This window comes from Streptomyces misionensis (assembly GCF_007896895.1).
GTDB classification, from domain to species: Bacteria; Actinomycetota; Actinomycetes; order Streptomycetales; family Streptomycetaceae; genus Streptomyces; species Streptomyces misionensis_A.
The window spans coordinates 8994-51920 of the sequence record NZ_VOGW01000128.1; the positions used below are offsets into that span (position 1 = coordinate 8994).

Annotated in this window: 35 protein-coding genes and 5 pseudogenes; 19 read left to right on the forward strand and 21 right to left on the reverse strand. The window is 71.4% G+C overall.

The genetic code is table 11. The annotated features are described in order from the left end of the window. Positions 1-187: 187 nt before the first annotated feature. The 3 genes from FRZ03_RS22215 to FRZ03_RS22220 all read right to left on the reverse strand — a co-directional run bounded on the left by FRZ03_RS22215 (position 188) and on the right by FRZ03_RS22220 (position 4134). A complete protein-coding gene (locus FRZ03_RS22215; protein ID WP_146466910.1) occupies positions 188-1363 on the reverse strand; it encodes a glutathione-independent formaldehyde dehydrogenase in 1176 nt (391 codons plus the stop codon). 501 nt (positions 1364-1864) lie between these two features. After that, positions 1865-1987 carry a hypothetical protein gene (locus FRZ03_RS40470; protein WP_261399296.1) on the reverse strand — a complete coding sequence of 41 codons (123 nt, stop codon included), beginning with the start codon at positions 1985-1987 and terminating at the stop codon, positions 1865-1867. A 332-nt stretch (positions 1988-2319) separates the two neighbouring features. Further along, complete coding sequence (locus FRZ03_RS22220) at positions 2320-4134, reverse strand: bifunctional metallophosphatase/5'-nucleotidase (RefSeq protein ID WP_146466911.1); 1815 nt, start codon at positions 4132-4134, stop codon at positions 2320-2322. Between the two features lie 172 nt (positions 4135-4306). On the opposite strand from FRZ03_RS22220, the gene FRZ03_RS41260 reads away from it, so the two are divergent. From FRZ03_RS41260 to FRZ03_RS22235, 4 genes are all read left to right on the forward strand, one after another. Next, positions 4307-4402 (forward strand): putative leader peptide, encoded by a 96-nt coding sequence (locus FRZ03_RS41260; protein WP_398660882.1) that lies wholly within the window; start codon positions 4307-4309, stop codon positions 4400-4402. A 225-nt stretch (positions 4403-4627) separates the two neighbouring features. Further along, positions 4628-6046 carry a sulfatase family protein gene (locus FRZ03_RS22225; protein WP_146466912.1) on the forward strand — a complete coding sequence of 473 codons (1419 nt, stop codon included), beginning with the start codon at positions 4628-4630 and terminating at the stop codon, positions 6044-6046. A 510-nt stretch (positions 6047-6556) separates the two neighbouring features. After that, entirely contained in the window at positions 6557-8392 is a 1836-nt protein-coding gene (locus FRZ03_RS22230) for an FUSC family protein (RefSeq protein WP_186785559.1), read from the forward strand. A 132-nt stretch (positions 8393-8524) separates the two neighbouring features. Next, entirely contained in the window at positions 8525-9061 is a 537-nt protein-coding gene (locus FRZ03_RS22235; protein ID WP_146466913.1) for a cysteine hydrolase family protein, read from the forward strand. Positions 9062-9135: 74 nt separating this feature from the next. Here the strand turns inward: FRZ03_RS22235 and FRZ03_RS22240 are convergent, their stop codons facing one another. Continuing rightward, positions 9136-12402 (reverse strand): lectin, encoded by a 3267-nt coding sequence (locus FRZ03_RS22240; RefSeq protein WP_261399297.1) that lies wholly within the window; start codon positions 12400-12402, stop codon positions 9136-9138. Between the two features lie 913 nt (positions 12403-13315). Here FRZ03_RS22240 and FRZ03_RS22245 point away from each other — a divergent pair. The 3 genes and pseudogenes from FRZ03_RS22245 to FRZ03_RS22255 form a co-directional block, all read left to right on the forward strand. Continuing rightward, a pseudogene (locus tag FRZ03_RS22245) lies at positions 13316-13552 on the forward strand (hypothetical protein); the annotation flags it as partial. A gap of 191 nt (positions 13553-13743) precedes the next feature. Next, entirely contained in the window at positions 13744-15507 is a 1764-nt protein-coding gene (locus tag FRZ03_RS22250) for an FUSC family protein (protein WP_146466915.1), read from the forward strand. A 5-nt stretch (positions 15508-15512) separates the two neighbouring features. Next, positions 15513-16418 carry a LysR family transcriptional regulator gene (locus tag FRZ03_RS22255; protein ID WP_146466916.1) on the forward strand — a complete coding sequence of 302 codons (906 nt, stop codon included), beginning with the start codon at positions 15513-15515 and terminating at the stop codon, positions 16416-16418. 170 nt (positions 16419-16588) lie between these two features. On the opposite strand, the pseudogene FRZ03_RS40475 reads toward FRZ03_RS22255, so the two are convergent. Beyond that, positions 16589-16749: pseudogene (locus tag FRZ03_RS40475) on the reverse strand (IS21-like element helper ATPase IstB); the annotation flags it as partial. A 117-nt stretch (positions 16750-16866) separates the two neighbouring features. Next, positions 16867-17427, reverse strand: coding sequence for a DUF308 domain-containing protein (locus tag FRZ03_RS22260; RefSeq protein ID WP_146466917.1), 561 nt, complete (start codon positions 17425-17427; stop codon positions 16867-16869). 152 nt (positions 17428-17579) lie between these two features. Here FRZ03_RS22260 and FRZ03_RS22265 point away from each other — a divergent pair, with 152 nt between their 5' ends. Together FRZ03_RS22265 and FRZ03_RS22270 are read left to right on the forward strand one after the other, a co-directional pair. Next, the gene (locus tag FRZ03_RS22265) at positions 17580-18176 is read left to right on the forward strand and encodes a TetR/AcrR family transcriptional regulator (protein ID WP_146466918.1); all 597 of its coding nucleotides are present in this window, start codon (positions 17580-17582) and stop codon (positions 18174-18176) included. A gap of 278 nt (positions 18177-18454) precedes the next feature. After that, positions 18455-18958: a GNAT family N-acetyltransferase gene (locus tag FRZ03_RS22270; RefSeq protein WP_146466919.1), complete on the forward strand. Its 504-nt coding sequence runs from the start codon at positions 18455-18457 to the stop codon at positions 18956-18958. A gap of 510 nt (positions 18959-19468) precedes the next feature. Here the strand turns inward: FRZ03_RS22270 and FRZ03_RS22280 are convergent. The 3 genes from FRZ03_RS22280 to FRZ03_RS22290 all read right to left on the reverse strand — a co-directional run bounded on the left by FRZ03_RS22280 (position 19469) and on the right by FRZ03_RS22290 (position 22031). Further along, positions 19469-20665 (reverse strand): 4-hydroxybenzoate 3-monooxygenase, encoded by a 1197-nt coding sequence (locus FRZ03_RS22280; RefSeq protein WP_146466921.1) that lies wholly within the window; start codon positions 20663-20665, stop codon positions 19469-19471. A 64-nt stretch (positions 20666-20729) separates the two neighbouring features. Next, a complete protein-coding gene (locus FRZ03_RS22285) occupies positions 20730-21491 on the reverse strand; it encodes an IclR family transcriptional regulator (RefSeq protein WP_146466922.1) in 762 nt (253 codons plus the stop codon). A gap of 75 nt (positions 21492-21566) precedes the next feature. Next, entirely contained in the window at positions 21567-22031 is a 465-nt protein-coding gene (locus FRZ03_RS22290; protein WP_146466923.1) for a MarR family winged helix-turn-helix transcriptional regulator, read from the reverse strand. A 258-nt stretch (positions 22032-22289) separates the two neighbouring features. Between FRZ03_RS22290 and FRZ03_RS22295 the strand changes: the two genes are divergently transcribed. The 7 genes and pseudogenes from FRZ03_RS22295 (at position 22290) to pcaDC (ending at position 27981) form a co-directional block, all read left to right on the forward strand. Then, entirely contained in the window at positions 22290-23072 is a 783-nt protein-coding gene (locus tag FRZ03_RS22295; protein WP_146466924.1) for a CoA transferase subunit A, read from the forward strand. Continuing rightward, on the forward strand, positions 23072-23740 hold the full coding sequence (locus FRZ03_RS22300; RefSeq protein WP_146466925.1) for a 3-oxoacid CoA-transferase subunit B: 669 nt from the start codon (positions 23072-23074) through the stop codon (positions 23738-23740). The genes FRZ03_RS22295 and FRZ03_RS22300 overlap by 1 nt, the downstream gene beginning before the upstream one ends. 179 nt (positions 23741-23919) lie before the next feature. Next, positions 23920-24101: pseudogene (locus tag FRZ03_RS22310) on the forward strand (3-oxoadipyl-CoA thiolase); the annotation flags it as partial. A 43-nt stretch (positions 24102-24144) separates the two neighbouring features. Continuing rightward, on the forward strand, positions 24145-24918 hold the full coding sequence (gene pcaH, locus FRZ03_RS22315; protein ID WP_146466926.1) for a protocatechuate 3,4-dioxygenase subunit beta: 774 nt from the start codon (positions 24145-24147) through the stop codon (positions 24916-24918). A gap of 5 nt (positions 24919-24923) precedes the next feature. Beyond that, complete coding sequence (pcaG, locus tag FRZ03_RS22320; RefSeq protein ID WP_146466927.1) at positions 24924-25529, forward strand: protocatechuate 3,4-dioxygenase subunit alpha; 606 nt, start codon at positions 24924-24926, stop codon at positions 25527-25529. After that, positions 25526-26857 carry a 3-carboxy-cis,cis-muconate cycloisomerase gene (gene pcaB / locus FRZ03_RS22325; protein ID WP_146466928.1) on the forward strand — a complete coding sequence of 444 codons (1332 nt, stop codon included), beginning with the start codon at positions 25526-25528 and terminating at the stop codon, positions 26855-26857. The genes pcaG and pcaB overlap by 4 nt, the downstream gene beginning before the upstream one ends. Continuing rightward, positions 26854-27981 (forward strand): bifunctional 3-oxoadipate enol-lactonase/4-carboxymuconolactone decarboxylase PcaDC, encoded by a 1128-nt coding sequence (gene pcaDC, locus FRZ03_RS22330; protein ID WP_146466929.1) that lies wholly within the window; start codon positions 26854-26856, stop codon positions 27979-27981. Before pcaB ends, pcaDC begins: the two co-directional genes overlap by 4 nt. A 219-nt stretch (positions 27982-28200) precedes the next feature. Here pcaDC and FRZ03_RS41025 read toward each other — a convergent pair. Together FRZ03_RS41025 and FRZ03_RS22345 are read right to left on the reverse strand one after the other, a co-directional pair. Continuing rightward, positions 28201-29112: pseudogene (locus FRZ03_RS41025) on the reverse strand (LysR family transcriptional regulator). 170 nt (positions 29113-29282) lie between these two features. Continuing rightward, positions 29283-30266, reverse strand: a complete 984-nt coding sequence (locus FRZ03_RS22345; RefSeq protein WP_146466930.1) for an amidohydrolase family protein — start codon at positions 30264-30266, stop codon at positions 29283-29285. Between the two features lie 216 nt (positions 30267-30482). Between FRZ03_RS22345 and FRZ03_RS22350 the strand changes: the two genes are divergently transcribed. Further along, complete coding sequence (locus FRZ03_RS22350; protein ID WP_146466931.1) at positions 30483-30935, forward strand: MarR family winged helix-turn-helix transcriptional regulator; 453 nt, start codon at positions 30483-30485, stop codon at positions 30933-30935. 478 nt (positions 30936-31413) lie between these two features. Here the strand turns inward: FRZ03_RS22350 and FRZ03_RS22355 are convergent, their stop codons facing one another. Beyond that, positions 31414-32292: an LLM class flavin-dependent oxidoreductase gene (locus FRZ03_RS22355; protein ID WP_261399300.1), complete on the reverse strand. Its 879-nt coding sequence runs from the start codon at positions 32290-32292 to the stop codon at positions 31414-31416. Positions 32293-32333: 41 nt separating this feature from the next. Next, the gene (locus FRZ03_RS22360; protein ID WP_146466933.1) at positions 32334-33266 is read right to left on the reverse strand and encodes an alpha/beta hydrolase family protein; all 933 of its coding nucleotides are present in this window, start codon (positions 33264-33266) and stop codon (positions 32334-32336) included. 132 nt (positions 33267-33398) lie between these two features. Between FRZ03_RS22360 and FRZ03_RS22365 the strand changes: the two genes are divergently transcribed. Further along, the gene (locus FRZ03_RS22365; protein WP_146466934.1) at positions 33399-34022 is read left to right on the forward strand and encodes a TetR/AcrR family transcriptional regulator; all 624 of its coding nucleotides are present in this window, start codon (positions 33399-33401) and stop codon (positions 34020-34022) included. Between the two features lie 23 nt (positions 34023-34045). Here the strand turns inward: FRZ03_RS22365 and FRZ03_RS41430 are convergent. Next, positions 34046-34228 (reverse strand): annotated as a pseudogene (locus FRZ03_RS41430) (IS481 family transposase); the annotation flags it as partial. 688 nt (positions 34229-34916) lie between these two features. Here FRZ03_RS41430 and FRZ03_RS22380 point away from each other — a divergent pair. Next, positions 34917-35099, forward strand: a complete 183-nt coding sequence (locus tag FRZ03_RS22380; protein WP_146466936.1) for a hypothetical protein — start codon at positions 34917-34919, stop codon at positions 35097-35099. A 123-nt stretch (positions 35100-35222) separates the two neighbouring features. Here FRZ03_RS22380 and FRZ03_RS22385 read toward each other — a convergent pair whose 3' ends face one another. The 7 genes from FRZ03_RS22385 to FRZ03_RS22415 form a co-directional block, all read right to left on the reverse strand. Next, entirely contained in the window at positions 35223-35792 is a 570-nt protein-coding gene (locus FRZ03_RS22385) for a DinB family protein (protein WP_146466937.1), read from the reverse strand. A gap of 545 nt (positions 35793-36337) precedes the next feature. Further along, positions 36338-36538: a hypothetical protein gene (locus FRZ03_RS22390; RefSeq protein ID WP_146466938.1), complete on the reverse strand. Its 201-nt coding sequence runs from the start codon at positions 36536-36538 to the stop codon at positions 36338-36340. A 191-nt stretch (positions 36539-36729) separates the two neighbouring features. Beyond that, positions 36730-36957: a hypothetical protein gene (locus tag FRZ03_RS22395; protein ID WP_146466939.1), complete on the reverse strand. Its 228-nt coding sequence runs from the start codon at positions 36955-36957 to the stop codon at positions 36730-36732. Between the two features lie 324 nt (positions 36958-37281). Then, complete coding sequence (locus FRZ03_RS22400; RefSeq protein WP_146466940.1) at positions 37282-38292, reverse strand: LacI family DNA-binding transcriptional regulator; 1011 nt, start codon at positions 38290-38292, stop codon at positions 37282-37284. 221 nt (positions 38293-38513) lie between these two features. Beyond that, entirely contained in the window at positions 38514-39482 is a 969-nt protein-coding gene (locus FRZ03_RS22405; RefSeq protein ID WP_146466941.1) for an ABC transporter permease, read from the reverse strand. After that, positions 39479-41200, reverse strand: coding sequence for a sugar ABC transporter ATP-binding protein (locus FRZ03_RS22410; RefSeq protein ID WP_261399298.1), 1722 nt, complete (start codon positions 41198-41200; stop codon positions 39479-39481). The genes FRZ03_RS22405 and FRZ03_RS22410 overlap by 4 nt, the downstream gene beginning before the upstream one ends. A gap of 89 nt (positions 41201-41289) precedes the next feature. Next, positions 41290-42396 carry an ABC transporter substrate-binding protein gene (locus FRZ03_RS22415; RefSeq protein ID WP_146466943.1) on the reverse strand — a complete coding sequence of 369 codons (1107 nt, stop codon included), beginning with the start codon at positions 42394-42396 and terminating at the stop codon, positions 41290-41292. Positions 42397-42927 lie beyond the last annotated feature (531 nt).

Here is a 42927-nt window from a genome sequence, read left to right on the forward strand (position 1 = left end):
TTCGCCAGACTCCTCCGCGACACCGCCACGACTCGAACCGTCTGACACGTGATGCGCGCCCCGGGCTCGACGAGCGCCCTGTCCCGCAGGCGACGACGGCCCGCCCAGCCCCGGCCGAAGCCGGGGCTGGACGCCACTTGTCGGCCGGCCGGTCCCGGAGGGCGGGCGGCCCGCGGCGCTGGTTCCTTTACCGCTTGTGACCGTTGCCGTGTCCGTCGGGATGCAGGACCACCTTGGTCCAGCCTTCGTCACGGGCGTCGAAGTGCTCGTAGGCGGTGGGGGCCTCGTCCAGGCTGAGCTCGTGGGAGACGACGAAGCTCGGCTTCGCCTTCCCGCCGGCGATCAGGTCCCGCAGCGCCCGGTTGTACTTCTTCACCGGCGCCTGCCCGGTCCCCATGTGCTGCCCCTTGAACCACATCATCCCGAAATCGATCGGCACCTTGCCCTGCGCCTCCAGCTCGCCCTGGGCCTTCGCGCCGCCGGGGTCCTGGGGCAGGAAGACACCCACCACGCCGATGTCGCCCGTGAACCTGACCGAGTCGATCAGGCCGTTGAGCGTGAGACTGGCGTCCTCGTGTCCCTGGGGGTCGTGCGCCTGGTAGCCGACGCATTCGCAGCCGTTGTCGGCGCCCAGACCGAGGGTGGCCTCCTTGACGACCTCCGCCGGGTTCTGCTCGGCGGTGTTGATCGGGATGGCCCCGATCTCCTCCGCCTTGCGCAGCCGGTCGGGATGGTGATCGGCCGTCCAGACGCGGCCGGCACCCTTGAGGAGGGCGGAGTAGGCCGCCATCAGCCCGACGGGACCGGCCCCGAAGACGATGGTCTGGTCGCCCGGTTTGACGTGGGCCATCTCGGTGGCGTGATAGCCGGTCGGGAAGATGTCGGCGAGCATCACGTAGTCGGTCTGCCGCTCGGCGGCGTCCTCCCCCAGACGCAGCGCGTTGAAGTCGCCGTAGGGCACGCGCAGCAGCTCCGCCTGGCCGCCCTGGTAGGGGCCCATGTCGGCGAATCCGAAGGCGGCTCCCGCGAGGGACGGTTCCGGCTGCATGGTCAGGCAGTAGTTGGTCAGACCCCGCTCGCACTGCTTGCAGAAGCCGCAGGCGATGTTGAAGGGCAGGACCACATACTCGCCGACCCGCACCTTGCGGACGGCCGAGCCGACCTCCACCACCTGCCCCATGTTCTCGTGCCCCAGGGTGCGGCCGGACTCGAACGAGGTGCGGCCCTCGTACATGTGCAGGTCCGAACCGCAGATGTTGGTGGCGGTGATCTTGACGATGATGTCGCAGGGATGCTCGATCTTCGCGTCCGGTACGTCCTTCACTGTGACCGTCCGCGGTCCTTCGTATACCGCTGCCTTCATGATGACTTCTCTCGGTGTCACGGCATGACCGCGGCACGGCGGTGATGAGACGACGCAAAGAGCCTGACTCTCGCAAGTACCACGACGGTGTCCGTGGCTCCGGCACGCCTCTGCGGGCCGTTCACCCGGATCAGGTGGAACGGTGGTTCTCGGGCGGAGCTTCGGCGCTCCGACGGTGTGCGGTGCGGGTCCCCGTCGACCTCCGACGCGAAACAACCCTTCACCGATCGATCAGCCGATTTTCCGTACCGGACGGCCACCGATCAAGGAACGCGTCTCCGACGCTGGTCACCGGCTGCTCACCGTCGTCCTCACGCAACCGCCGACGTCCCTGTTCGCGCTCGGCACAGGCGTCTGCCCGAATCACCTCGATCCCCTCAGGGAACCGAGCCTCCCTCAGACCCCGAGCGGTTCGGCGGAGGCCGTGCCGGTGGTGGCGCACCCCGGGCAGGCTGGGAGGCGGGGGCGGCCCGGAGGGACGGGCCGCCTGCCCGTCCTCGACTACTCGGCAGGTGCCTGCCGGCTGTGCTCCCTGAGCGACTTCTCGAGCAGCTCGGCGTCGTGGCCGAGGTCGGAGTCGACCAGTCGGCTGGTCCGGGCCGGCCCTGCCTCCTTGGCGGCCACCTCGGCCGACGGACACGACGCGCGGCGGAGATCCGTCGCCGTACTCGGCCGGGAGCGGAGGCCGCGCGACGTCCGCGCGGACGCGCTCGGTCCGGGCTCGGCGGGGTTCGAGGGCAGGGGCCGGGCCCGGTCCCGGGACTCCGGGCCGTAGCGGTACGAGGCCGCCGCCCGCGAGGACTTCCCCCGGCGGCTGGTGGAGCCGCGGGAACCGGCCGGCTCTTTCCGAAGGCCCAAGGCAGCCGCGGAACCAGCTTCACGACGCGGTTTCGAGGAGCCGGCACGGACGCCGTGGGGCGCCCGTGCCTCACGCGCTCGCTTCTCCGCTCGCGCGCCTACTTCACGACCGTGATCCGGTCGGCCGCCGGGGGCGCGATCGGCCTGTTCGCCGACGAGTTGGCCGTCAGATAGTCGTTGAACGCCTTCAGATCGTCCGCGCCGACCAGCGGATTCTTCCCCTTGCCCAGTTCGGTGAAGCCGTCGCCGCCGCCCGCGAGGAAGGAGTTCATCGCGACGCGGTAGGTGGCCGCCGGGTCGATCGCGGCCCCGTTCAGCCGGACGGAGTCGGTGACCACGCGGGCCGCGCCCGACTTGGTGAGGTCCAGCGTGTACGTCAGGCCCGTGGATATCTGCAGGATCTTCGGCGAGGCTTCGTTGGGACCGCTGACCTGCTGCTGGAGCGCGGTGATCAACTGCGCTCCGGTGAGGTCCACCAGGTTCACCGTGTTGCTGAAGGGCTGGACCGTGAACGCCTCGCCGTACGTCACCACGCCGTCGCCCTCGCCGCCGCTCGCCTTGTGCACCAGATCGGAGCGGATGCCGCCGGGGTTCATCAGCGCCAACGCGGCCTTGGGGTCGAGGGACTTGGCGTGTGCGAGCTGCGCGTCCGCGATCAGGTCGCCGAGCGGGGACTCGGGAGTGGTCGCCCCGCGCCCGTTGATGTCGCCGGAGATGTAGCCGACGGGCCGGTTGGCCACCGGCGCGGCCAGCGCGTTCCAGCGCGAGATCAGCGCCGTCATGTCGGCGGCCTTCGGCTGGGTGCGGCTGACCACGTGGTTCCCGGACTGCACGCTGGTGCGGACGATGTCGCGGGTCCGGCGGTCGTAGGTCAGCGTGGTGTCGGTGTACAGCTTGCCGTACGAGGACGCGGAGGTGACCATGCGCGGCCGGCCGGACGGGTCGGGGATGGTGCAGACGTACGCCTGGTGCGTGTGACCGGTGACCAGGGCGTCCACCTTGGGCGTGATGTGCTTCGCGATGTCGACGATCGGCCCGGAGATGCCGTCGCCGGCGCCCGGGGAGTCGCAGTCGTAGTCGTAGTCGTACGAGGCGGAGGCGGGCTCGCCGCCCTCGTGGATGAGCGCGACGATCGACTTCACGCCCTGCTTGTCGAGGATGTCCGCGTACTTGTCGACCGTCTCGACCTCGTTCCGGAACTTCAGCCCCTTGACACCCTCGGCGGTGACGATGTCCGGTGTGCCCTCCAGCGTCACGCCGATGAAGCCGATCTTCACACCGTCGTGCTTCCACACCCAGTAGGGCTTGAGGATCGGCTTGCCGGTCTTCTCGTTCGTCACGTTAGCGGCGAGATAGGGGTAGTCGGCGCCCTTGAAGGTCCGACCGGGCTCGTAGCAGCCGTCCTTGGGGTGGCAGCCGCCGTTCTGCATACGGGCGAGTTCGGTCGCGCCCTCGTCGAACTCGTGGTTGCCGACGCTCGTCACGTCCAGGTCGAGCTTGTTCATCGCCTCGACGGTCGGCTCGTCGTGGAACAGGCCCGACAGCAGGGGGCTCGCACCGATCACGTCGCCGGCCGCCGCCGTGACACTGTACGGGTGGCCCTCGCGCGCCGTGCGCAGCGAGGTCGCGAGGTACTCGACGCCACCTGCGTCGATCTTCTTCGTCGTGCCGTCCAGCCCGGTCTCGGTGACCTGCCCGGAGGAACCTGCCGGCGGCTCCAGATTCCCGTGGAAGTCGTTGAACGACAGCAGTTGGACATCGACGGTGCGGCCGCTGTGCCCGCCGAGCCCTCGGTGGGCCGCCGGTGATCCGCTTGCTGGGGTGGCGGCGGCCAGCGCACCGGCCGTGACCAGAGCAGCGCCGGCTCCGAGCATCCGGAGGACGCGCCGTCTCGGCTTGGTCGGGTGGGTCATGGGTCTCCCTCTGTGGCTACGAGGCGGTTGAAGCTGTGCGGAGCCTATGGTCAACGCGCGTAGCGTGAACAGGGGTTCACGGATCACGAGCGGATTGCACTCTCCGGTCGGACGTCCCACTGTGCGGACGTCGCTTGACGCGGCGCTTCCCCCGCTGGCAGCCTCCCTGGCCATGAGACTGCCGGCCGATCGTCGACGTGCGCATGCCGCGCTCGTGGAGCGGCGGCACGTCGACCTGTGCCGGCAGTCCAGCGCCCTCTGTCGCTGAGCCCACAGAGCTCTTCGCCCCCCGGGGGACCACTCACTGGTGACCAGCCTCCGGGTCACCCCTGGTGATCCGGGATTCCCGTGCACGGGGGCTGATTCCCGCACCCCTTCCGCATCCCCTCACACGCACACGGCCCTTGAACGCCGGCGCCGTGAGGTGTGCGCGGTGGTGCACCGCCCGCTGATCCGCGTCCCGTCACGAGGGCCGCCCGAACAAGGATGCCTCATGCCCGACATATCACGTGTTTCCCGTCGCACCTTCGGTGGTCTGGTGGGCGGTGGTGCGCTCACCGCCGTCGCCGGCCCGGCCGCCGCGGCGTCGTCCGCGACCACGCGGGAAGCGGCCGAGCGGCCCTTCCGGGCCAGGAGCGGGTACCGGCCCGGACGGCGGCCCAACTTCCTGTTCATCCTCGGCGACGACATGGGCTGGGCCGACCTCTCCTGCTACGGCGCCCCGCACATCCGCACCCCGAACCTCGACCGGCTGGCCCGCCAAGGAGTGCGCTTCACGGACGCCTACTCCGGCTCGGCGACCTGCTCCCCCACCCGGTTCAGCCTCTACACCGGCCGCTATCCCGGCCGCACCAAGGGCGGGCTGGCCGAGCCCATCGGCAGCAGGACGCAGGGCCTCGATCCTCACCACCCCACCGTGGCCTCGCTGTTGAAGCAGGCCGGATACGCGACCGCGCTGATCGGCAAGTGGCACTGCGGCTGGCTTCCGGATTACAGCCCCACCAAGTCCGGCTGGGACGAGTTCTTCGGGAACTTCGGCGGCGCACTGGAGTACTTCTCGAAACTCGGCCAGCTCGGCGACTACGACCTGTACGAGGGCGATGCCACCTACAAGGACCTGCGCTACTACACCACCGTCCTGACCGAGCGGGCGGTGGACTACGTGGGCCGCCGGCACGACCGGCCCTGGCTGCTGAACCTCAACTTCACCACCCCGCACTGGCCGTGGCTGACCGAGGGCGACGAGGAGACGGCCGCCGAGATCGCCGCGAAGATCCGCGCGGGGAACGTCCTCGGTGCCCTCCAGCACACCGACGGCGGCTCGGTGGACAAGTACAGGGAGATGGTGGAGAACCTGGACGCGTCGATCGGCGAGGTGCTCGCCGCGCTACGCCGCTCCGGGCAGGAGGAGAACACCGTCGTCGTCTTCGCCAGCGACAACGGCGGCGAGCGCTTCTCCTACCAGTGGCCGCTCAGCGGCGGCAAGTCCGAACTGCTGGAGGGCGGCATCCGGGTGCCGACCGTGCTGCGCTGGCCGGCCGCCGTCGACGGTCACCAGGTCAGTCACGAACCCGTCTACTCCCCCGACTGGACCGCCACCCTGCTGGAATTGGGCGGGGCCCGGCCGGACCCGGAGTACCCGCTGGACGGGCACAGCCTCGCCGGATATCTGCTGCGCGGGGAGGACGTCCCGCAACGCGACCTGTTCTGGCGGGTGCGCGGCAACCGCGCACTGCGGCGCGGCGGATGGAAGTACTACCAGGACGCCCAGGGCAGGGACCACTTGTACGACCTCGCCGCGGACGCCCGCGAGCAGGCCGACCTCGCCGCCGACCGGCCCGCGCTGCTCGCCGAACTCAAATCGGCCTGGGAGCGGATCGACGGCGCACTCCTGCCGTACTCGGCGGCCTGACCGGGCGGCCGGGGAACGGAGCGCGACGCGGCGCGCCGGGCTTTCGCATACCCGCCTCCGACCTGGCGTTCTTGCGGAAGCGGCGCCCGGTCCGGACTGAAAGTCCACGCCGCGTCTCCGGTCCGCAGGCCGCCGCGCGCCGCGAAGGGGTGACGGTCCCCCACGCCCGTTCGCCCGGCACCGACGATCACACTATCCGCCGGCGGCCATCGGCGGCCCGAGCGAGCCCGCGGCGCACCGGAAGGGCGGTCCACCGCACCAGCCGGCCACCGCGCGGCATCCTGCGGCCTGGCGCGAGCAGTTCGGTCCCGCCACCTGCCCTGGCGCACGACTTCGTGCTCCGGCTGCTCGCCGGCCTCGAGGGAACCGGCCGCAGCGGACACTTTTCACGTTCCCGAAACGTGATCGCCGCGTTCCCACCGAGAACGCCCTCTACCGTGGAAGCGCAGCACACCCGGCCACCGTCGTCCGAAGGCAACGCACAGCCCGCCCGCGTACGACAGGAGCCCCGTGTCCCGGCCCGCCGCACCCCTCTGGCTCGCTCACGCCCTGCGCGCCCAGCGCGGTCCCGTGCCCTGGAGCGCGGTGACCCGAGGTGCGCTCGCCGCCGGGCCGCTGCTGCTCGCCGGCGTCGGTACGGGACACACCGCTCCCGGTGTCCTCGCCGCCATCGCGGCGATGCTCGCCGGCATCAACGACCGGCCCGGCAGCCGCCGGGCCTCCGTCGAGCGGCTCGGGGTACCCGCGCTCGCGGGGGCGCTCGGGCTGCTCGCGGGGACGTATGCGGGGCGAGATCTGGCCGCCGTACCGCTGACCCTGGTGCTCACCCTGCTCGGGCTGGTCGCCGGGAGCATCAGCGCGGTCGGGGCCGTCGCGTCCGCCGCGGGAACGCAACTGCTCGTCGGTGCCGCGATCGGCGCCGGTATGCCGGCGGCCGAGAGCGGCTGGCAACGGGCGTTCGCCTTCCTCGCCGGGGCCGGCTGGCTGCTCGTGCTGCGGCTCGCTCTGCCCACGCCCGGTTCGTTCGCCGGGGACTTCCGGTTCGACGGGGAGAGGACGGCGGTGGCCGAGGTGTACGACGCTGTCGCCGCGCTCCTCGACGCCGTGGGCGGTGAACATGCCACCGCGCGGCGGGCCGCGCTCACCGCGGCCCTCGACCATGCCCAGGACGCCCTCGCCGGGCCCCGGCTGCGCCGGTACGCCGGCTCGGCCACCGAGCGCCGGTTGCACGCGCAGTTCGCGGCCGCGCTGCCCCTCGCCGAGGCCGCCACCGCTCTGTTCTGGTCGGGAAAGCCGGTGTCGGCGCGGGCCTCGGAAGGGCCCCGGCGGCTCGCCGCCGCGGTCCGCGGCAACACCGGCCCCGGCCCGCTGCCGGCCCCCCATCGGTCGGACGCCGCCCTGCGCGCCCTCGACGAGGCCCTGCTGCGCGCGGCCGATGCCTTCGACCGGGGTGAGGGCGCCGCCCGGCGGCTGGTCGGGCGCCGGCCAAGTGCCCGGAACGCACTGCGCGCGGCGATCGGCAGCGGCGGCCGCGAGTACGGGTGGCGGGTCTGCCTCTGCTTCGGGGCCGGCACCGCCATCGCTCAGGCGCTGCACCACACCCGCTGGCACGGCCAGCACTGGTACTGGCTGCCCGCCACCGCCGCCTTCCTCGTCAAGCCCGACCTCGGGCCGCTGGCTTCCCGAGTGCTGTGCCGGGCCGCCGGGACCGTGCTGGGCGCCCTGGTGTTCGCGGGGCCGGCCGCGCTGCTGCCCCGGCCCGCCGGGCTGATCGCACTGGTCGCGGTGTGCGGGGCGCTTGTTCCCGTCGCCACCCGGCACTTCGCCGCGCAGACCACCGTCGTCACCGTCCTCGTCCTCGCCCTGGTCATGGTCGGCGGCGAGCCGCAGGCCTGCGTCAGCCGGATCAGCGAGACCCTGCTGGCCTGCGCGCTCGTGCTCATCACCGGGCATCTCCCGATGCCGGGGAAGCGCGGCGGCAGGGTACGGGCGCGGCTCGCAGCGGCCGGGCGTGCCGCGCATGCCTATCTGGTGCACGTCCTGGGCGAGTACGACGACCGCGCCGAACGGTGGGCGCTGCGCCGGGAGGCCTACCGCACCCTCGCCGAGGCCCGTACCGCCATCGCCCTCGCCGCCGCCGAACTGCCCGCCCTCGCCCGGCACACGGCGGGCGCGGACGCCGTCGCGGACGTCCTGGAGCGACTTGTCGACACCACCACGGCCTGTGCCGTCCACCTCGACGACATGGGCCGGCTCACCCCCCGGCATGTCCGACAACTGCGGTCTTCCCTGGACGAGTTGGGGTTCCCGGAGGGCGAGGTGCCGTTGCCGGCCGCCGCGGGCTGACCGGCCCGCCGGCCGAGCGACAGCCAGGGCGCAAGAAGGCGCGGACCGGAAGGGGAGCGGTTCACCCGGCGCGCGTCCGCCGAGGGCACCGCCGGCTGATGCGCACCCGCGAAAACTGGGAACCCGGTGCGGATGGAGAACACCGCACTGCTGGTCATCGACATGATCAACACGTACGACCACAAGGACGCCGACCTGCTGATTCCGTCGGCCCGGACCGTCGTACCGGTCGTGGCGGACCTTCTGGGGCACGCCCGGGACCGCTCGGCGCCGGTGATCTATGTGAACGACAACTTCGGCCAGTGGCGATCCCATCACGGAGAGCTGCTCGACCAGGCCCTGGGCGGGCCGCACAGCTACCTGGTGAAGCCCTTGAAACCCGACAGAGACTCCCTCTTCGTGGTGAAGGCCCGCCACTCCGTCTTCTTCGAGACCCCGCTGGAGTACCTCCTGCGACAGCAGGGCATCGACCGGCTGGTGCTCACCGGGCAGGTGACCGAGCAGTGCGTGCTCTACTCGGCTCTCGACGCCCATATCCGTCACTTCGACGTGATCGTTCCCAGGGATGCCGTGGCGCACATCCACGAGGACCTCGCTCACGCCGCGCTGCGGATGATGGAGCGGAACATGGGCGCGCACGTGTGCACGAGCAAGGACCTGTGGAGGTGAGCACGGCATTGCGGCGGACGGGCTTGCGCGCACGCACGCCGCGGCGGCCCGCCGTCGTCAGTGCCCTGCGGGCCTCACCGGCCGAAGCCGTAGGCGAACAGGTGGTCGCTGCCCGACGAGCCCGTCACCGGCAGGGTGATCGAGGCCACCTGCTTGGCCGCGTCGAGCGGGATCTTCGTGGCGAAGACATAGGTCTTCACGCCGTCCCGGCCGCCGCTGCCGGTGTTCCGGTAACCGGTCGTCACGGCCGTGGTGTCACCCGCCATCGGCTTCGTGGAACCGGCGTTGAGCGTCCAGTCCGAGAAGCCGACCACCGCCTTGTCGGTGGTGCCGTCGGTGTAGGTGACGGTCAGCGTGCCCGAGACCCCGCTGCCGTCGGTCGGCGCGTTGGTCGCCGTACCCAGCAGACCCAGTGACGCTCCCGACGTACCGGCCGGCATCGGAATGGTCTGGCCGGCCATCTCCAGGTTGTCCAGCTGACCGGACGCCACCGCCGGCCAGGTGTAGGGGACGCCGTCGACCGTGAGGGTGGAGCCGCTCCTGGCGCCGGCCGCCGACAGCGCGTTCTGCGAGAACGCCCAGCCGTCGTTGTCGAAGCCGCCCGAGAAGGTGGCGCCGTCGGGGTAGATGCCCTCGTTGGTGTCGTACGGCCACAGTTCCCCGGCCTTGGCCACGGCGACCCGGAGGGTCGCGCCATTCAGTGCCGCACCGGTGCCGTGGTCGGTCAGCGCGAAGGTGACGGGGAACGTCCCCTCGGCCGTGCCCGCCGTGACGTGGACCTTCGCCTCGGCGCTGCCGGAGGCGGGCACCTTCAGCGAGCCGGTCGCCGGGGCGAGCGTGACACCCGATGGCGCCGTCGCCTTCCAGTCGACGGTGACGTCCTTGCCGCCGAGGTTGGTGAGGCCGAGCGTGCCGTCACCGGAGGCGCCCGGCTGGAGCACCAGGCCGTCGCCGGTCGGACCGGCCGCGGCCAGGACGCGGTCCCCGCCCGTGGTGTCCGACGGCGGCACCGCCGACGGGTCGGAGGCCCAGGACTTGTCCGGCCGGGTGCCGAGGGTGAAGTCCAGGGTGCCCGCGCCCTTGAACTGCCCGTACGTCAGCCAGGGGGCGTTCCACTCCTTGCCCTTGACGTCGAGGGACTGCACGTACGGCGCGTCGGGCGCCGCCTTCGGCGCGTTGATCCGCACCGTCCTGCCGCCGGCGGGCGTCACCTGCGCCACCGGGAAGGCCGGGCTGCCGAGCACGAGGGTGTCGGTGCCCGGGGTCTCCGGGTACATGCCCAGCTCGGACCAGACGTACCAGGAGCTCATCGCGCCGAGGTCGTCGTTGCCGAAGGAGCCGACCGGGGCGTTGAAGTACAGGTCCCGCTGGGCGGCGCGGACGGCCTCCTGGGTCTTCCACGGCTGACCCGTGTAGTCGTACTCCCAGGGGATCTCCACACTGGGCTCGTTGCTCAGGTTGGCGTCGGTGTTGCCGGGGTCGGTGATGTCGTCGAGCAGGCTGTCCAGGTAGGACGAATACGCCTGGTCACCGCCGCGCGCCTGGATGAGCTGCTTCAGGTTGAACGGGACCATCGGCGTGTACTGGGCAGACGTGCCCTCGACGAAGCCGTTGGAGGTGCCCGGGGTGAACCCGGCCGCGAACCGGCCGTCCTTGTCCTTCGCCTGCATGTACCCGGTCTGCGGGTTGAAGACGTTCATCCAGTCCTGGGCGCGGGCGGCGAACTTCTGGTAAACGGCCTTCTCGCCCAGCGACTTGGCGAAGGCGGCGAGGGCGTAGTCGGCGGAGTCGTACTCCAGCTGGGTGGAGACCGGGCCGTAGAAGTTGCAGCACCCGTAGTCCTTCTCGTCCAGCGGGAGGTAGCCCTTGGCGTCGCGCACCGACTCGCCGGGGCGGTCGTTGTTCGGGACGGTGGCCTCGTGCCGGAGGGCGGCGAGCGCCTTGTCCGTGTCGAAGCTCCGGGCGCCGAAGGCGTACGCGTCGGCGATGATGCCGGCCGCCGGGTCGCCGACCATGACGTAGCTCTCGCCGTTATTGGAGGCCCACTTGGGGAGCAGGCCCGTCTGGTCGTAACCGTTGAGCATCGAGGTGACGACGTCGCTGGTGACCTTGGGTTCGGCCATCGCCATCAGCTGGGTCTGGGAGCGGTAGGTGTCCCAGCCCGAGTAGTTGGCGTACTGGGCCCGCTGCCCCTTGGCCAGCTTGTGGATCTGGTTGTCCATGCCCATGTACTGGCCGTTGTCGTCCGAGAAGACGTTGGGGTGCAGCAGCGCGTGGTAGAGCGCCGTGTAGAACTGCACCTGCTGGTCCTTGGTGCCGCCGCCGATCCGGATCCTGTCCAGCACCGCGTTCCAGGCGTCGTGGTTCGCCCGCTCCACCGCGTCCAGGTTCCAGTTCCCGATCTCGGTGGCGAGGTTGTCCGCCGCGCCCGCGTCACTGGTGTACGAGATGCCGACCTTCGCCTTCACCGTGGGGTTCGAGGAGGTGTTGAAGGTCAGGTACATCCCGTTCGCCCCCGTGGTGGGCGGCTGGGCGGCCTTGCCCGTGGTCGAGGGCGAGGGCGTGGCGCCGGTGCTCGGGGCCGGGGACGGCGTACCGGAGGACGTGCCGGCGCTGCCGTGCACGGTCGGGGAGGGGGCCGCGGGCACGGTGAAGTGCTGTTCCTTCAGCCGCTTCGACGGGTGCGGCTGCGCGTTCTGCCTGACCTGGCCCGCCTTCAGCGAGGTGGCGTCGGGGTTGATGGTGCCGCCGACCCAGGTACCGCTGCCGGTGAACGGCTGGTCGAACTTGATGTCGAAGTGCAGGGTGTACCGGTTCTTCGCGCCGCAGAAGTGGCCGCTGTCGACGGAGCCCTTGATCTCCTTCTTGTTCACCACCTGGACGCGGGTCCCGTCCACCTGGGTGGCGCCACCGCTGAGCTTGAACAGCAGGTTCGCCTGACCACCCGCCGGGAAGGTGAAGGAGCCCAGGCCGGCGCGGGTGGTGTCGGTCAGCCGGGTCGTGACGCCGTTCGCGTCGGTGACCTCGTACGACCCGATGCCGGTCTGCTCGTCGGCGTGGCTGAAGCCCACGGACGCGTTGCCGAGGTTGCCGGAGAGCGTGCCGGTCACCGGAAGGACGGGCAAGTCACCCGCGACACCGCAGCCGGGTCCCGAGACATGGGTGAGGCTGAAGCCCGAGATCTTCTTGTCGTCGTACTCGTAGCCGCCGCCCGAGGGCCGGTCGGGCGTCGTGTCCGGACCCCACTGCACCATGCCGGCCGGCATGTCGGGGCCTGGGAAGGTGTCCACCTCTCCGGAGGTGCCGATCAGCGGGTTGACGAGGGACGCGGGATCTTTCACCAGGGCCGGCGGCGCGGCACTCGCGGCGTACGCGCCCCCGATCGCCGGGAGCGGGAATGCCGCGAGGCCCAGGACGGAGATCAGGGTCAGGCGTTGGCGGAATCTCTTTCGATCACGTGGCGCGGCTGAACGTCGGGGTCGGACCATCGGTTGCCTCCGCAGCGTTTCGTGCTTCGCACAGGTGCTGATGTGCCGAAGGGCAGGGCGTCGGTGAGGGCCTCGGTGCCGGGCGCCTCGACCGGCCGCCTGACAACGTTGCCATTCACAGGTGTCGAGTGAAACGCCTGGGCTCACGACGTGTCAACGAGGCCAACAACAGTTTCTGAAAGCGAAGTTCGCGGTGCGGCGGCCGACCTGGTGGTGTCGCGGCCGCGGCCGAAGCCCACCGGACGCCTGATCGGCTGACGCAGGCCTTGGTGAACTGGGGTTATCCGGGGTGGACTTGGGTCGGACCCTTCGTGCACCGACGGCTTGGCCCCCTTGACCCGACGAGCCGGAACCCGGCACGGCCCCTTGGGCACCTCGAGTGGCGGACTCCTCTCTCCGTGCCGCCCTCAGGGGCGTGGAGGACCATCGAAGCGACGGGCCGCTGATCGCCTCGACGCTCCTTGAGCAACGGCGCCGGTCGGAACCGTTCGGCGAACGCGCCCGTCCCCAACTTGGCTCTCCGCGCGGTCGCTTTGAGAGTGGCCGACCTCTTCGACGTAAGGTCGGAGCCGACGTGGAATTGCCGAAGCCCTGGTTCGGGCACCGAGGAGCCGTCGATGCCGGACCAAGGTTTGCAGCGTGCCGAGCGCCTGGCTGGTTACGTGACCATGAACACTCAGCTCTCCTTGCTGAGCGACCGGCGGCTCGGGAAGGTCGTGGCAGCCGCTGCCCCGCTCGGGTCGGGCATCGGTGGCAGGTCGGTGGCCTGCTCGACGGCGTCCGCGGTGACACGGCACGCGAGATCTTCCTGCACGACTGGATCGCGGGCCGGCGACCTGACGGCATCCCACCCGAGATCACGGCCATCATCGACCGGCACGCCCGCCCCACCGTCGTCGTGGACTCCTTCTTCCGCCGCCTGCTCACCGAGAGCAAGCGGACGCCCTTCCCGGCCGCGGAGATCGAGCGGCAGTTGGAGGCCGACGCCACACCCCAACACTGATCCACACCCTCACCTCGGCTGCCACGGTCGCTCTTCTCACGCCGGGCTGTCACCGAAGCGCCCGGGAAATCGTCGTGCCATGCCCTGTGTGCATGGTTTCCGCTGCCGTCCGGCATTGGACGCATGCGTCCTCACGATCAACCCTTGAAGGGACACACCTGTCCCCCGTTCTCAAGGAGTCGATCCCCTCGATGAAGGCACCGCTCGGCCCGACGACGAAGGCATCGCACGGCATCCCGCTGACCCCGGTGCCGCTCGCGGCCGCCGTGCGGGGCGCCGTCGCACTGGCGGTGCCGCTGCTCGTCGGCCTGTGGACCGGGGCCGTCGTGCCCGCCGTGATCGCGGGCATCGGCGCCCTGTGGGGAGTGAGCCAGGACGGCTCCGACCCCTACCGGCTGCGGGTGCGGCGGCTGGGCGGCATGGGCGTCAGCGCCGCCGCCGGCCTGCTCGCCGGGGAACTGGCGTTGCGCAGCGGGCACCCGGCGGCGGTGACCGGCTGCCTGGTCGCCTCCGCCCTGCTCGCCGGCTCGGTCAGTCTGCGCGGCCGGCTCGCCTCCGTCTGCGGCATGCACCTGCTGCTCGGCGTCACCATCGGCTCGGGCATCCCGGTGCCGGGGCCGTGGTGGCGCGCTCCGCTCGCGCTGCTCGCCGGGGTGGGTCTCGTCATCGTGATGTCGGCGGCGCCGTGGCTGTGGCGGCGGTACGGCATCGAGCGGGCCGCCGTGCTCGCCGTGTACCGGGCAGCCTCTCAGGCCCTGTCGGCGGCCGGTTCGCCCGCGGCACAGGACGCGCGCCGCCGGCTGACCGCGGCGCTCGACCAGGCCCACCAGGTGATGGGCCGCCACCTGACGCGCCCGGCCCGGCCGCACCCGGAGCTCGCCGCGCTGCGCCGCGCCTTCCACACGGGCGTCCGTCTGGGCGAGGTGGCCTCGGCACTGGTGTGGGAGGGGCGCCCGCTCCCCCGGCACGTGACGGACGTACCGCTGCGGATGGCCGCGCGCCTGCTGCCGCGGCGGGGCGGTCCGGCCGCGGCCGGCGAGTTGCGGGACGCCCGCGCAGGACGGGCGAGGGAGGACGCGGTGCCCGACTCGCCGGGGGTGCGGGCGCTGGCCGAGCTGGCGGCGGACACCCGTCGGGGCCGCCCTGACGAGCCCGCGGTGCGCCTGCCTACGGTGGAGTGGCACGGGCGGGCCGCCCAGGTGCGCTACACCGTGCTGCTGGCGGTCTGTGTGCTGGTCGCCCAGCTGTGCGCGGAAGCGCTGCACGAGCCGCGCGGGTACTGGCTCCCCATGACGGTGGCCTTCGTCTACAAGCCGGACTTCGGTCCCCTCGTCCGGCGGGCCCTGCACCGCTGCGCCGGTACGGTCGCAGGAGTGGCCGCCATCGGGGCGGTGACCCTGCTGACGACCGACAGCTACGTCCTGATCGGCGCGGTCGCCGCCTTCGGCGCGCTGATGGCCGTCGGTGTGCGCCACCACTACGCCCTCGCCACGACCGGGCTGACGGCGATCGTGCTCGTCCTCGTCGACCTGCTCGGCGACCACCGCGCGCTGTACACGGCGCGGATCCTCGACACCGCGCTGGCCGCGGGAATCGTCCTGGTCGCGCACTTCGCGCTGTGGCCCCGGTCCGCCGCACAGCGGGCCACCGCGCTGACCGAGGCGGCCCTTGCCGCCGCCCACCGCTACCGCGATCTGGCCCCCGGGGCCGCGCCGGCCCAGCGGCACGCGCTGCGCCGGACCGCCTACCACCGGCTCGCCGAGGCCCGCCGGGCGGCGGCCTACGCCCACGGCGAGCCGGGCCGCCCCGGCCGCGCGCTGCCGGACTGGGAGGACACCATCGCCTCGGCGGAGCGGCTGTGCGACGCCGTCAGCGCACACAGCCTCGGCGCCGTGCCGCCCGCCGCCGCCCGCCCGGTGCCCCGGGGCGCGGGGGTGTGCGCGGTGGGAGGATGACCTCGATGGATCTCCAAGTGCTCCGTTCCTTCCAGGCCGTGGCCGAGGGACTGACGGTCACCGAGGCCGCCGCCGAGGCGCGCATCACCCAGCCCGCCCTGTCCCGGGCCCTGCACCGACTGGAGGAGGAGGTCGGCGCGGAGCTCCTCCAGCGCGTCGGGCGGGTGCTGCGCCCGACCCCGGCGGGGCGGGTGTTCAAGGAGTACGTCGATGCCGCCCTGGACAGCTACGACCGGGGGCGGCGGGCGGTGGCCGAGGTCGTCGACCCGGACACGGGCCTGGTGTCCCTGGCCTTTCTGCACACCCTGGGCACGTGGCTGGTGCCCGGGCTGGTGACCGGGTTCCGCGAGGAGTATCCCGGGGCGCGTTTCGAGCTGCACCAGCACGGGGAGAGCGGCTTGGTCCAGCACCTCCTCGACGCCACCGCGGACCTGATGATCACCAGCGGTGATCCGGGCCACCCGCTGATCACCTGGCGGCGGCTCCTGGTCGAGCCGCTGTGGCTGGCCGTGCCCACCGGGCACCGCCTGGCCCGGCACCGCCGGGTGCGGCTGGCGGAGGTCGCCGACGAGCCGTTCATCCTGCTCAAGCCCGGCTACGGGCTGCGCAGCGTCACCGAGGAGCTGTGCCGGGAGGCCGGTTTCGCGCCGCGGGTCGCCTTCGAGGGCGAGGAGGTGCAGACCCTGCGCGGTCTGGTCGCCGCGGGCCTGGGTGTCTCCCTGATCCCGTCGTCGCCGGACACGGCGGCCACACCCCGCTTCCCGATCCGCTACCTGGAGATCACCGACGTGCACGGTGCCCGGGACATCGGCATCGCCTGGCTCACCGGGCGCGCCCTGCCGCAGGCGACCCGCCGGTTCATCGACCATGCCCTGCGGGCGTCGGCGAACGCCCCGGACGGCCGCTGGTGAGCGGGCCCCGCCGCGCCGCCTGACATGCCTTGCCCGGAGCGACGGCGCCCCCGGGGCGGTGGGGCGCCGCACGCCGGTGGTCTTGATCAGGCTGCCGGAAGCGTTTGTGAACAGCCCGCCTGAGTGTTTCCGCGAGGACCGTCGCCCGGGGCCGCGCCGCCGAGAGCCGGCTCGCGCTTGGTCAGCGCCCGGAAGAGCAGTTCGGCGCCGTGCCCGTCGAGTTCCATGGAGCCGAGTTCGTCGATGCGGAGGAAGCCGCAGGGCCGTAGCGGGTGATTGCCTTGTCCGGCTGCTTCTCACCGGCGCTCACGACCAGTTCATTGACCGGCTTGCCCGGTTCCCGCTCGACGACGGCCGGCCTCGGCCCGCCCTGCGCCACCCGGCCGGCGGCGTTCCCCCCGACCGGGCCGCGCAGATCACGATGACGTCGTACGTGTGGTTGTCCGTGTCAGACCTTCTGGGTGGTGCGGCCTAGGCGCAGGGCCGAGACGAGGAAGAAGATGCCGCCGGGGACGGCGTAGCCGATGGCGTTGGTGAGTGCGGGGTCGGCGGCGCCCGCGGTGGCGACGAACGAGGCGCCGGCCAGAACGGAGATGCCGCCGCTGAGGATCATCGGCCACTGGCCACCCATCTTGCGGCGGGGCACAGCGACGACCAGCTGGACCAGGCCGGACACGATGGCCCAGGCGCCCCAGACGCGCAGGACGGCGGGGATGCCGGAGGCGGAGGCGACACCCACGCCGACGGCCGCGGCGAGGCTGACGGCCATGTTGACGTAGAGGAGCGTCGGCGATTGGGTGCTGCGCGACGCCTTCGCGTCGATGACGGCCGCGCCCACGTCGAACAGCGGATACAGCACCAGCAGCGCAGCCGCGACCGGGGTGATCTCCTTGGCCATCGTGAACATCACGAGGGCCCAGACGATGGCGAACGCGAACCGGACGAAGTACAGCCGCCGCAGGGCGAAGGCCGTCCCGGTGGTCCGGGACGGTTCGGCGATGGTGGTCACGGTGATCCTTTCGGAGGGCATGCGAAGAAGAGACGGAAGCTCAGGGCTTCCCGCGCCGGTCTGTCTGCGAGACCGAACGTTCTGCTTCGTGAGCCTGGCAGGGGTCGTCGCAACCTGTCAAGACCGAACGTTCTACCTGCTAACATGACGTCATGGTGCGCAGTGAAACCGAAGGACGGCCGTCCGAAGCGCGGTCCCGGCTGCTCAGGACGGCCAGCCAGGTGTTCTACGCGGAAGGGATCCACTCCGTCGGCGTCGACCGCCTCGTCGCGGAGGCTCAGGTGACACGAGCCACCTTCTACCGCCACTTCCCGAGCAAGGAAAGCCTCGTCGTCGCCTACCTGAACGAGGCCGACCTCGCCATGCGCGGCCAGGCCGACGCAGCCGTCGCCGCCGGGCTCCCGGCCGCCGACGCCATCCGGGCCATCAGCGCCTCCATCGCCCAGCACATCCGGTCCTCCGGCTTCCGCGGGTGCGCCTTCCTCAACGCCGTCGCCGAATACCCCGATCCCGAACACCCGGTGCACCAGGCCGTCCTCGCGCACCGCCAGTGGTTCCTCGAAACCATCACCGGACTCCTGGCCGGGATCCGAGAGCAGTCCGCAGACTCCGCCGCCCGCCACTTCGTGATGTTGCGTGACGGCGCCATGGCCGAGGGCTGCCTCTTCGACCCGGAACTCGTGTGCGAAACCTTCCTGCACGGCGTCGAAGGACTCCTCAAAGCCCACGCCGAGCCGGTCCACGCGTAAAGCCACCACCACACCGCACATCGCGGCACGGAGTCCGAGGCCGCCGAGGTGGCTCTCGGACGCCCTGTCGGAGGGTGTGCGGCAGCCCTCATCGGACATCGCCGCCTGAAATGCCGAGGCGCGAGAGGCCGTTGCCATACCGGTCATGGAGTCTGTCGATCGAAATGGGGGTCTCGATCGGGTGATCGCGGGCACTGCCCGGCACGAGAGCAGGGCCCGGTGGTGTAGGGGGAAAATCCAGGGGAGCGGACGGCCGCGCGCTGCTACGGTCGGGCGCCATGAGCTGGCTCCCCGATGACTTCGTCCATCCCGTCCTGGTACCGCTGCCGGGCAGTGGCCATCACCTGCGGCCGATCCGGGAGGCGGACACCCCGCTCGACTATCCGGCCGTGATGGGTTCGCGCGAGCGGCTGTGGACCATCTTCGGCCCGGCCTGGGGCTGGCCCGCGGCCACCATGACCTACGAGGCCGACCGGGCCGACCTGTTGCGGCACGAGAAGGAGATCGCGGCACACCAGTCGTTCAACTACGCGCTGTTCGACGCGGCGGAGACAGCTCTGCTCGGCTGTGTCTACATCGACCCGCCGGAGAGGGCCGGCGCGGACGGCGAGATCTCCTGGTGGGTGGTGGACGAGCTGGTGGGAAGCAAGGTCGAGCAGGCCCTCGACGAGCTGGTGCCGCAGTGGATCGCCGCCGACTGGCCGTTCGAGCAGCCGCGCTTCCTCGGCCGCGACATCTCCTGGTCGGACTGGCTCGCCCTGCCGGAGCACCCCGGCAGGTAAGTGGTTTTTGCACGCGCCAAGAAGGCTGTCGCTCGAACGGGAGTCCCGATCGGGTGACCGCGGCGGTCGGCTCGGCGCTGGCCGGGAAGCGGCCTCTTCCGGTCTGCACGCCGATGCGGCCGGCGGCCTGTCCGAGGCGGCGAGGGACGCGGTCGCCATGGGCGTCGCTCCGGTCTCGGGCGACATGCCTGCCTCGATCAGGTCGGCGGTCATCCGACCCGGGTCGCCCAAGAGGTCCTGCCACGCGGTCGGGCGTCGCAGGACCCCCTCCCCTGTTCCTCACGGCCACGGGTTCACGATCACGCGCCGCGTCGCCCGGCCGGTCGGGCGGGCGGCAGGGCGGCGAAACAGGAGCGGCAGCCGTCCGTCAGGTGGCAGGTGGGTAACGGCGGTACGCGAATCCGGCAGCCGATCCAGAGCGCGGCGAAGCCGCTTGCGCGGGGTCGGCGAGGAAGCCGGTGACGGCGTCGAACTGATGCGCAGCCGACCTCCGACAGGGCAGTACCCGGGTCATCGACCTTGCGGCCAGCCGGTGTACGCCTCGGCGAGGTAGGTCGACCCCGCGGTGGAACCGGTCACCGCGGCCAGCTCCCCCTCCTGGCGCCGGACGTCGAACGGGGTTGCCTCCGGCAGCGTGTGCAGCATGGTGGTCATCCAGTAGGAGAAGTGCTGGGCCTTCCAGACCCGGCGCAGTGCCCGCTCGCTGTAGGAGGTGAGCGGGGTGGTGTCACCGCGGGCGACCGCCCTCTCGAGCTCCTGGGCCAACACGTGCACGTCGGCGAGTGCCAGGTTGAGGCCCTTGGCACCGGTCGGCGGCACCGTGTGCGCGGCATCGCCGGCCAGCACCAGCCGCCCGTGGTGCATCGGCTCCTGGACGAAGCTGCGGAAGGGCAGGACGGTTCTGGAGGTGATCGGCCCTTCCTCGAGGCGGTGGCCGTTGGCCCCGACCCGTGACTGGAGCTCGTCCCAGATCCGGTCGTCGGACCAGGCTGCTGCGTCCTCCGCGGGGTCGCACTGGAAGTACATCCGCTGGAGGGTCTCGGTGCGCCGGCTGATCAGCGCGAAGCCTCTCGGGGAGTGGTTGTAGATCAGCTCCGGTGCGCTGGGCGGTGCCTCGGTGAGGATCCCGAACCAGGCGAAGGGGTAGGCGCGGAAGTACTGGGTGCGTGCCGCTTCCGGTACCTCGCGGCGGCACAGGCTTCGTGATCCGTCGGCGCCCACCAGGAAGTCGGCGCGGACCTCGTGGCCGACGCCGTCGGCGTCGGTGAAGCGCAGGACGGGCGAGTCGGAGACGATGTCGTCGACCGACACGTCGGTGACGCCGAACCGGACGTCGCCGCCGTCGCGCTCCCGGGCGTCGGCGAGGTCGACGAAGACGTCCGTCTGTGGGTAGAGCTGGGTCGAGGCGCCGACCAGGTGCTGGAAGTCGATGCGGTGGCTGCCTCCGCCGAAGGCCAGTTCGATGCCGTCGTGGCGCTGACCGTCCCGGTGCACCCGCGCGGAGACGCCGGTGCCGACCAGGAGGTCGACGGAGTCCTGCTCGAGGATTCCGGCGCGGTGCGTCTGTTCGATCTCCCGGCGGCTGCGCAGATCGATCACGACCGAGTCGATCCCGGCCCGGGCGAGCAGGTGGGAGAGCATGAGCCCGGCAGGGCCGGCTCCGACGATGCCGATCTGTGTGCGGCTTCGGATGAATGAGGAGGTCATGGCCGGCATTCTCGAACCGTCCGGCCGCTTCGACCACCCTGTTCTTCCGTCCAGTGGAAGCCGGTCAGCCGACCACCGGTCCGGGGACACTGCGTCCGATGCCCCGCGCCGCCATATGCAGGGCGCTGACCAACCGCCCCCAGTCGGGCTTGAGTCGGGGAAGCACGACCCCGAGCGCGGCCACCACGTCGCCACCGGACCGGATCGGCACGGCCACTGAGCACGCGCCCAGGGTCATCTCCTCCACCGTCGTGGCGAAGTCGTCCTCGCGCACCTTCTCCAGTTGGCGGAGCAACCGGCCCGGCTGGGTCACCGTGTACGGCGTCATCCGTGGCAGGTCGTCGAGCACCTGGCCCCGGACATCGGCCGGCGCGTACGCGAGCAGTACCTTGCCGACCCCCGTCGGGTGCAGCGGCAGCCGCGATCCGATCGCGCTGACCACCGGGACCGAGGCGTGCCCGGAGAGCCGGTCGACGTACAGTGCCCGCCTGCCGTCGCGTACCGCGAGGTGGACGGTGGCCCGGGTCGCACCGTACAGGTCATGGAGGTACGGCGAGGCGATCTGCCCCAGCCCCGTGTGCACCGGCGCGAGCAGTCCGATGTCCCACAGGCGGCGTCCGACGACGTACTTGCCGGACTCGGTGCGGCTCAGCGCACCCCAGGCGACGAGATCGGCGACCAGCCGGTGCGCTGTCGCGGCGGGGAGGCCGGCCCGGGCCGCGAGATCGGTGAGGCCGAGCTGACGGTGCCGCTCGTCGAAGGCCCCGAGGATCGCCAGGGCGCGGCTGGTCACCGAGCGCCCGCGGCTCGCGGCGTTGCCGGCCATGGACGACGTCCTTCCGCTCGGTGGGCGGTGAGCCCGGGCAGCGGCCCGTCACCGCTCCTCGCCGACTGGGTACGTTCAGGATGGCGTGACCAGGTGGTCCGCCGGCGCGCGGAGCTCATCGGCGGCGTCGGCCACGCGCCGGATCAGGTCGAGGAAGAGGGTCTGCTCCTCGGTGGAGAGCGGTGCCAGGAATATCCGGTTCATCCGGGCGGTGCGCACGGTCAGCCTGCGGTGGGCACGCAAGCCGTCGTCGGTCAGACGCAGCAGGAAACGCCGGCCGTCCCGCGGATCACGGTCCTTGTCGAGGAACCCGCGCCGGATGAGCCGACTGATCACCTCGGCGATGGTGGAGCGGTCGAGGCCGACCCGCTCGCCCACCGTGCGCTGATCGAGGCCGGGTTCGGCGGCCAGCGTGTTGAGGACCGCGAACTGCGGTGAGGTGATCTCCTCGGAGACCATCGTCGTCCACAGCAGGTGGTGTGCCTGCTGGAGCCGCCGGGCGAGGTGCCCGGGGTGGGTGTTCAGGTCCACCGCCGCCATCCGTGCTCCTCGTCTCAGGGCGTCAGCGCGTCGGTCCGCGGGCCGGATTCATTCCGTGCACCGAGATTCATTCCGTGCACGGAACGATAACAGTGACCGGCCTGTACGCCCAGGGCTCTTCTGGTTCGCCTGCACGCTTCGCAAAACCGTTAGCTGACAGGGGCCTTGACGACCCTCCCGGGAAGTGGCAGCGTACGGGAACCTCACCGAGACAGTCAGTGTACTGACTACTTGCGCAGGAGAAATGAGGCCGCACCGATGGACAAGGTGGTGCCGACAGCAGCCGAGGCGGTGGCGGACGTGCCGGACGGCGCGTCGCTGGCGGTCGGCGGATTCGGGTTGAGCGGCGTACCGAACGTACTGATCCATGCCCTGTACGAGCGCGGGGTGCGCCGACTGGGCGTCGTCTCCAACAACTGCGGAGCGCTGGACTCGGGCCTCGCGGTGCTGCTGGCGGCCGGCCGGATCGCCCGCGTGACCGGGTCGTACATCGGCGCCAACAAGGAGTTCGCGCGGCAGTACCTGGCCGGCGAGCTGGAGGTCGAGATGATCCCGCAGGGCACGCTGGCCGAGCGGCTGCGCGCCGGCGGGGCCGGAATCCCCGCGTTCTACACCCCGGCCGGCGTGGGCACGCAGGTCGCCGACGGCGGGCTGCCGTGGCGCTACGACGGAAACGGCGGGGTGGCACTGGCTTCGCCGCCCAAGGAGGTCCGCGAGTTCGACGGCACCGAGTACATGCTGGAGCGCGGCATCCGCACCGACTTCGCCCTCGTACGGGCCGCCAGGGGCGACCGGCACGGGAACCTCGTGTTCAGCAAGTCCGCGCGGAACTTCAACCCGCTGGCCGCGATGGCCGGGCGCGTGGCGATCGCCGAGGTCGAGGAGCTCGTCGAACCCGGCGAGATCGACCCGGACGCGGTGCATCTGCCGGGCGTCTTCGTACAGCGGGTGGTCGCGCTCACCGCGGAGCAGGCGGCGGACAAGCAGATCGAACGGCGCACGGTCTCCGCGCCTTCGGCACGAGGAACGGTGGGCGGCTGATGGCCTGGACGCGTGAAGACATGGCCGCCCGTGCGGCCCAGGAGCTGAAGGACGGCCAGTACGTCAACCTCGGCATCGGCCTGCCGACCCTGATCCCGAACCATCTGCCAAAGGGCGTCGAGGTCGTGCTGGAGTCGGAGAACGGCATCCTGGGGACCGGCCCGTACCCGACCGACGACCAGGTCGACCCCGATCTGATCAACGCGGGCAAGGAGACCGTCACGGTCCTGCCCGGCGCGTCCTTCTTCGACTCCTCCCTGTCGTTCTCGATGATCCGCGGCGGACACATCGACGTCGCCGTGCTCGGCGCCATGCAGGTCTCCGCGAAGGGAGACCTGGCGAACTGGGCCGTCCCCGGCAAGATGATCACCGGTATCGGCGGCGCGATGGACCTCGTCCACGGCGCCCGGACCGTCATCGTCGTGATGACACACACCGCGAAGGACGGCTCCCCGAAGATCCTGGCCGAGTGCGCGCTGCCGCTGACGGGCAGGGCGTGCGTGAACCGGATCATCAGCGATCTCGGCGTGCTGGACGTGACCCCCGACGGACTGGTGCTCGTGGAGACCGCGCCGGACGTCACCGTGGACGAGATCGTCACGAAGACCGCCGCCGAGGTCCGTGTCCCGCGGGAGCTCGCAGACGTCACCGAGGAGATGGCGTCATGAGTCCGCGCGACGTCTGCATCGTCGATGCCGTCCGCCCCCCATCGGCCGCTGCAACGGCGCTCTGGCCTCGGCGCGGCCGGACGATCCGGCCGCCCACGTCATCCGCGAACTCCTCGCCCGTACGCCCGCCCTCGACCACGCGCGGATCGAGGACGTCTGCTTGGGCAGCGCCAACGGCGCCGGAGTTCGACCCCGCGATCCCCGACCCGCAGGGCGGCGCCATCGCTCTCGGCCACCCGCTCGGCGCCTTTGGCGCCCGCCTCGCGGCGCCGTCGCGCACCAACCCGCCCGCAAGGGCAGTGGCGTCGCCACCCTCCGCATCGGCGTCGGCCGGGGCCTCGCCCTCGTCCTCGAACGCTGATCCCAGGCCCAAGCGCTTTCAGGACAAAGGAGTTCGGCCGCCCATGGCCCTCACCCAGCAGGACATCGACCGGGAGATCGCGGCGGAGCGCGCCGCGTACCAGAAGCGGGTCGCCGACGGCGCGCCCGTCGAGCACCATCCACGCCGCGACTACGCGCCGTACCGCTCCTCGGTGCTGCGCCACCCGAAGCAGCCGCCGATCGCCGTCGACGTCGCCGAGGACCCGGAGATGGTGGAGCTGTACTCCCCCGCGTTCGGGGAGCGGGACATCACCGAGATCGACAACGACCTCACCCGGCAGCACACCGGCGAGCCCGTCGGCGAGCGCATCACCGTCTCCGGCCGGCTGCTGGACCGCGACGGCCGTCCCGTGCGCGGTCAGCTCATCGAGATCTGGCAGGCCAACGCGGCCGGGCGGTACGCCCACCAGCGCGAGCAGCACGACGCCCCGCTGGACCCGAACTTCACCGGGGTGGGCCGCACCCTCACCGACACGGACGGCTTCTACCGCTTCACCACCGTCCAGCCGGGCCCGTACCCCTGGCGCAACCACGTCAACGCCTGGCGGCCGGCGCACATCCACTTCTCCGTCTTCGGCTCGGCCTTCACCCAGCGGCTCGTGACGCAGATGTACTTCCCGAACGATCCGCTCTTCCCGTACGACCCGATCCTGCAGTCGGTGACGGACGACGCGGCGCGGCAGCGGCTGGTCGCGAGGTACGACCACAGTCTGTCGGTGCCGGAGTTCTCGCTCGGCTACCACTGGGACATCGTGCTGGACGGGCCGAACGGCACCTGGATGGAAGAAGGGCGCTGACCGCCATGACGAAGAACGACACCACTGCCGCGAACGGCGTACCGCCCACTCCTTCACACACCGTCGGCCCCTTCTACGGCTACGCGCTGCCGCTCCCCGGCGGAGAGGACATCGCGCCGGCGGGGCACCCGGACACCGTGACCCTGCACGGGTACGTGTACGACGGCGAGGGCAGGCCGCTGCCGGACGCGCTCCTGGAGTTGTGGGGGCCGGACCCGCAGGGGAACGTGCCGACTGCGGACGGTTCGCTGCGGCGGGACCCGGCCAGCGGTGGGTTCCTCGGCCGAAACGGCGTGGAGTTCACCGGCTTCGGGCGGATCCAGACCGACGCGAACGGCCACTGGTACGCCCGCACGCTGCGCCCCGGGGCTCGCGGCGGCAACGCGCCGTACCTCAGTGTCTGCGTGTTCGCGCGGGGTCTGCTGGTGCACCTGTTCACCCGGATCTACCTGCCGGGCGACGAGGCGGCGCTGACGGCGGACCCGCTGCTGTCCCGGCTCGACGCCGGGCGGCGCGACACGCTGGTCGCGGCCGAGGAGGGCGCCGGCACGTACCGTTTCGACATCCGCCTTCAGGGCGAGGGCGAGACGGTCTTCCTGGAGTTCCAGTGACATCAGCCGACATCGACACCGGTCTGCTCGCCCCCGGGTGGGCCGGTTCCCCGGCCGCCGCCGGGACGTCCGACACGGCGTTCCTGCGCGCGCTGCTCGACGCGGAGGTCGCGCTGACCCGCGCCCAGGCGGCCCTGGGACTCGCGCCCGCAGAGGCGGCGACAGCGGTGGCGGAGGCGGCCGACCCGGCCGGTTTCGACGTCGTGTCCCTGGCCGAGCGGGCACGAAACGGCGGGAACCCGGTGATCCCGCTGGTCGCGGAGCTGACGGGGGCGGTCGGCGCGGAGCACGGCCCGTACGTGCACCGGGGGGCGACCAGCCAGGACATCATGGACACGGCGATGATGCTGGTCGCCGCGCGCACCCTGGACCTCGTCCTCGGCGACCTCGGGCGCACCGAGCGGGCGCTGGCAGGCCTCGCCGCCGAGCACCGCGACACGCCGATGCCGGGGCGCACGCTGACCCAGCACGCCGTACCGACGACGTTCGGGCTGAAGGCGGCCGGGTGGCGGTCGCTCGTGTTGGACGCCCGGGACCGGGTGACGGCGGTGCGCGGCTCACTGCCCGCGCAACTCGGCGGCGCGGCCGGAACGCTGGCGGCCTTCTCCGCGTACGGGGCCGCGGACGCCACCGCGCTGCCGGGCACGTACGCCCGTGAACTCGGCCTGGCAGAACCGCTGTTGCCCTGGCACACGCTGCGTACGCCGGTCGCCGACCTCGCCGGATGCCTGGCCTTCACGGCCGGCGCGCTGGGCAAGGCGGCCGTGGACGTACTCACCCTGTCCCGTACCGAGATCGCCGAGGTGGCGGAGGGCAGCGGCGGCGGCTCGTCGGCCATGCCGCACAAGGCGAACCCGGTGCGCGCCACGCTGATCGCGTCCGGGGCCCGCCGCGCCCCGCAGCTCGCGGCGACGCTGCACGGCTCGCTGGTGGCCGAGGACGAGCGGCCGGCCGGTGCCTGGCACGCCGAGTGGGAGACGTTGCGGGACCTGCTCCGTCTGGTGGGCGGCGCCGCCCGGAACGCGGCCGAACTGACCGAGGGGCTGCGGGTGCGTCCACAGGCCATGGCCGACAACCTCCGGCTCACCCACGGGCTGATCGTCTCCGAGCGGCTGTCCGCCGAACTGGCGCCCGTCCTCGGACGCGCCCGCGCGAAGGAGCTGATCACCGATGCCGCCGAGCGCGCGTACACAGAGGGCCGGTCCCTGGCCGAAATCCTCGCCGCCGAAACGGAGTTGGCCGGCGTCGACCTCGGGGAGCCGACCGACCCCGCCCGCTACACGGGCTCCGCCGCAGCCCTCACCGACCGTGCTTTGGAGCGACGTTGACCGACATCCTGCTCAACCACCGCGTCGAAGGCCCCGCTTCCGCTCCGGCTCTGCTGCTCGGCCCCTCTCTCGGCACCTCGTACGCCCTGTGGGACAAGGTGGCGCCCGAGCTTTCCGTGACGCACCGCGTGGTGCGGTGGGACCTGCCCGGGCACGGCGGCTCGGCGGCCGGGCTGATCGGTGCCGGTGCGACCGTCGGCGATCTCGCAGGGCTGGTTCTCGCGCTCGCCGACGCCCTCGGCGTCGAGCGGTTCGCGTACGCGGGCGTCTCCCTGGGCGGTGCGGTGGGGCTGCACCTGGCCGTGCACCATCCGGACCGGCTGTCGTCGCTGGCCGTGGTCTGCTCCTCGGCCCACTTCGACGGCGCCACGTCGTGGGAGGAGCGGGCGGCGCTCGTGCGGAGGGAAGGGCTTGCCGGCCTCGCGGAGAGTGCGGACGCTCGCTGGTTCACCCCGGGCTTCACCGTGCCGGGGCTGGTCCGCGATCACCGGGAGGCGGACCCGGAGGCGTACGCCGCCTGCTGCGACGCGCTGGCCGCGTTCGACCTGCGCGACCGCCTCCCGGAGATCACGGTCCCTCTGCTGGCCGTCGCCGGGCGGGAGGACCCGGCCACGCCGCCGGCTCATCTGCGGGAGATCGCGGACGCCGTGCCGGGTGCGGCGCTCGTGGAAATCCCCGGCGCCTCGCACCTGGCACCCGCCGAGCGCCCGGAGGCCGTCCTGACGGCGCTGCGCGCCCACTTCTCCGGCGGTGCCCGACGTGGCATGGAGGTGCGTCGCGAGGTGTTGGGCGACGCGCACGTCGACCGCGCGCAGTCCCGGCAGACGCCGTTCACGGCACGCTTCCAGGACTTCATCTCCCGCTACGCCTGGGGCGAGATCTGGACCGACCCCACCCTCACCCGCCGCGAACGCAGCATGATCACCATCACGGCACTGGTCGCGCACGGCCACCACGACGAACTCGCCATGCACGTACGGGCGGCGCGGCGCAACGGACTCACCCCCGAGGAGATCGGCGCGGTGCTGCTCCAGACGGCCGTGTACTGCGGGGTGCCCGCGGCCAACTCCGCGTTCGCGGCGGCGCAACGGGTGCTCGCGGAGGAAGACCCGGACCGAACCTGACGAGCGGTACGGGGCCGCCGGCATCGTCGTTCCGGCTGCCGGCTACCGGCTGCGCATGAGCGCAGCCGGTGCGACGCCGTGCGGGCGGTTCTCCTCGTCCGGACCTCTGCGGGCGTCCGCCGGTCGGCCGGACCGCCACCGGCTCCGAGGCCGACGGCGACCGCGTGCGCGGGCCGAAGCGGTCGGCCGCCTGCGGCGCACGCACGCCGAGCACCGACGTCAGACCTGGTGCGTTCCGCCCATCCGCTCCCCGACGCGGGCGGCCGTTTCGCGCAGCCAGATGTGCGCGGCCTCGTGGGTGTGGACGGGGTGCCACCAAAGGGCCTCCCGCAGGGCACCGCCTCGTAAGGAGGTGCCACGACACGCACGGCGGCGAGCGGCCTCAGCAGCCGGGCGAGGCGGGCCTGCGCCAGGGCGATGCGGCGGGTGTCCGCGACCAGGAGCGGCAGCAGCTGGAAACTGTCGACGGAGACCTCGACGCGCGGTTCGACGCCGAGCATGCCGAGTTGCCGTACGGCCGGGGCGTCGTAGGTGCGCTGGTAGGTGACCCAGGGCAGCCGCGCCAGGTCCTCGCGGGTGAGCGTTTCGCCGACGTCCGGGTGGTTCTCGGCCACGAGGAACACCCAGCGATCGTCGTACAGGTCGGTGGCGGGGAAGCCGCTGATGACGCCGTGGGGCATGAGCAGGCCGTCGGTCGCGCTGAGCAGGGTGGCGGTGTCGTCGGCCACCGCGGGCGGCGTCTGTGTGAAACGCGGCCGGATGCCGGGGGCCTCCTGGTGTACGACGCGGGCCAGTTCCGCGCCGAAGACGGCGACGGCGTAGTCCGAGGCGAACAGGCGGAATTCCCGGTTCTCGGCGCGCGGATCGAAAGCGGCTGGCGAAGAGGCGTTCGAGGACGTCGTACGCGGTGGCGGTGCGATCGAGCAGTACCCGGCCCAGGGCGGTGAGTTCGTAGTGCCCGCCGACGCGGGCCAGAAGGTCGTCGTCGAAGTGTTTACGAAGACGGGCGAGGGCGGCGCTCATGGCGGGCCGGCTCAGTCCCACGCGCTGTCCGGCACGGGTGACCTTGCGCTCCTCCAGCAGGGCGCGCAGGGCGACGACGAGGTTGAGGTCGAGGCGGGCCAGGTTCACTCGGCGAGTTCGGCCGCCATGGCGCATCCGAGTCCTCGGGACGCTCCGACCACCAGGGCCGTTCGAGTGAAATCATCGGTGATGGACTGCGACATGTCGCATGTTCTCCTTGTTGTGGGGCGGCTCGGGTTGAGGGCGCGGAGCCGGCTTCCGCTGCGCTGGTCCCGGGGTCAGGGTGTGCGGGCTTCGACTCCGAAGAGGGCCGCCGCGTTGGCCGAGCGGACCTTGTGCCGGTCGGTGTCGGTCGCGAAGTGCCCGAAGAACGTGTCGATCTCGGCTCGGGTGGGCTGCTGGAAGGGGTAGTCAGTGGAGAAGATCAGCCGGTCGACGGTCGTCACGGTGAGTGCGTGCTGCAGCAGGGCAGGGTTGAGCATCCCCGACGTCGTCAGGAAGACGTTGGTGCGGATGTAGTCCGAGACCGACCGCCGGAGCCCGGCGAGGCGGGCGAGACTGTCGGCGCGGTCGAGCCAGAAGGGAAGCAGTTCACCCCAGTGGCCCAGCACGATCTGCAGGTCGGGATGGCGGTCGAAGGTGCCGCGCAGGATGAGGCGCAGTGCCGCGGTCGCCGCCTCCACGTGCCAGCCCCAGCCGAATGTGGCCAGCCCGAGTTCCGTCATGGGGTCGAACCCTCGGTAGGCGGCGGCGCGCAGCGCGTCGGACGGGATCTGCGGGTGGATGAAGACCGGCTGGCCGAGGCGGGCGGCAGCGGCGAAGAACTCATCGTAGGCGGGGTCGTCGAGGAACCGGTCGCCGGTGCGGCCGTAGACCATGGTCCCCACGTGGCCTTGCTGTGCGGCACGTTCCAGCTCGGCTGCGACGTGCCGTGGGGACGACAGCGGCAAGGTCGACAGGGAGGAGAAGCGCGCCGGGTGGGCACGGGCCGCTTCGGCTGCGGTGTCATTGGCGAGGCGGCTGAGCGCGATCGCCTCCTCGGCCGGCAGGGCCTGGGTCCCCGGCGGAGTGAGGGCGAGTACGGCCAGGTCGATTCCCTGGGCGTCCATGGTGGCGATCCGGCCGGCGCCCAGGTCTTCGAGTCGTCGGCCGATGTCACCGCGCTCGTGGAAGAGGAGACTCTCATCCGGACGGGACGCGGCTTTGAGCGCGGAGGTCAGCTCCGGCAGCATCCAATGTTCTTCGATGGCGACGAGGGGCATGGTTGGTACTCCTTCTGTGTTCCGCACGCACACGTCTGTGCGCTGACCGAGAAGTCGGAGGGAGCTGCCGGCGACAGAGCTTCGGCAGGTCTGGCCCTTACGCGCACAACTACACAGGAGACCTCCGATCGTGTTGTGCAGCTCCTCGGGGCGAGCGCACACCGTACGTCACCTGTCAAATGATAGCTATCATCTGACAGACAATATACTGCTGTCGTGGATGAGAAACAGAAGGCCCGGCTGTTCGAGCTCGCCGACCTGATCCTGGCGGTCAGTCGACACCTTCACGCAGCCAAGGCGGACCCGGCAGAGCCATGGACACCACTCGAGGCCGCGGTCATGCGCTTCATCGACCATCGGCCGGGCGTCACGGCGACACAGGCGGCCGAAGCCACCCAGCTGATCTCCAGCAACTTCAGCCGGGCGCTGCGCAAACTGGAACAGAAAGGCCTGGTGCGTCGCGAAGCCGACTCGGAGGATGCCAGGCGGGTGCGCCTGTATCCGACCCAGAAGGCCGCTGAAAACCTGAGGCGACTCGAGGACACCTGGAGCGGCCTACTGGCCGAGGCCCTCCCGGATGCCGCTGAGGCGGACGCGACGATCGCCACACTCCGACGCGTCGAGTCGCAACTCGTCGACCGGATCCGCGGCGGCACGCGTCCTCAGTGATCAAGCCCTGTCACCGCGTGAAGCCGACCCGCCAGGACTTGCCCGGCGGATCATGTTACTGCTTCGCGGGCCTGGGCCGCTCGCGCGGCGGCTTCACGACCAAGCTCCACCTGAGCGCGGACGGCCGGTGCCGCCCGCTGCCCCCGGTCGTCACTCCGGGGCAGCGAGCGGACTGCACCCAGTTCAAGCTGGTACCGGAGAAGACCAGTTCGAGCCGGCGCCGGAGAAGATCCGCGTTCCGCGGGTCGAATCGAGCCGGGCAGGCCACGCAGGAGGCCGGACAGTGTCGCGGCCGACGATGCCTACAGCAACGGGCCCTGCCGCGAGCATCCGCGACGCCGAGGGACCCGGCACGCGATCCTGGCGCAGGCCGACAGCATCGGCGAACGTTTCAGCGTCGGTTACCGACCGCGGGTTCCGGGCCGACCTCCCGCACCGCTCGCGGTCGGCGCCGCGGCGAGCGACGGGTGTGCCCTGGTCACCTGTGATTCCTCGGCCCAAGGGCGGCGATCGTGTCGGACAGGGGATCGATGACGGTGTCGGCGACCCAGCGTGCGACGCCGGCCGGGTAGGGCGCGTCCAGTCCGAGCACGATGTGGTCGAACCCGCCTTCGAGCGCTGCGCGGATGGTGCGGCGGGTGCCGTCGGGCCGGTCGTACGAGACGGGCAGGACGATGGACCGAGTGATCTCGGCCGGGTTCCGGCCGATCTCCTCGCACAGCCGGTCCAGTGTGGCGCTGCGCTCGATGGCCTTGTCGATGCTGCCGCCGGGCATGTTCCACCGGTCCGCGTGCCTGGCGACCACGCGCAGCGTCGGGGTGGCCTGGCCGCCGATCAGGATCGGCGGGTAAGGTTCCTGGACCGGTTGGGGGCTGCAGAACGCGCCCGTCAACTGGTGGTAGTCGCCCTGGAAGTCGAACGGCGCGGTTTCGGTCCACAGTCTGCGGATGATCGTGCACGCCTCGGCGAGGCTCCCGACCGCGTGGGCGGCATCGTGGAAGGGAAGACCGTGAGCCGCGTACTCGCGCCGGGCCAGCGGCACGTCCGGGCGAGAGCCCGCGCCGATGCCGAACTCGAGCCGGCCGCCGGAGACGGCGTCGACGGTGACGGCGATCTTGGCCAGCATGGCCGGCGGCCGGAACCTGTTGCTCGTGACCATCACTCCGAGTCGCAACCGCTCGGTTGCGGCCGCGAGTGCGGACAGCAGTGTCCAGCCCTCGAAGGTGGGCCCGTTCGGGTCGCCGCCGAGCGGCATGAGGTGGTCGAACAGCCAGGCGTGCTCGATCTGTTCGATGCCGTCCGCTTCATGCCAGACCCGAAGGACGTCGTCGTAGGCGACCTGCGCGGGGGCGGTCATGATTCCAAAACTGGGCGTGCCGGTCGACACGAGGGTGTTGGTCACTTCGAGTCGATGCTTCCCAGCGGGGCATCGGCCGCGGCCAGCGCCCGACGGGCGGTGGGCCATGCGTCCTGGTCGACGCCCAGCGCCGTGCACAGATACGCCACAGTGGCCTGCCGCACGAGCGCGACACGCTCGGGGCTTTCGTCGGTGGTGCGCGTGTCGTTGGCTCCCTGGATGCCGCCGAGTCCGTGTTCCGCCCCGAACAGGGTCAGCAGATCGGTGGCGCCCGGGCTGAGCCGGTAGCCGTCGGTGAACCAGTCCGGACCGCGTACCGTCAGCGGGGACTGGTCGCGGTCGCCGGCGACCATGAGGCTGGGCGTCTTCAGCTCGGCGAAATCAGGGCTCATGAACGGGAAGTACTGGGTGGCGAGCGGGCTCAGGTCGGCGCCGCCGGTGCCGGGCAGGCACAGCAGCACGGCGGCACTGACACGCGGGTCGGCCATGCTCTCACCGGGAAGGCCGTCGGCGCCTACGACCCGTGCGCCCGCGAGGGTGCTGGCGGTCTGTGCGCCCCAGGAATGTCCGGCGACCGCGATGCGGTCGTGGTCGACGCGGCCGGCCAACCCGGGCACAGCGGCTTCGATCATGTCGAGCTGGTCGAGGACGGCAGTCAGGTCGGTGGTGCGGATGCGCCAGAGGAGCGGGGAGCGCGGGTCGTCGGGGGCGAGGCCGAGGGAGTCGAGATGGGTGGGCTGGACGACCACGAACCCGCGGGCGGCCCAGTGGCCGACCAGCGGTACGTAGTCGTCCATGGTCAGGCTCATGCCATGGGAGAAGACGACGACGGGCAGGTTGCCGCCGGTGGCCGGCGCCGTGATCCGGACCTGCAGATCCTGACCGCGGTCCGGAGCGGCCAGCGAGATCGGATTGACGGAGATGACCGGGGTGGTGAAGTCGTTGCCGCCGTCGGCGGACGTGTTGTCGCTCACGAGACGAATGCCTTTCTCGGACGAGCCCAGTGGGCCCCTGCTGTGCGGTGTCTGGCAAAATGAGAATCCGGAGCGCCGCTCCGGATCACAATACGGAGCGTTGCTCCGCTTTGCAAGCAGGAGGTGTGCACGATGTCCACGGCCGACACGCCGTCAGCATCTGCGGGACGTAAGCGAGCCGACGTACGCCGCAACGAGCAGAAGCTCCTGGACGCGGCCGCGGCCGTTTTCGTCCGCATGGGGATCGACGCCCCCGTGCGGGAGATCGCCGCGGAATCGGGCCTCGGCATGGGCACGATCTACCGCCACTTCCCCACCCGGGCAGACCTGGTGGTGGCGGTCTTCCGGCATCAGGTCGACGCGCTCGCCGCCGCCGTCGACGCGGCGCCGACTGCCGGCACGCCGTACGAGGTCCTGCGGCAGTGGGTCCACCGATTCGCCGACTTCCTGGTCACCAAGCACGGCCTCGCCGAGGCACTGCACTCGGACCAAGCGGGATTCGAGAGCCTGCACAACGAGTTCGTCGAGCGGCTGATGCCCGTGCTCGACCAGTTGTTGAAGGCGTCCGCTGCCGCTGGATACACGCGCTCCGACATCCGGGCCTACGACTTCATGCTCGCCGTCGGCAACCTGTGCATCGGAGTGGAGAACTTCCCCGACTACCAGGCCCGCCGCATGATCGACCTGCTGCTCGCCGGCCTTGCCCAGACCGCCCCGGCATCGACCGGCGAGGAGCCGGAACAGCGCCGACCCTGACCGCTGGTGGCCCGGTGCGGGCGGTGCAGGTACGCGTAGCCGCGCTTCGCCCGCCGATTTCGCCCGTCCCACGGCCTTGGCCTGCTCCGATTCGCGACCGTGACACTCCAGCGACCGCCGTCAGGAATCCGTCCGACCTTTTCGACGTCCAGGTGCACCATGCGGCCCGGCCGGCACGCCGTGCTCTTCCCGGGCTCCCGGTTGCTGTTCCTGGAGCAACTCCAGGAACACGGCGCCGACCCAGTGTGGCGGCGGCTGGGACGGGACGGCGAGCAGACGTCGACGGACGCGCTCGGCGACCCCGACGGCCATGCTCTCTACTGCGCCCAGGAGGACCGCGCCGGCGCGGAAGACGAGCAGCGCCGGGCCACGCAGCGGGAGATGGAGCACCCGGTGCGCTCGCGGTGCGGGCGGAGGTGCACCGACGAGCGCTCCGGTGACCGTGAGTGCGGTCGCGTACGGAGACGGTTGTCCGGCTCAGCACCGACTGCTGCAGGGCCCATTCGGCCCCCACCGTGAACTGGACGCGGCCGTGGGCACGGGACCGGTGGATTCCGGGCATCTGGTGGGGGCTACGTCGCTGTCTCACCGCGGCCTTGGGGCCGGCTTGAGGAGTTCGGGTGCGCGCCGGAGCTGGCCACTTGACGGGAAAGCTGCGGCTTCACCGCCGCGTGGGGTTTAGGGCCTCCGACGAGACAGGTGGAGGGCTCAACGAAGACACGGGGTAGCCGGATGGCGGTAGGCCGATGGGCAGCAGTCACCGCAGCAGCGGTGACGCTGACCGGGACAGCACTGGCAACCGCGACAGCCGCTCAAGCGCAGGAGGAGCCCACCTACCGGTGCGCGGTGGTGGAGCCATACGCGGGCGATCCCCGCGCGGTGGGAGAAGACTGTGTGGCCCTCTACGGAGCGCCCGAGCGAGGTGCCGTCTATGGTGCGTTCCGCATCGAGGGCGTCTTCGACGGCGGGACCGTACGCTGCCAGATTCCCCCCGGCATCCCGGACCCCTACTTCGTGACCGGCATCGCGAACCTCCCGAACCGGGTCGAGGGACGGTTCTGCCTCCACGTGGAGTAACCGTCCTCGGAGGAACGGTGAGCGGCGCGCCGCCGTGGCAGAGCCTCGTCGCCCGCCTGGCGGACGGGGTCACAGGGCGTATCGCCCCCGAGCAGGAGGCGATACGCCCTGCCGCCCCGCCGGCTAACCCATGGTCTTGGCGCCGTCCAGGGACTCGCGGATGATGTCGGCGTGGCCGGCGTGCTGGGCGGTCTCGGTGACGATGTGCATCAGCACCCGGCGGGCCGACCATCGCGCGCCCGGCTGGGACCACGGGGCCTTCGGGAGTGGTTGTGTGGCGTCCAGGTCGGGGAGGGTGGCGACCAGTTCGTCGGTTCGGCGGGCTGCCTCGGCGTAGTCGGCGAGCACGCCGGTCAGTGTCTCGCCGGGCAGCATGCGGAACTCGTCGGCCCGTCGGGCCCAGTCGGCCTCGGTCATGGCGGTGAAGTCGGGCATCGCCGACGGGCCATCCAGGACGAACTGCGCCCAGGCCCGCTCGACCGCGGTGACATGCTTGATCAGGCCGCCCAGGCACAGCTGGCTGGCGGTCGTCCGGCGCCCGGCCTGCTCGTCGGTGAGGTCACGGGTGGTGAAGCGCAGGAAGTGCCGATGCTTGGCCAGGGCCTCCAGCAAGTCGGCGCGCTCGCCGGTGGCGGTCGGCTCAAGGGCCGAGTCGTGGGTGGCCAGTTCGTTGACAGTCACGGTCTCGCTCATGGTCGCTGCCTTCCGTGGTTCGTGTTCCGCCGGGCAAGGAGGACGCTAGGGGGCCTGGAGGTCAGATTCTGACCTACATGACCGGAAGGGTGAGGATGCTGATGCTCGGCCTGTCGGAGCGGCGGGATTTGAACCCACGGCCTCGTCGTCCCGAAGCAACTCGGGCGGAGGCTCGACCTGCGGCGAGTGCGCCTTTCACCTGCGGCGACGGTCCGCGGGCGTCCGTGCTTGTCCGCCGCTGTCCGCAGGCGTTGTCACGCAGTTGGACACTCGATCGCACGATGCCGCGCAGCGGTGGCCGGGTCGGAGCCCGCCCAGTAGAGATTGGCACGGCGGAAGTAGCTGCGGAACTGCGCGCTCTTGCGGCGCCGACGACCGGTACCGGATCGGCGGCCTGTGGCCGTGCCAGCACTGGAGCCCCGGAGAGGACGGCCCCCACTGAACCGGCGCCCTGTGCGACGCCGGAACCCCTCGTCATCGGCCAGGAGCCCACGTGAAGATCGGTCTCAGCACCCCCGAGGCCACGTTCACCGTCTCCGGCCCGATCAGCCGCCCCCGCCCCGCTCGCCACCAGCCGGGACGGCACGCACCGGATGCGAGCCGAGGAGTTCGAGGTCGAACTCCTCCCTCCCTTCCGGACCGAGGACACCCAGCGGTGGAGAAGTGTGCAGCTCACGATCCAGGGCCGCCGGGCCGACGACCGCCACCACGCCCTCGCCCTGTGGACGAGTCGCCGCTTTCACCACCCCGTCGAGTGTTCGCGCGAGCGGTTCCGTCGCGGACGCCTTCGTCCTCCTCGCTCTGCACGTCCGCATCACCACCGTGCACGCGCTCAGCTCCGCGGCGAAGGCGTCCAGCGCCGTCTCGGATATCCGCGCCTCGTCGCTACCACTCGATCCCCTGCCACTCCAGGCTCCTTCCGCCGGGTCGTCCGACGTCAGCGTTCCCCGGTGCCCATGGCCTCGAAGGTCTTGGACATCAACTGGTCCATGGCGCCGGGCTTTTCGGCCAGGGAGTCGAAGAGATCAGCGAGCAACCACAGCACGAAGCCGTGAACCATCGCCTCCTTCGGCGGGATCCGCCCGAACCGGTCGCGCCAGGCCACGGTGTCTTGCTGGTCGGTCGAGACCCGCTTGTAGACCAGGTTCGCCACTCCGGACCTCATCCGTACGGAGGATCGGACCCTATCCCGCCGTCAAACCTTGTCAGCAATCACCATCGGACCTGATTGAATTCGGGCCGCCGCGACCTCCACGAAGCCCTTCGTCCACGCGGTGCAGGCGCGGCGGCCCGACGACGGCACGTGCGCGCTGCGAGGCGTGGACGGTACGGGACGTCCTGGTTCACCAGACGGGCAACGCCGAGGAATTCGCCCGGGTGCTCCAGGCGTTCCTGGAGTGCGCGCCGGTGACGGCAGGTGACCGACTCCGAGTTGTGGGCGGCCTTCCTCGACCGCTGCGCACAGCCCGCACCCGCACCCGCCGAAGTCTCACCCGCGGCCGAGGGTGCTCTCGCGTTGGACCAGGGAGTAGCCGGCGTGGATGCGGCGGGCCTGGTGGCGCGGGGCACCGTTCAACTGGGAGAGCACCGACTCGACGGCCATCTTGGCGATGGACGCCTTGTCGGGTGAGACCGAGGTGAGGGTGACGGCGCCGAACCGGCCCTCCACCACGTCGTCGAAGCCGACCACGGCGACGTCCTCAGGGATGCGCAGCCCCCGTTCGGACAGGACCCGCATCGCGCCGATGGCGATGAGGTCGTTGTAGGCGAACACCGCGTCCGGCCGGTGTCCGGCGTCCAGCAGCCGGGCCATGGCCACCGCCCCGTCGGCGTGGCCCCAGCCGTCGGTGGCCGCCACCAGCCGGTGGTCGGCGACCAGCCCGGCGGCGTCCAGCTCCTCCCGCCAGCCGCGCAGCCGCAGATGCGCCGGCTGACTGCGCCCCTTGCGCGCCCCCAGGAAGGCGATGTCCCGTCTTCCCAGGGAGATCAGATGGCGCACCGCCTCGCGGGCGGCGGCGACGTTGTCGATGGAGATGTGGTCGTACGGCAGGTCGTACTCGCGCTCCCCCAGCAGGACGAGCGGGACCGGTTCGGCGCGCTGGCGCAGGTCCTCCGCCTCCAACTCGATGGGGCTGAGGATCAGCCCGTCGATCACCCGGGCGCGGAAGCCCTGGCTGACCAGGGTCTCCTGGTCGCGACGGCCGCCGGTGTGATCGAGCAGGACGGTGTAGTCGTGCTCGGCCGCCGCGTCGACGACCTCGGCGGCCAGTTCTGCGAAGTACGGGTTGCCCAGCTCGGGCAGGGCCAGGGCCACGATTCCGGTGCGGCCCTTGCGCAGATGCCGGGCGGTGAGGTTGGGGCGGTAGCCCAGCTCGTCGATGGACTTCTGCACCCGCGCCCGCATGGTGGGGGTGACATGGGGCTGGTCGTTGACCACGTTGGAGACGGTCTTGATGGAGACGCCCGCGTGCAACGCGACGTCCTTGAGGCTGACCCGCACGATGTTCCTCCCCTTTCCAACGTTATACGGGGCATGGCTCCGCCCTGGCAAGCCTCCGCCCCGGCAAGCGTCAGCCGCGTGCGGCACCGTCTTGACGCCCTGTCAACACCACCCTACGGTGGCGCACCGTCGGCATTACAACGATGCAAAGCGACGTCCCGGCGTGACCGCGCCGGGCGCGGGACCCGCCGGCAGCGGGGCGGGCCGCAGGGCGGAGGGGCTCATCGGGTACCACGCTCCTGTGAGGCGTAGACCGCGAAGCAGATGATGGCGGCCTCCACGAGTTGGGTGTAGGACGTGTGCACGTTGTGCTGGGTGAGGACGGCGGTGATCAGTTGCATGAACAGCGCGCCCGCCACCGTGCCGAGCACCCGCACCCGGCCGCCGGTCAGCGGGGTGCCGCCGACCACGACCGCGGTGATGGCGTTCAGCTCCATGTTGAGGCCCTGGTTGGCGGGGTCCGCCTCGGCGCCGTGCCCCACGATCATCGCGCCCGCGAAGGCGGCGAGGACGCCCGAGAGGACGTAGACGGTGACGAGGACGCGGCGCACCGGCAGCCCGGCCAGCTTGCTCGCCTGCCGGTTGTCGCCGATGGCGACCAACTGCCGCCCGAACGTGGTGCGGCGCACCAGCAGCGCCGTCAGCACGGCGCACACCCCGGCGATCCACGCCATCAGCGGCACGCCCGCGAAACCGTCCGAACCAAGGCTCAGCAGCCCCGAGTCCGACACCGGCTTGGCGGAGTTGCCGTTGATCAGCTCGGCGACACCACGCAGCCCGATCATCAGGGAGAGGGTGGCGACGATCGGCTGGATACGGGCGAACGCCACCATCGTGCCGCCGACCGCCCCCGAGACCGCGCCGAACACCAGGGCGACGAGCACCGCGAGCGGCGCTCCGTAGCCGATGTAGAGCGGGACGACCGAGGCGGCCAGGGCGATGACCGCGCCGACCGACAGATCGACGCCCTCGGTGCCGATGACCAGGGCCATGCCGAGCGCGACCATCAAAGTCGGCGCGACCTGGAACAGCTGGATGCGCACATTGCCCGCGGACAGGAACGAGCCGTCCAGGACGGCGGCCACCACGAACAGCACGACCAGCGCCGCGTAGACGCCGTACGCCTGCAGCAGCCGGGTCAGCCGGGCGCGGTCCAGCAGGTCCGGCCCGGCCCAGGTGGTGGGGGTCATCGGGGCTCCTCCTTCGTCACGGCGCGACCGGCCGACCCGGCTCGGTCCTGCGGGCGTTCGTCATCGGCGGCCACGGTCCCGCCGGCGGCGGATACGGCCCTTGTGGAGCCCCCGGGCTCCTCCGCGCCCGCGGCCCCCTCCGCGCCCGCCGCCTCCGCCTCGCCGTCCGGGCCGGCGGTGGCGAGGGTGTCGAGCACCGCCTGTTCGGTCACGTCGTCGCCCTGGAGGTGGCCGACGGCCCGGCCGTCCTTGAGGACGACGATCCGGTCCGAGCCCTCGATCAGCTCCTCCAGGTCCGAGGAGATCAGCAGCACCCCGAGCCCCTGCTCGGCGAGTTCGTCGATGAGCGCCTGCACCTCCGCCTTGGCGCCCACGTCGATGCCGCGGGTGGGCTCGTCCAGCAGCAGCACCTTCGGGTCCAGGCACAGCCAGCGGGCCAGCAGCACCTTCTGTTGGTTGCCGCCGGACAGATCGCTGACCTTCTGGTCCGGACCGGAGGCCTTGATGCGCAGCCGCTCCATGAAGAAGCGCACCACCTCGTCCTGCTTGGCCTGCGAGACGACGCCCGCTCGGGCGAGCCGGGGCAGCAGGGCCAGCGAGATGTTCTCCCGCACGGACAGGTTGGGCAGGATGCCCTCCGTCTTGCGGTCCTCGGCGAGCATCACCACCCCGGCCTTGATGGCGGCGGCCGGGCTGCGGCGGGCCAGTGCGGTGCCCTCCACCTCGACGGTGCCGCCGTCCGCGGCCAGCGCGCCGGTGATCGCCTTGGCGGTCTCGCTGCGCCCGGCCCCGAGCAGCCCGCCGAGCCCCACGACCTCCCCGCGGTGGATGTCGACGTCCACGCCGTGCACCCGGTGCCGTACGGTCAGCCCGGTGGCGCGCAGCGCCGGCACGCCCTCGCGCCGCTCGTGCTCGCCGCCGAACGCGGTGGCGCCCTTGGCCCGGACGGTGGACATCTCGCGGCCGAGCATCAGCGAGATCAGCCTGAGCCGGTCCAGGCCGGCCATCTCACCGGTGTGCACCACCGCGCCGTCCCGCATCACCGTGACCCGGTCACAGACCGCGTACAGCTCGTCCAGCCGGTGGCTGACGTAGACGACCGCGATGCCCTGCCGTTTCAGGTCGCGGATCACCGAGAACAGGGTCTCCACCTCGCGCGGTTCGAGCGACGAGGTCGGCTCGTCCATCACCACCACGCGGGCGTCGATCTGCACGGCGCGGGCCAGGGCCACCATCTGCTGGGCGCCCAGACCGAGCGAGCCCAGCGGACGGCTCACGTCCACGTCCACCCCGTAGCGCTTCAGGGTCTCGGCGGCCAGGCGGTTCATCGCCCGCAGGTCGACCAGGCCGAAGCGGCGCGGCTCGCGGCCCAGGCACAGGTTGCGGGCCACCGACATCAGCGGGACGAGGTTGACCTCCTGGTAGATGGTCGAGATGCCGGCCGCCTGCGCCTCCAGCGGGTTGCGGAAGGCGCGGTCCTCGCCCGCCAACCGGATCCGGCCCGCGTCGGGACGGTACACGCCGGTCATCACCTTGATCAGCGTCGACTTCCCGGCGCCGTTCTCGCCGATGAGGGCGTGCACCTCACCGGGGCGCAGCCGGAAGTCCACGCCGCGCAGGGCGTGGACGCCCGCGAAGCTCTTGTCCACCCCGGCGACTTCCACGATCCAGTCGCTGCGAGGTGCCGGGTCCTGCTGGACCAACGTCTTCCTCCTCATGCGGGCTGCCGCAGGCAGCCGCCGGTCGGCCGGGCCGGCCGGGGCCACGGCGTCGCGGCCCGGCCCGGCGCGCCCGGTGCGGTGCGGCCTCAGTACACGAGGCCCTGGTCGAGGGCCTGCTTGGCGTTGTCGGCGGTGAAGTGACCGTCCTTGATGATCACCTTGGGCTGGACGCCGGTGTCGCCGTAGAAGTCCTGGAGCGCCTGGAAGGCCAGCGGGCCGAAGCGCGGGTTGGTCTCGATGTCGGAGACCATCTGGCCGGCGGCGACGTTCTTCACGGCCTGCTCGATGCCGTCGATGGACACCACCTTGACGTCCTTGCCGGGCGTCCTGCCCGCGGACCGGATGGCCTGGATCGCGCCGAGCGCCATCTCGTCGTTCTCCGCGTAGACCGCGTTGATGTCGGAGTGCGACTGGAGCAGTTGCTCCATCACCTTCTGGCCGTCGGTTTGGGCGAAGTTGCCGGTCTGCGAGGCCACGATCTTCATCTTCGGGTACTTGGCCCTGGCCTGGTCCTGGAAGCCCTTGGTCCGGTCGGTGGTGACGTTGTTGCCCGGGGTGCCGGTCAGGATGGCGACATGGGCCTCGCCGCCGGTGGCGGCGGCCAGGTCGTCGGCCGCGATCTGCGCCTGGTGGTAGAAGTCGGAACCGATGAAGGCCATGAAGTCCGTGCAGGCGCTGCCGCCGACCGTGCGGTCGATGGTGAGCACCGGGACCTTGGCGGACTTGGCCTTGGCGAGCGCGGGGCCGAGGCCGTCGGAGTTCTCCGGCGCCACGACCAGGACCTTGGCGCCCTGCGCGATCATGTCCTCGATCTGCGAGTTCTGCGCGTTGACATCGGCGTTGGCGTTGCGCTGGATGAGCTTGACGCCCAGCTTCTTCGCCTGCTGCTCGATGCTCTTGGTCTCGGTCGCGCGGAACGGGTTGCTGGTCGACTCCGACTGCGAGAAGCCGACGACCGTCTTGCCGTCGGTGATGTCCAACTTGGGGACACCACCGCCGTAGGTCTTGTAGGTGCAGCCGGGTCCCGCCGCGGAGGGCGAGGCGACCTGCTGCGAGGCGGCCGCGTTGTCGCTCGCGGCGGCCGAGGACTTGGAGTCGCCGCCGGACGAGTCCGACTTGGTGCATCCGGTGACGGCCAGGCACAGCCCGGCGGCCAGCACTGCGGCAGAGATGGTCTTGGAGTGGACGTTCACGCGCCGATCACATCCTCAACGGGGTGGACAAAGGGGAACGGGGCGGAAAAGGCGGGGGACCACCTGGGCCCTCGATCGAAGGGTGCGGTGCCGACAGGCGGGCTTTTCAACGTTGTAGACATTGAGGGAACGTCAAACGGGATGTCAACCCGCGGTACGCAACCTTTCCGGCGGCGGTTTTCCCGGGTCCGGACGACGGCCGCACACCGGGCGCCATGAGGCCGGCGGTGTCCTCAGCCGGTACTGATCGGGGGGTCAAATACCGTCTGAGCAGCGGGATTTCCATGTTTTCCGAGACCCCGGCACGGGGTGCAAGAAGAATCGTGCACAGGGGTGGACACCCCGATCGGGGCTGTGCTGTCATGTGGCTGCTTCCGTTTACAACGTTGTTAGGTGCCCGTCACCGCCGAGGGACACGGGGCGGCCGGGCCGAGCCGCCCGTACCCCGTGGCGGCCGCCCGCCGGTCCGCCTGGCGAGCGGCGTACGCAGGTGTGCCGGGCCGTCGGCGACGTGCCCCGGCACACCTGCGT

Bases quoted from the DNA above. Each gene is read 5' to 3' on its own strand.
- FRZ03_RS22215 (WP_146466910.1), bottom strand. From the start codon at position 1,363: ATGAAGGCAGCGGTATACGAAGGACCGCGGACGGTCACAGTGAAGGAC.
- FRZ03_RS22220 (WP_146466911.1), bottom strand. From the start codon at position 4,134: ATGACCCACCCGACCAAGCCGAGACGGCGCGTCCTCCGGATGCTCGGA.
- FRZ03_RS41260 (WP_398660882.1), top strand. From the start codon at position 4,307: ATGAGACTGCCGGCCGATCGTCGACGTGCGCATGCCGCGCTCGTGGAG.
- FRZ03_RS22225 (WP_146466912.1), top strand. From the start codon at position 4,628: ATGCCCGACATATCACGTGTTTCCCGTCGCACCTTCGGTGGTCTGGTG.
- FRZ03_RS22235 (WP_146466913.1), top strand. From the start codon at position 8,525: ATGGAGAACACCGCACTGCTGGTCATCGACATGATCAACACGTACGAC.
- FRZ03_RS22250 (WP_146466915.1), top strand. From the start codon at position 13,744: ATGAAGGCACCGCTCGGCCCGACGACGAAGGCATCGCACGGCATCCCG.
- FRZ03_RS22255 (WP_146466916.1), top strand. From the start codon at position 15,513: ATGGATCTCCAAGTGCTCCGTTCCTTCCAGGCCGTGGCCGAGGGACTG.
- FRZ03_RS22265 (WP_146466918.1), top strand. From the start codon at position 17,580: ATGGTGCGCAGTGAAACCGAAGGACGGCCGTCCGAAGCGCGGTCCCGG.
- FRZ03_RS22270 (WP_146466919.1), top strand. From the start codon at position 18,455: ATGAGCTGGCTCCCCGATGACTTCGTCCATCCCGTCCTGGTACCGCTG.
- FRZ03_RS22280 (WP_146466921.1), bottom strand. From the start codon at position 20,665: ATGACCTCCTCATTCATCCGAAGCCGCACACAGATCGGCATCGTCGGA.
- FRZ03_RS22285 (WP_146466922.1), bottom strand. From the start codon at position 21,491: ATGGCCGGCAACGCCGCGAGCCGCGGGCGCTCGGTGACCAGCCGCGCC.
- FRZ03_RS22290 (WP_146466923.1), bottom strand. From the start codon at position 22,031: ATGGCGGCGGTGGACCTGAACACCCACCCCGGGCACCTCGCCCGGCGG.
- FRZ03_RS22295 (WP_146466924.1), top strand. From the start codon at position 22,290: ATGGACAAGGTGGTGCCGACAGCAGCCGAGGCGGTGGCGGACGTGCCG.
- FRZ03_RS22300 (WP_146466925.1), top strand. From the start codon at position 23,072: ATGGCCTGGACGCGTGAAGACATGGCCGCCCGTGCGGCCCAGGAGCTG.
- pcaH (WP_146466926.1), top strand. From the start codon at position 24,145: ATGGCCCTCACCCAGCAGGACATCGACCGGGAGATCGCGGCGGAGCGC.
- pcaG (WP_146466927.1), top strand. From the start codon at position 24,924: ATGACGAAGAACGACACCACTGCCGCGAACGGCGTACCGCCCACTCCT.
- FRZ03_RS22345 (WP_146466930.1), bottom strand. From the start codon at position 30,266: ATGCCCCTCGTCGCCATCGAAGAACATTGGATGCTGCCGGAGCTGACC.
- FRZ03_RS22355 (WP_261399300.1), bottom strand. From the start codon at position 32,292: ATGACCGCCCCCGCGCAGGTCGCCTACGACGACGTCCTTCGGGTCTGG.
- FRZ03_RS22365 (WP_146466934.1), top strand. From the start codon at position 33,399: ATGTCCACGGCCGACACGCCGTCAGCATCTGCGGGACGTAAGCGAGCC.
- FRZ03_RS22385 (WP_146466937.1), bottom strand. From the start codon at position 35,792: ATGAGCGAGACCGTGACTGTCAACGAACTGGCCACCCACGACTCGGCC.
- FRZ03_RS22395 (WP_146466939.1), bottom strand. From the start codon at position 36,957: ATGAGGTCCGGAGTGGCGAACCTGGTCTACAAGCGGGTCTCGACCGAC.
- FRZ03_RS22405 (WP_146466941.1), bottom strand. From the start codon at position 39,482: ATGACCCCCACCACCTGGGCCGGGCCGGACCTGCTGGACCGCGCCCGG.
- FRZ03_RS22410 (WP_261399298.1), bottom strand. From the start codon at position 41,200: ATGAGGAGGAAGACGTTGGTCCAGCAGGACCCGGCACCTCGCAGCGAC.